Source organism: Hymenobacter terrenus (assembly GCF_000972495.1).
In the GTDB taxonomy this organism is placed as follows: Bacteria; Bacteroidota; Bacteroidia; order Cytophagales; family Hymenobacteraceae; genus Hymenobacter; species Hymenobacter terrenus.
Genome location: NZ_LATM01000015.1, coordinates 1 through 57671 on the forward strand (window position 1 = coordinate 1; position 57671 = coordinate 57671).

The 57671-nt window shown below is 60.0% G+C and carries 40 protein-coding genes (1 of these 40 running past the window's edge); 14 read left to right on the forward strand and 26 right to left on the reverse strand.

The window, feature by feature from the left end:
• Positions 1 to 101: 101 nt before the first annotated feature.
• The 8 genes from WX88_RS16895 to WX88_RS16930 all read right to left on the reverse strand — a co-directional run bounded on the left by WX88_RS16895 (position 102) and on the right by WX88_RS16930 (position 12188).
• Positions 102 to 1178: an OmpA family protein gene (locus WX88_RS16895; RefSeq protein ID WP_052732788.1), complete on the reverse strand. Its 1077-nt coding sequence runs from the start codon at positions 1176 to 1178 to the stop codon at positions 102 to 104.
• Between the two features lie 199 nt (positions 1179 to 1377).
• On the reverse strand, positions 1378 to 1947 hold the full coding sequence (locus WX88_RS16900) for a DUF6252 family protein (protein ID WP_156176214.1): 570 nt from the start codon (positions 1945 to 1947) through the stop codon (positions 1378 to 1380).
• An 85-nt stretch (positions 1948 to 2032) separates the two neighbouring features.
• Positions 2033 to 2845 (reverse strand): hypothetical protein, encoded by an 813-nt coding sequence (locus WX88_RS16905; RefSeq protein ID WP_046245586.1) that lies wholly within the window; start codon positions 2843 to 2845, stop codon positions 2033 to 2035.
• Positions 2846 to 2872: 27 nt separating this feature from the next.
• Positions 2873 to 3385, reverse strand: a complete 513-nt coding sequence (locus tag WX88_RS16910) for a lipocalin-like domain-containing protein (protein WP_046245587.1) — start codon at positions 3383 to 3385, stop codon at positions 2873 to 2875.
• 81 nt (positions 3386 to 3466) lie between these two features.
• Positions 3467 to 5620: a beta strand repeat-containing protein gene (locus WX88_RS16915; protein ID WP_156176215.1), complete on the reverse strand. Its 2154-nt coding sequence runs from the start codon at positions 5618 to 5620 to the stop codon at positions 3467 to 3469.
• A 301-nt stretch (positions 5621 to 5921) separates the two neighbouring features.
• The gene (locus tag WX88_RS16920; RefSeq protein ID WP_052732789.1) at positions 5922 to 6782 is read right to left on the reverse strand and encodes a carboxylesterase family protein; all 861 of its coding nucleotides are present in this window, start codon (positions 6780 to 6782) and stop codon (positions 5922 to 5924) included.
• A 92-nt stretch (positions 6783 to 6874) separates the two neighbouring features.
• Positions 6875 to 7549, reverse strand: a complete 675-nt coding sequence (locus WX88_RS16925) for a GNAT family N-acetyltransferase (protein ID WP_046245589.1) — start codon at positions 7547 to 7549, stop codon at positions 6875 to 6877.
• A 487-nt stretch (positions 7550 to 8036) separates the two neighbouring features.
• Positions 8037 to 12188 (reverse strand): hybrid sensor histidine kinase/response regulator transcription factor, encoded by a 4152-nt coding sequence (locus WX88_RS16930; protein ID WP_082116106.1) that lies wholly within the window; start codon positions 12186 to 12188, stop codon positions 8037 to 8039.
• 880 nt (positions 12189 to 13068) lie between these two features.
• Between WX88_RS16930 and WX88_RS27880 the strand changes: the two genes are divergently transcribed.
• Positions 13069 to 13824, forward strand: coding sequence for a helix-turn-helix transcriptional regulator (locus WX88_RS27880; protein WP_052732790.1), 756 nt, complete (start codon positions 13069 to 13071; stop codon positions 13822 to 13824).
• A 29-nt stretch (positions 13825 to 13853) separates the two neighbouring features.
• Here WX88_RS27880 and WX88_RS27885 read toward each other — a convergent pair whose 3' ends face one another.
• From WX88_RS27885 to WX88_RS27890, 3 genes are all read right to left on the reverse strand, one after another.
• Entirely contained in the window at positions 13854 to 14603 is a 750-nt protein-coding gene (locus WX88_RS27885) for a hypothetical protein (protein ID WP_052732791.1), read from the reverse strand.
• Between the two features lie 163 nt (positions 14604 to 14766).
• Positions 14767 to 15729, reverse strand: a complete 963-nt coding sequence (locus WX88_RS16945; RefSeq protein WP_046245591.1) for a hypothetical protein — start codon at positions 15727 to 15729, stop codon at positions 14767 to 14769.
• Between the two features lie 495 nt (positions 15730 to 16224).
• Complete coding sequence (locus tag WX88_RS27890; protein ID WP_052732792.1) at positions 16225 to 17679, reverse strand: T9SS type A sorting domain-containing protein; 1455 nt, start codon at positions 17677 to 17679, stop codon at positions 16225 to 16227.
• A gap of 351 nt (positions 17680 to 18030) precedes the next feature.
• On the opposite strand from WX88_RS27890, the gene WX88_RS30185 reads away from it, so the two are divergent.
• From WX88_RS30185 to WX88_RS16960, 3 genes are all read left to right on the forward strand, one after another.
• The gene (locus tag WX88_RS30185) at positions 18031 to 18171 is read left to right on the forward strand and encodes a hypothetical protein (protein ID WP_156176216.1); all 141 of its coding nucleotides are present in this window, start codon (positions 18031 to 18033) and stop codon (positions 18169 to 18171) included.
• A gap of 286 nt (positions 18172 to 18457) precedes the next feature.
• The gene (gene clpX, locus WX88_RS16955) at positions 18458 to 19681 is read left to right on the forward strand and encodes an ATP-dependent Clp protease ATP-binding subunit ClpX (RefSeq protein WP_046245592.1); all 1224 of its coding nucleotides are present in this window, start codon (positions 18458 to 18460) and stop codon (positions 19679 to 19681) included.
• 226 nt (positions 19682 to 19907) lie between these two features.
• Positions 19908 to 20090, forward strand: a complete 183-nt coding sequence (locus WX88_RS16960) for a hypothetical protein (protein WP_046245593.1) — start codon at positions 19908 to 19910, stop codon at positions 20088 to 20090.
• A 32-nt stretch (positions 20091 to 20122) separates the two neighbouring features.
• On the opposite strand, the gene WX88_RS30190 is transcribed toward WX88_RS16960, so the two are convergent.
• The 4 genes from WX88_RS30190 to WX88_RS16980 all read right to left on the reverse strand — a co-directional run bounded on the left by WX88_RS30190 (position 20123) and on the right by WX88_RS16980 (position 29465).
• Positions 20123 to 23395 carry a reprolysin-like metallopeptidase gene (locus WX88_RS30190; RefSeq protein ID WP_156176217.1) on the reverse strand — a complete coding sequence of 1091 codons (3273 nt, stop codon included), beginning with the start codon at positions 23393 to 23395 and terminating at the stop codon, positions 20123 to 20125.
• Positions 23396 to 23726: 331 nt separating this feature from the next.
• Complete coding sequence (locus tag WX88_RS27900) at positions 23727 to 27467, reverse strand: reprolysin-like metallopeptidase (protein WP_197076820.1); 3741 nt, start codon at positions 27465 to 27467, stop codon at positions 23727 to 23729.
• Between the two features lie 369 nt (positions 27468 to 27836).
• On the reverse strand, positions 27837 to 28949 hold the full coding sequence (gene lpxB, locus WX88_RS16975) for a lipid-A-disaccharide synthase (RefSeq protein ID WP_046245594.1): 1113 nt from the start codon (positions 28947 to 28949) through the stop codon (positions 27837 to 27839).
• 102 nt (positions 28950 to 29051) lie between these two features.
• Positions 29052 to 29465 (reverse strand): 6-pyruvoyl trahydropterin synthase family protein, encoded by a 414-nt coding sequence (locus tag WX88_RS16980; protein WP_046245595.1) that lies wholly within the window; start codon positions 29463 to 29465, stop codon positions 29052 to 29054.
• A gap of 88 nt (positions 29466 to 29553) precedes the next feature.
• Here WX88_RS16980 and WX88_RS30890 point away from each other — a divergent pair, with 88 nt between their 5' ends.
• The 3 genes from WX88_RS30890 to WX88_RS16990 all read left to right on the forward strand — a co-directional run bounded on the left by WX88_RS30890 (position 29554) and on the right by WX88_RS16990 (position 32322).
• The gene (locus WX88_RS30890) at positions 29554 to 29721 is read left to right on the forward strand and encodes a hypothetical protein (protein WP_197076821.1); all 168 of its coding nucleotides are present in this window, start codon (positions 29554 to 29556) and stop codon (positions 29719 to 29721) included.
• A gap of 73 nt (positions 29722 to 29794) precedes the next feature.
• Entirely contained in the window at positions 29795 to 30763 is a 969-nt protein-coding gene (rfaD, locus tag WX88_RS16985) for an ADP-glyceromanno-heptose 6-epimerase (protein ID WP_046245596.1), read from the forward strand.
• Positions 30764 to 30915: 152 nt separating this feature from the next.
• Positions 30916 to 32322, forward strand: a complete 1407-nt coding sequence (locus WX88_RS16990) for an FAD/NAD(P)-binding protein (RefSeq protein WP_197076822.1) — start codon at positions 30916 to 30918, stop codon at positions 32320 to 32322.
• Between the two features lie 5 nt (positions 32323 to 32327).
• On the opposite strand, the gene WX88_RS27905 is transcribed toward WX88_RS16990, so the two are convergent.
• From WX88_RS27905 to WX88_RS17015, 5 genes are all read right to left on the reverse strand, one after another.
• Positions 32328 to 33458: a metallophosphoesterase family protein gene (locus WX88_RS27905; protein ID WP_052732795.1), complete on the reverse strand. Its 1131-nt coding sequence runs from the start codon at positions 33456 to 33458 to the stop codon at positions 32328 to 32330.
• A gap of 249 nt (positions 33459 to 33707) precedes the next feature.
• A complete protein-coding gene (locus WX88_RS17000) occupies positions 33708 to 33992 on the reverse strand; it encodes a hypothetical protein (RefSeq protein WP_046245598.1) in 285 nt (94 codons plus the stop codon).
• Positions 33993 to 34132: 140 nt separating this feature from the next.
• Complete coding sequence (locus WX88_RS17005) at positions 34133 to 35143, reverse strand: zinc-binding dehydrogenase (protein WP_046245599.1); 1011 nt, start codon at positions 35141 to 35143, stop codon at positions 34133 to 34135.
• A 120-nt stretch (positions 35144 to 35263) separates the two neighbouring features.
• A complete protein-coding gene (locus WX88_RS17010; protein WP_052732796.1) occupies positions 35264 to 36145 on the reverse strand; it encodes a rhomboid family intramembrane serine protease in 882 nt (293 codons plus the stop codon).
• 73 nt (positions 36146 to 36218) lie between these two features.
• Positions 36219 to 37079, reverse strand: a complete 861-nt coding sequence (locus WX88_RS17015; RefSeq protein WP_046245600.1) for a hypothetical protein — start codon at positions 37077 to 37079, stop codon at positions 36219 to 36221.
• A 151-nt stretch (positions 37080 to 37230) separates the two neighbouring features.
• On the opposite strand from WX88_RS17015, the gene WX88_RS17020 reads away from it, so the two are divergent.
• Both WX88_RS17020 and WX88_RS17025 read left to right on the forward strand, forming a co-directional pair.
• Positions 37231 to 37497: a hypothetical protein gene (locus WX88_RS17020; RefSeq protein WP_046245601.1), complete on the forward strand. Its 267-nt coding sequence runs from the start codon at positions 37231 to 37233 to the stop codon at positions 37495 to 37497.
• Between the two features lie 99 nt (positions 37498 to 37596).
• Entirely contained in the window at positions 37597 to 39402 is a 1806-nt protein-coding gene (locus tag WX88_RS17025; protein WP_046245602.1) for a glycoside hydrolase family 10 protein, read from the forward strand.
• 51 nt (positions 39403 to 39453) lie between these two features.
• Here WX88_RS17025 and WX88_RS17030 read toward each other — a convergent pair whose 3' ends face one another.
• From WX88_RS17030 to WX88_RS17040, 3 genes are read right to left on the reverse strand one after another with little or no spacing between them, the layout of a single operon-like run.
• Positions 39454 to 40743, reverse strand: a complete 1290-nt coding sequence (locus WX88_RS17030; protein WP_046245603.1) for a hypothetical protein — start codon at positions 40741 to 40743, stop codon at positions 39454 to 39456.
• Positions 40744 to 40783: 40 nt separating this feature from the next.
• The gene (locus tag WX88_RS17035; RefSeq protein ID WP_046245604.1) at positions 40784 to 42349 is read right to left on the reverse strand and encodes a SusD/RagB family nutrient-binding outer membrane lipoprotein; all 1566 of its coding nucleotides are present in this window, start codon (positions 42347 to 42349) and stop codon (positions 40784 to 40786) included.
• Between the two features lie 37 nt (positions 42350 to 42386).
• The gene (locus WX88_RS17040; protein ID WP_046245605.1) at positions 42387 to 45515 is read right to left on the reverse strand and encodes a SusC/RagA family TonB-linked outer membrane protein; all 3129 of its coding nucleotides are present in this window, start codon (positions 45513 to 45515) and stop codon (positions 42387 to 42389) included.
• Positions 45516 to 45886: 371 nt separating this feature from the next.
• On the opposite strand from WX88_RS17040, the gene nagB reads away from it, so the two are divergent.
• Together nagB and WX88_RS17050 are read left to right on the forward strand one after the other, a co-directional pair.
• Positions 45887 to 47821, forward strand: coding sequence for a glucosamine-6-phosphate deaminase (gene nagB / locus WX88_RS17045; RefSeq protein WP_046245660.1), 1935 nt, complete (start codon positions 45887 to 45889; stop codon positions 47819 to 47821).
• A 268-nt stretch (positions 47822 to 48089) separates the two neighbouring features.
• Positions 48090 to 49301 carry an anhydro-N-acetylmuramic acid kinase gene (locus WX88_RS17050; protein WP_046245606.1) on the forward strand — a complete coding sequence of 404 codons (1212 nt, stop codon included), beginning with the start codon at positions 48090 to 48092 and terminating at the stop codon, positions 49299 to 49301.
• Positions 49302 to 49407: 106 nt separating this feature from the next.
• Here WX88_RS17050 and WX88_RS17055 read toward each other — a convergent pair whose 3' ends face one another.
• Together WX88_RS17055 and WX88_RS17060 are read right to left on the reverse strand one after the other, a co-directional pair.
• Positions 49408 to 50733: a RagB/SusD family nutrient uptake outer membrane protein gene (locus tag WX88_RS17055; protein WP_046245607.1), complete on the reverse strand. Its 1326-nt coding sequence runs from the start codon at positions 50731 to 50733 to the stop codon at positions 49408 to 49410.
• A gap of 81 nt (positions 50734 to 50814) precedes the next feature.
• Positions 50815 to 54054 carry a SusC/RagA family TonB-linked outer membrane protein gene (locus WX88_RS17060; RefSeq protein ID WP_046245608.1) on the reverse strand — a complete coding sequence of 1080 codons (3240 nt, stop codon included), beginning with the start codon at positions 54052 to 54054 and terminating at the stop codon, positions 50815 to 50817.
• A gap of 327 nt (positions 54055 to 54381) precedes the next feature.
• Here WX88_RS17060 and WX88_RS17065 point away from each other — a divergent pair, with 327 nt between their 5' ends.
• The 3 genes from WX88_RS17065 (at position 54382) to WX88_RS17075 (ending at position 57093) form a co-directional block, all read left to right on the forward strand.
• A complete protein-coding gene (locus tag WX88_RS17065) occupies positions 54382 to 55563 on the forward strand; it encodes an acyltransferase family protein (protein WP_046245609.1) in 1182 nt (393 codons plus the stop codon).
• A gap of 172 nt (positions 55564 to 55735) precedes the next feature.
• The gene (proC, locus tag WX88_RS17070; protein ID WP_046245610.1) at positions 55736 to 56536 is read left to right on the forward strand and encodes a pyrroline-5-carboxylate reductase; all 801 of its coding nucleotides are present in this window, start codon (positions 55736 to 55738) and stop codon (positions 56534 to 56536) included.
• 65 nt (positions 56537 to 56601) lie between these two features.
• Positions 56602 to 57093, forward strand: a complete 492-nt coding sequence (locus WX88_RS17075) for a DUF2059 domain-containing protein (protein WP_082116110.1) — start codon at positions 56602 to 56604, stop codon at positions 57091 to 57093.
• A 122-nt stretch (positions 57094 to 57215) separates the two neighbouring features.
• Here the strand turns inward: WX88_RS17075 and WX88_RS17080 are convergent, their stop codons facing one another.
• A protein-coding gene (locus WX88_RS17080; protein WP_046245611.1) for a 3-(methylthio)propionyl-CoA ligase crosses the window boundary here: on the reverse strand, positions 57216 to 57671 show its 3' portion. The gene runs 1170 nt beyond the window's last position; 456 of the gene's 1626 nt are visible here — the last part of the coding sequence; its start codon lies off the right edge, out of view; it ends in the stop codon at positions 57216 to 57218.

Below are 57671 nucleotides of genomic sequence, written 5' to 3' on the forward strand. Positions count from 1 at the left end.
GACGACCTTTTCCATGACCCTAAATTAACTCAAACAGCTTCTTAATTAGGCATTCAAGCCACTGGTTTGCTGAGAAAACGAGAGCTTTTACCTAAGATGCACTACATCTTGACTAACTCCACGCGGCGGTTTTTGGCTTTGCCGGGCTCGGTGCCATTGTCGGCCAGGGGCTTGGTCTGGCCAAAGCCAGCGGCCTGTAAGCGGTCGGCGGCAATGCCTTGGGCGGTGAGGTTGGCCACTACGGTACGGGCGCGGGCTTCGGACAACTCCTGGTTGTGCTGGGGTGTGCCGGCATTGTCGGTATGGCCCTGCACGGCCAATTTAAGGTCGGGGTTTTGGGCCAGCAGGCTGATGATTTGGGCAATGGTGGCCTGGGCATCGGGTTTCAGGGTGGCTTGGTCGGTGTCGAAATTGAGGTAGAGAGCCACGTGGCCGGTGGCGTCGAGGGCCTTTTTCATCTCGGCGGCGGGCAGCACGGTAGCTTCCATCGGCAAGCCTTTTTTCTCAACTACCGTCAACCAGTAGTTTTCGGGGTCGCTGGAGTAGGTTTTGTAGACTTCGACCCAAATTTCTTTGTCAGGCGTGCGCAGCATGTACACCCCCTGTTTCTCGCTGTTGTCTAAGCCGTAGCGCCCCCGGTGGCGCGGGTCTTCGTACTTGATTTTGAGGTCTTTCAGCTTCGCTCCAGACCCTTCAAATACTGTCACACCACCGAGGTCGTGCACCAGCTTTTCGTAGGTTTTCTGAGCTTGGAAGAACGAGGCCGCTTTTCCCAAAGCACTCACCGTCAGCAACCGCCCTTCTACCGGAATGAGCTTCGTACCATCGAAGAATTCGTAACGGTCAAAATTGACTTCCTTGTTGTACTCGCGGGCGGAGTTGCCAGGTGCCGTTTTCGCGTCCATTTTCACGTAGCCATCGAGTAGGCTGAAATAGGGAAAAGCGCCAAGCTTGGGAGTGACAACGGGCACGGCATTAGTGTCGAAGCCAGCCGGCGCGGGCGGGGCGGTGACCGTCGCTGTGGCGGGTTGTTCGGCAACCGGTGGCGCCGTGCTAGCCTTCGTGACCGGCGGTGTGGCAGTAGCAGTAGTGTCTTCCGGCTTTTTATCCGATGAGCAAGCGACCATGAGGAATAGCACACCCAAGGTGGCCACGCGGGAGAATTGAGGAAACGTCATTGCAAAAAGTTGAAAAGGTAGCATAAAGGAGGAAGTGTGGTAAATTGACCCTTAACCTATTCTAGCAGCACTGGCAGACAGGGATGGTGCTTGCTTAAGCGTAGTGGCAAAAGACCAGTTTCTTCTTTCAATGAAGTAGCCTTTGTCATATTTAATCATTGCTGCAGAGGCTAATTTGCTGGAAATTGCTCTGGTTAGCCTACAGGCCGCCGGGAGCTGCTTCCAGCTTGGTCAGGCGAAAAGAGCCCGCCGTTACGGTTTGGGTGAGCGGTGAAGCGCTGCCCGAGCTTTCCGCCGTGAACTCAAAGGTTCCCACCAGGCGCTGGGCCTGAACGTCGTACTCGGTGAGGGTAACCGTGCCGTTGACGGCGGCGGGGCCATAAACGGTATTGTAGTCGACGGGCGTGGAGATACCCGGTACCACCAGCACCAACTGGCCCGAAACCACGTCAGCAGGCGTACTGCTTTGTGGGAGCGAATAGGTGCCCGGCTTGGTCAGACTGTTGGGAACGGAAATAGTAAGCGTACGCTCACTCAGGCCCTGTCCCGGGAGTACCACCCCGCCATTGATGCTAATGATGGGTATGCTTTTGTAGGTGAAGGCCGACACGTCGGTGGCCTTGTAAACCTGGCCATTCTGGGTCCAGGTCATGAAGTCGCCATTGTTCGTCGTGGCGGCCGGCGTTTCCTTTTCATCCTTGCAAGAAGTGAGAAGCAGCATGCTGGTACACACCAGGAGCCAGGAAGCAGAAGAAGAATTGTGAAGCATATGGGTTTATGAGTGGCGCTATCCGGGCGCACTGGTCCGGCAGCAGAGGTTGGAAATGGTTTCGGAGGAAAGAGAGGGATTAGGTTTACCTGCCGACCGGCTCAAATGAGGCGATTAATTGGTCGAGGGCTTTCTGCAGGGAAGCAAACTGCGACGGCGATTTTGTAGCCGTGAAGCCGTAGCGCCGCCCGTCGCGGTAGGCGTACACACTCACCAGCTTTAGGCCAAAAGCGGCGTTTTCAACCCGGTAGGCTGGCAGACTGGTGCCCACCTTGGCGACGCTAACCTGGGGCGGTGCTGCGGCGCCAGCGGCGGCGCTTTGCACCACGGCCGTGAAATCGGCTTGGTTCAGAGCAGGCTTGCCGGCATGAGAAAACACCATGAGCTGGTCGTTGGGGTCGCTCAGGCGGTAGAGTTGCAAGCCGTTCATGCGCCCGAGCTGGCCGGGCGGGGTGGTGGCGGGCATGCTCTCACTTTCCTGCAGGCCGGGCTGCTGGCCGGGCCGGTCGGGCAGCATGCTGCTGATGCGTAGGTAGCTGTAGGCCCAGCCAGCTGGCACTTGCACCGAGAAGTTGCCGCCCGGTACCCGCACCCGCTGCGCCCCACCGGGGGCCGGGCGCGCGGCCGGTGCCGATGCAGCTACGGGCGTCGGCGTGGGCACAGCCGGCGTTCGGACGGGCGCAGCGGGCTGGTTTTTGCGGCGCCCAAACAGACCTTTTACGCCCGCCCCAATACCGTCGATTCCAGCATTGACGCCGCTGCTGATGCCGCCATTAGCGCGGCTGTTCACGGTGCCTTGGGCCGTGCGTGCGGCCTGGTCTTTGGTGATTACCTGCGCCGCGGCAGGCAGGGCCAGCAGCAACGTGAGCGGCAGCACAGCGGGAAGAAGCTTGTTCATGGCTAAACAAAAGGGCTTGATGCTGAACTATTTCGGCACGTAGTTGACTTTGAGCTGCACGCTGTTCACGTTTTGCCACGTCACGCCACTGCTGCCAGCAATGATGAGCCCTAGATTGAGGCTCGCGCCGGGGGAGTTGGTCAGCACCTTCTGAATCGCAGACTTATCGAAGCTTTCTCCAAAAGACAATGTCTTGTCCGTCAACTCAAAAAGCTTATTCGTTTTTGGTGAACTGCTGCCATCCTGCAGAACCAGCTCGGAGTCGTTACTCTGAAGCACCCAAGTACCAGTGCCCGTCGAACCGTCGCTGTACGTGACGACGGACTTACCATCAGGATTGAACTTGTAGCTCAGTTGGTTGGATGAAGGAGTTGGACTAGTGTTGCTTTGGTTATCAACGGCAATAGTGAGACTGCTCGCTTTCCACGTTACAGCAGTGAGCTGGGCAGCTTTAGAGGGTTTAGGGTCTTCCTTGTCTTTTTTGCAGCTAACAGCGGCGAACAGTAGGCCGGGCAACAGGAGTAAGCGGAGAAATTTCATGAGTGAAATGAGGTAAATAAAAAGTAAAAAGCATTGATTGAGAACAAAGAGCAGTCTGAATACCAGAGAGGTTCGAGGCCATCAAGGGCGGTACACGATGAAGGAGAACTCGCGCTCGGGCTGTGTGACAGTTCCCCCACTGAGGCGATTGGTCGTCACGATTACCCGGCCGCCGCTAGCGCCGCTAGCGGTAGTAAGCACCAATGCCACCGAGGCCAGAGTCGTGGCCTGACCCGTAGCCAGGCAAGTGGCCGTGCTCAGGTTGAGGCTGGCGGGCGATGAAACCGTAATTTCATAGTAGCCCGTGCCGGAAAAGGGCACGTCCACCGAGAAGTTGCCCGAGCCGCTGAGAATGGTGCCATCAGCGGCCACACGGCCATAAGCCAACGGCAGCAGGTTAGCCGACCCAGTGCTGGGCGAGTTTATGGCCGTGGTCCGCACTGCTCCACCCGTCACATCCAGGGCCGGGCCGGAGCCGGCTTGGGTAATGCTGACAGCGGCACTGGTATTGGCGGTATTGGTTTGCGAAAAGCTGCCGGCAACCCCGGTACCGGAAGACGTAGCGACCACGGCTGCGGACGAGTTGCTGGCATCGGCCCGCACGCCTACCCCAAAGGCGCCACTGGCTTGGCCGTACACTCCCCAGCCACTGCTACCCGAGGCCCGACCCTGCACGGCAAAGCCAGTAGTGCAGGCTCCGTAAAGGCCGGTGCCGATAGTGGCCACCCCGCGCACCGCATATCCATTGTCGGATTGCCCCAGTACTCCTATTGCGGAGGTGCTGGAATTGCTGTTGTAGCCCACCACCGCCCCAGCCGAGAGGCTGCTAGTAGCCGTAGTGCCATACACGCCGCTGCCCGAGAGCGAGGTCCCGTACACAGCAATGCCGGTGGTGGCTTGGGCATCTACCCCACGCCCGCTCACGCCGATACCTTGCACCCCGTAGCCGCTGCCCGATACAATGCCGCGCACGGCATAGCCATTGGTGGAGCTGCCCAGTACGCCGGTGGCGGCCGGCCCGCTGCCCGTGGTAAACCCCCACACTCCCGGTGAGTTGCTAACGGCCGACGCCGAGGTGCCGTACACACCTGCGTTGGAGGCAGAAGTGCCATACACGCCGTAGCCCGAGCTAGAGGTACCGTACACTCCCTCCCCGGAAGTGGCGGCGCCGTTCACGCCGCGCCCGGCGGTGGCATTGCCCTGCACCCCGTAGCCGCCATTGCCGGTGGCCGCGCCGCGCACCCCGTAGCCGCCCACGGTGAGGCCGAGTACGCCGGTGGTAACGCCCCCGGGCGCCAGATTCTGGCCGATAACACCAGCTTCTTCGGAGTCGTTGACGGCGGTGGCTCCCAGCACGCCGGTGCCCAGGGAGCTGCTCCCCCGCACGCCCACACCGTTGCTGGTGGCGGTAGCGTCGATGCCGCGCACGCCGGACGGGTCGAGCCCCACCGCGCCATCGGCGGCGGTGCGCACGATGCCTTGGATGCCGGTAGCATTATCATCGGCACTGGCGGCCTGGGCGCGCAGGGCGGGCCGGCTGCCGGTGCTGCTGACGAACACGGCCACTGAGTCATTGCCGGGAGCAGTATTCAGGAATTCGGCCACGCGTCCCTGGTCAGTACTGCTGGTTTTCTCGGCGCGCAGCGAGGCGGCGCGGGCCGAGCGACCGTACACGCCGGGCTCGCCGTAGGCTACTCCCGCCACACCGGCAGTGGCGGGCAGTGGCGTGGTTTGGCCAACAGTAAGGCGCTGCCCCAAAACCCCTTGCCTGCTGCCCCCGATTGTGGACCCGACGACACCAATGCCGCCATTGTTCGCCGTGCCCCGAATGCCATCGCCGTTGGCGCCACTGTTGCCGACGCTGAAAGCCTGATTGTTGGGCGTATTGGTGGTTCCGACGTATGGCAGCGTGAAACCGCCGGCCCCGGTATTCAGGCGCGTCCAGTTGGGCGCGGCGGCCGTACCGGCGTTGTAATAATAACCGGTGCCGTCGGGCAGGGCCGCATTACTATTAAAGATGAGCAGGCTCGGGGCCGGATTGATGATGGTGCTGGCGTCGGTAGGGCCGTTCAAGTTGACTTGGTTGATGAGCAGACCTTTATCGGGAGCGCGCAGGTGCAGCGCGGCTGAAGCATCCGGGGTGACGGTGCCAATGCCCACCTGGGCGCGGCTTGCCAGAGGGTAGCCGCCCAATAGCAGTACCAAACAGCAAATGAGGGATAAACGTGTTTTCATATATAAGGTAAAAAGCAGTGTGCAGTGTATGCCTAAATTGACTGGCTAGGTGTGCTGCAAAGGACGGAGGCGTTATCAGCCCGGCCCTTTCGGATTTGTTGCAAATACTTCTTACTTTGTTCCAATCTGCGCATTACCAAGGCTTTTATCCGGAATATTCGGCTTAGCCGGCATTCAGCTGTCCCCCACTACTAGCGAGATTGGTGTCGCCGCCGTCGCTGGGCAGCCGTCACGGCGGTCTTTCGCGGGTGCTGGCTACTCAGGCCGAGATTGAGAAATCAGGACTGAGGCGTGAGGCTACCTATGGCTTGGTGCTAGTCGCGGTGCCGGCCGCAGAGTTAGGCAGCTTCTGGGCCAGCAGCCATTGCCAGAATGCTGGATCGGTGTAGACTTTGTCGGCGATAAAATGGCCCTCGGCGGGGTACTCGGTGTATTTGGCCGCGTGGCCAGCGGCTTTGAGGGACGCCACCATCTGGCGGCTTTCCACTACAGGCACCACGTTGTCTTTGGCCCCATGAAATATCCACACGGGGGTGGTACCCACGGCTTTGGCCATTGCAGTATAGGCGTATAATGACTGGCTTTTGTAGGCCGTCAGGATTGGCGATGGAAACGCCTGGTCGAACCAGTCGGGCACTAGTACCCCGCCCGCCACCGGGGCCACGGCCGCAAACTTGCTGGGATAGTTGGCCCCGAGGTACCAAGCCCCGTACCCACCCATCGACAACCCCGTGACGTAGAGCCGGGCGGCATCAGCCTTGAACTCGGCCACGGTTTGATCGAGGGCCTTGATGGCCTGCTCAGCGCCCTCCCCGAACCAGATTTCGGGTGCCGGTTCCTGCGGAAATACTGCGAGGAACTGGCTATAAACTGGCTCCTTGGGCGCATACAGCTGGATGACGCTGCCCAGATTCGGGCCCCCCATCTGTTGCTCATTGTCCTGGCCCCATTGGCCCACGCCGTGTAGGTACAGCACCACGGGATACGTTTTGGCAGGCTTGTAATTCTCCGGCACGTACACGCGGTAAGCATAGGTACGCGCGCCCACGGTGACGGTGCGCTTCAGAAAGCCAGTTTCAGGACGACTAGCGGGAGCCTTTTGAGCCCGCGCCAATGGGCTCAGCAATAGCAGCAGTGCCAGAAAAAAGGAGGAGTGTTTCATGGTAACAAGGAGTGGCCTTTAAGTGAGTTAATTATTTGAATTCTAATCATTCATGCTCCACATTGCGCTCGATGACTGCCCCAAAACTCAGCTCATTCTCTGCCGGAGCCCGGTCCCGCAGTAGTCGACAGTTCACCCGGCCGCAGCAGGCCCCAGTTGCTCAGCAGCCCCGCCGGCCCTTTGCCCACCGTGCAGTGCCCCGCCAATTCGAAACCCAAGCCCTGATAAAAAGCCAGTTGAGCTGGTATCTGAGCGCTGAAGTAACAGGGCAGGGGCGCCTTCCGCAGTGCCAGCGTGGCCGCCAGCAAGCGGCGCCCTTCGCCTCGGCCTTGGGCAGCGGGATGCACGACCATGGCCAGCAGCAAATGGTGTGGCCCGGTCAGGCTTTGGTGACGTAGCCAGCTCATCGTACCTAATAGCTGGCGCAGGCGCTGGCTGCCGGCCCAGCCCAGGTGCCAGATGGCAGCCAGCCGTAGCCGCAGTGCCCAGGGCACGGTCGACTGAGTGGGATTCAGCCAAAGGGCCAGGGCCGTCCCTGCCGCGTTGGTGTAGGCCACACCGTGGCGGAAGGCAAGCGTAAGCAGCTGCTTCAGTAACCAGTGCTGCTGATGGGCGGCTGCCGGGCCGGTGCACACGTATCGCACCGCCGGATGCACGGCGGTGGCCTGCGCCAGCAACGCTGCGGCCCAAGCCAAGTCGGCGGTATTGAGGCGGCGCGGAGTAGCGGCTTGCGCTCGGGTAATGCTAGAAGGAAGTGGATTGGCCATAAGCGCCAACGCAACCAAAACGAAGCGGCGTTGCTGCTGGCAAAGGAAGAAGCGGCCTTCCCGGGCAGCCTTCCGCGCATGTTGCAAATGCTTGCGAAGGCGTTGCAGAGCCTTCGTAAACGTTGCAATAGCATTGTTTTTTGCGCATAGGGCCTATTCAACCCGGTATTTTCGTCATTTCTTGCGACGAAGCTGGACTTATATCAAACCAATAAGGTATTGATATTCAACCTATAAACATGAATACGATGCTGATTACGCTCAACTGAGACGTTTAAAAGGCACAAAACTGACAAGCCCCCCTACTACAACGAAGCGACAGAACCCAAACCTGGCCCAACATCCGCGCAAACGGACGACTTCGTTGCAATAACTATCACTGCAGTGGCCAGCTATGGTCAACCATGCCTAAGCAGGATGGCCTCTTTGAGACGGGTGCTTTTGCTCGCGTACTCCTCCCCTTTCTACTCTGGTACCAAGCCCGGCCCTATTCCTTGCCCACCGTGCTCGGCGCGTAGCCAAACTGCCGCGAAAATGCGGTGCTGAAGTGCGCTGGATTACCATAGCCAACCTGATAGGCGACTTCAGCCACTGTTCCCGCTCGTGCCTGAAGCAAGGCCAAAGCCCGTAGCAGACGGGTGTGGCGCAGGTATTCGCCGGGCGCCTGGCCGGTCAAGGCCTTGAGCTTGCGGTGCAATTGGGTGCGGCTTAGCCCCAGTTCCTGTCCGAGCTGGTCCACCCCGTAATCTTCATCACCCAGGTGAGCGAGCACGGTGGCGTCAAATTTTTGTAAAAAGGCTTGGTCGAGCGAAGGCAGGGCGGCCACGGCCGTGGCGTGAACCGCCAGTTGATTGGGCAGCAATGCTGTAAACCTACTCCGGGAGTTTTCTTCTGATTGAACCAAGACCTTTTCGGCCGACGCAAGGGCCGCGAAGCGGGCACGGTTTTGCTGGCCGAGGTGGAGCAGACTGCGCACTTGAGCCTGCAACTCGCGGGGCCGAAACGGTTTGGATAAATACGCATTAGCGCCGGTTTCGAGGCCTTGCAAACGGTCGTCGGCAGACGAGCGAGCCGTGAGAAGCACCACCGGAATGTGGCTGGTGGCCGGGTCGGCCTTAAGCTCGGCGCATACCTCGTAGCCACTCAGGCCGGGCATCATTACGTCGCTCACTATCAGGTCTGGCACTTCCGCCCGCGCCAGGGCTAGGCCGGCCGTGCCATCAGGAGCCATTAGTAGGCGGTAGCCAGCCGGCGCCAGCGCCTCGGCAATAAAGGCCCGAACCTCGTCGCTGTCTTCAATGATGAGCACCAGTGCTGGCTCGGCATCATTGGCCGGGGTGGAACCCAGTCCCGCTGCAAGCGGACTGAGTATGGCAGTCAAATCTGCCGTTACTTCTGACTCACTCCGCGAAACCGGAGCCGGTCCGGTGTCCAGCTGATCGGTCCCGGTACTGGGCAGCGCCGGCCCGGCACTCAGCACGCCCCGTACCAGCCGCACCACGAAGCAAGCACCTTGATTGGGAGGGCTGCACGCTTCTACGGCGCCACCGTGCAGGGCCACTAGTTCGCGCACTAGCGCCAACCCAATGCCAGTGCCCTGGCGCGGCGCCCCGGTAGCAGCCTCGGTTGGGCCACGGGAACCGGCCTGGTAAAATCGGTCGAACAAGTGCGGTAGATGCTCGGGACCGATGCCGGGGCCAGTATCCTGCACGGCCAGCTCCACGGTGCCGGCGGGAGCCGCTACGGTAGGCAGGCCGCTGACTACCCGCAGCGTTACCTCTCCGCCGGGGGGCGTAAAGCGCACGGCATTGGCTAACAGATTAGTAAGCACCTCATCTAGTTTCTCGGCGTCGAATACCAGCGGCACCGGGCCAGTCGGCGCGTCCAGGCGCAGCACTACGCTCCGGCTGGCAGCCAGGTCTTCGAAGCTCGCCAGGCAATGCCGGGCCAACTGGCCCACGTCGCCAGCCGTGGGGTGCAGGCGCAGGGCCCCGGCGTCAAGCTTGCTCAAATCCAGCAGCTGGTTGATGAGGGACAGCAGCTTCCGGGCTTGGCTCAGCACCAGGCCGCCACGCTGCCGGCTGCTGGCATCGGGCGCCTCCTCGACCAGCAGTTCGGCGGGGCCCAAAATGAGAGTGAGCGGGGTTCGCAGCTCGTGGCTGATGTTGGTAAAAAAGTCAGTTTTTATTCGATCTAGCTCCTGCAGCTGGCCTAAAGTCTGACGTTCAAGGTGGCGCTCGGCCCGCTCCCGCTCCTGCCGTCGGGTGCGGCGACGTACGCCGTAGAGGGCTAGCACCAGTCCAGCCGTGTAGAGCGGCCAGGCCCACCAGCGGCGCCACCACGGCGCTTCTATTTTAAACGCAAAAGCAGCCGGCGCGCTCCAGCCGCCCTCACCGTTGGTGGCCCGTACTTCAAAGGTATAGGGGCCGGGCGGCAGGTTGGCAAAAGTGGCCGAAGTACCAGCCACGGGGCCCACCCACTTATCGGCGAGGCCGCGCAGACGGTATTGGTAACGCACCCGCCCCGGCCGGGCCAGGCTCACGCCCAAAAAGTCGAAACTGAGGCTGTTGAGACTGGTCGGCAACTGCAGGTCGGGCTGCAAGGCAGTGTCGCGCAGAGCCACACGCAGGCCGGTGAGGTAGGTGGGCGGGGCAGCGTAGGTACGGGGCACCTGCTGGGGATTGTAGAGCATGAGTCCGCCCACGGTGCCCATCCACACCTCCCCGTCCGCGTCCAGCAGCACGGCATTCTCGTCGGCTTCCCCACCCAGAAAGCCGTCGGCCGGGGTGTAGGACCGCACGCCACCCGTGCGAGTGTCGAGCACATCGATGCCCAGATGGGTGCCCACCCAGACCCGGCCGACACTGTCACACTGCACAAAATAGGGGTTGATGGACTGCAGGCCCGCCTGTACGCCATAGGTGTGCAAGCGGCCGGTGGCCGGCTCGTAGCGCAGCAGTGGCGTGCCCACCGGCCCCAGCCAAAGGTGGCCCCGGCGGTCTTCGCTAATGGAACCTATCGTGAGCCGGCCAGCCTGCCCATCTACCCGCCGGAAAGTGTCGCCGTCAGTGTCCACGCTAATGAGGCCGGCATCGTCGGAAGCCAACCAGAGCCGCCCGGAGTGGTCGCGGTATACCTGCCAGAAATTATTACTAGGCAGGCCATTGTCGCCGCTGCGGAACGTGCGAAACGTACGTTGAGCGGGGTCGTATACGGTCACGCCGCGCCGATGCGTCACCAGCCACATGCGCCCGCGGGTGTCTTCGGCCATGCTCGCCACGTATTGTCCGGCCAGCCCTTCCACATTGCGGTCGTAGATTTCCCAGCGGCCGGTTTGCAAGTCGTAGCGGCGGGCGCCCTCCAGAGTGCCTACCCATACGCCGCCCCGGCTGTCGGGAGTTAGGCTCAACACATAGTGGCCCCGCTCGGTGTGCGCGGGCACCACCAGCGGGCGGGCCGGCGGCTGCGGGCCCCCACTGTTGAGGGGAAGCCGCCCAATGTCATGCTGGGTACCAACCCACAGCTCATCGGCCCGGGGCTGGGCCAGGGCGGTCACCGGGTCGGCCGGCAGGCCGTCGGCGGTGGTGAACTGCGCAAACCGCTCGTCGGTCAGATACTGATTTACTCCGGTATCGGTGGCGGCCCACAGGCTGCCCTCGCGGTCCACCAACAAGTCGCAGGCGCGGTCGTGGTCGAAGGTTTTGCGTCCGGCAAGGGCCCGGAAGCGCAAGTCACCCGCCTGTGGCAGCCCCTGACACAAACCGGCCGCCGTGCTAACCCATACCCGGCCCGCCGCATCCTGCACCACACGGAGCACCAAGTCAGTGGGCAGGCCCTGCGCCCGGGTGTAGCGACGCAGCCGCCAGCCACCGGTCGGGGCGGCACTCACCCGCAACAGTCCATGCGCAGTACCTACCCACGCCACCGAGTCGCTGACCCGATAGCAGCCATAAAGGTGCTGGCGCAGAGCGGCTGGTAGAGAGGCTTGCTCGGCGGGCCGGAGCTGCCCCGTGCGCCGGTCAAACACTAGCAGGCCCCGGGGCGTGGTGGCCCACTGGCATCCGCGCAGCCCCGGTCCCAGCCACTCCACCGTATCGGCGGGAAGGCCCTGGGCGGTGCTCCAGTGCTGGATAAGGGTATCGGGACGCCCTGGCCCGAAGCTTAGACGCCACACCCCCTGCGCCTTAGAGCCTACCCACAATTCGTTCCGACCGGCCCACAAGGTGGCGATACGGCCGGGCACGGCTAGTCCGGGCAGCCGCACCGACCGAATGCGTCCATCGATTCCTAGCACAGCCAAGCCTGCATACTTCTGCCCCAGCCACACCGTGCGGCCGTCAGGAGCCACGGCCATTGCCTGCACGTGCGAATCGGGCAGCCCGTCAGGCCCACCGTAATTTCGGAAACCTTGCCCATCGTATACGCATACCCCGCCCTGCGTTCCTACCCAAAGCCGCCCCCGCAGGTCCTGGGCTAAGCAGTACACGGTCGACTGCACTAGGCCATTGGCAGTAGTGTACGAGCGCACGGCCAGCGTCTGGGCCTGCACCGGGCGCGGGGCAGCCAACTGGACGAGGCTGCTCAGCACCATCATCCATCCTAAAGCTCTTAGCAACTTACCTGGCAAGAATCTAAGCATGTTATGATAAATATAACTAACTCAGCTTAGAACCCGCCTCAAGCAGATGGGCACAACGAAACTGGGAGAGGTACTGCACAGAAAACAGAGGCTAATGCCGCAAGAAGTGTTATCGAAAATGGAGCAAATCTATTAGCTCTTACCACCATATGAAATAGGTAAGATTACTCATAGCCAGGTTATACTCTCAATCCTATATTGCTCATTCCAACATCATATTTTCATCTGTTGCCCAGGTACTTACTCATACTTCACCACACCCAGCAGCTTGGCACTGCAGCAGCAGCTCCCGCACGGTGTGAAGCCACCAGCGCAATATTTACGCGAGGCTGGGCATCGACAACCGCACCGCCTGATTTAAGCTATCTAAATGGTCGTGCAGTAGTAAGCGCTTCATTATGAGGCCTCCGTCACGCCACGAGACCCAACACTTTGCGCCTCTACCTCTCAGTTTCTCTTGACAACGATATAGCGGCTAATTCGCACGTTCAGGCGCTAATCACTGCCAGCCGGAGCCGCGCTGGGGCTAATAAGGTCGGGCGAGGTGGCACGACGGGCGTTGTGGTAAAAACCCACCCCGCCGACCAAGCCGATGTTACAGTTGAAGACAAGAAGACCAGTTCCAAGTGTTGGGATTGAAGTTCCATTGGTAAGTGCAGAAAGGATGACTTGATGAATGGGAAAGCATTTAGTAGAGGTTCGATAGTCGGGGCAACTAAGGAATCGGGCATCGTGGCGCCAACACCAAGCTGAGCCGTGGCCGTGGGGCGAGGCTGCTAGTAATCAGAAGCCTTAAAATAAGAAATATTACTGGGTTACGCGATGTACCTTCGCGAAGTAGGCAGCCGACGACCGGCCCTTTGTGGTTCTATTAAATTCGATGCAGACCCTTGCCCTAAGGCACGCTTGCCAACTCAACGATGCCCTGGCCGCGCTCTACGCCCAGCCAGACCCAACTACGCTGTTCGACCGGCTGGCTGCCGCGCTGCTCGACCTGTTTGGCGCCGAAACAATTTGTTTCGACCGTTTCGACACACAGGGCAGCTTGCAGTTTCTCGGGGCGTGGCCGCAACACGTTTTCACGCCGCAGGTGCTGGCCGTTGCGGCACCGTTTATGCCGCAGCACCCACTATACGAGGAGTTATTTGTGCGTCAAAACTCTCTGCCACTGCGCACCAGCGACTTTGGCACGGTACACCAATTTGCAGGCACGGACTTGTACCAACATTTGTATCGACCCTTTGCCCTTACTCATCACCTGATTTTGGCGGCATTGGTGCCGGGCGGCGACATAGTAACGTGTTGCATCTTCCGCAACCACCGCGACTTCACAGAAAGCGAACGGATATTGCTGGCATTCGTGCGGCCCCACATAGGGACCTTATTGCGTCTCACCGAGCAGTTTACGCCCAGCCGCGTGGCGTCGGGCATCCATTCGCTCGTACCTGGTCGGGCAGGCCTGACCCCGCGCGAGGCCGATATTTTGTTTCACCTCGCGCAGGGACGTACCGATAAAGAAATTGCCCAACTCTGCCGCATCAGCCCTCGCACGGTGCAGAACCACCTGCGAAATATTTACGCGAAGCTGGGCGTCGACAACCGCACCGCTGCTAGTCGGCGAGCCGTGGCGTGGTGACGAGCTTCTGAAATCTGGAAAGCTTTGGATTAGAATTTGGCCGTGAGCCCTACTTTGAGGTAGCTCTGGTCATAGCCCAGCTCAGCAAAAGCCCCAATGCTGGGGGTGAAGAAGTAGCGCCCGCCCACAAACAAACCCAGCACGGCATCAGTCCCTCCATAATTAGCTGATTGTGAAAACAGTCCCTCGCCAGAGGACCCGAGGCGCCGCACCCCCAGGCCCAGGCCACCATAAGTATCGAGCTCAGGAATAAAATTGTAGTGAAATGCCCCACGCAGGGTTACTACAATGTCAGTAAATTTAATCTTGTCGCCTCCCCCAAAATTGTAAGAGGCTCCTTGGTAGCCGATAAACCCACCTACTCCTAACACGCCCGGCCCCAGCGGAATGATGCCTCGCTCATAGGATAAGCTAATGGCCGGCGACACCGACGAGTTGCCGCCAAAAAATCCTCCGTCATACCCGTAGCGATTACCTAGGCCGACGCCTAGGTTCACGGCATTGGTACCTACCTCGAAGGGGCCCGTACCACCCGTGGCCGAAGCGGACGCCGAGCGAGCTGGTTCGGCTGCCGGCGCAGCGGCCGGCGCGGGCGGAGTAGCAGCGCGAGCCGGGGCGGCGGGCGCGGGTTTGGCCACGGGCGCGGGCTTAACTACTGGCTTAGCCCCGGGCTTTGCTACTGACTTAGGTGCCGGCTTGCGAGTCTGGGCCTGGGAAGCGGCAAGCGGGAGAGATACTACCGCGCTAGCGGCCAACAAGGTGCGAAGAATTCCTTTCATAGAAGTTGAGTAAAAAGTAAAATGGAATAATGTGGAGAGGTTTTAAATGAGGATTCAAAATTAGAGACATAATTATTATAAACGGGTATTTTATTCACAATAATTGATACAAAATCAATTTTATTTTCTGCAGACACTCTGCACCTGGATGTATTTCTATCTCCTAAGGCTTGTAAGTGATGAAGTTAAAAGGACGGTCTGCGGTTGCGCCGGATGAGTTGTAGGTAAATACCCGTAGCTGCGTGCCGCTAATGCTGTTGGTGGTGAGTTCTCCCCCAACGCCATTGAGCGAAGCCACAGTAGTATAGTTTATATAGAAGTAGCTCTCACCCGTAATCATGATATCATAAATCCCAGTCCCCGCTTTGGTGACCGTAAAATTGGCCGTGCTACCGGCGGCGTTGATTGTGGCATCGGCATTCACGTTGCCATAGCAAATAGGCAGGAGATTAGCGGTACCCGTCTGAGCACGATTTACTTCGCTGGTATTGGCGCCCGACACTGTGATGGTGCCGGCCACATCAAGGCGGCTAGTGGGCGAATTGGTGCCAATGCCCACGTTGCCGCTGTAGCTACCGGAAGGCTGGAAAATAAAGTTTCTGGCCCGCAGCTGCATGAGGTCATCCCCGCCAGCCTCGCCGATGGTTACAAAATTTGAGTCGCCAAAGCGGAGCACCTGGTTGTCGGCAACACCAGTCCAGCCAGTGGTTTTACCCAACCGGGCGTCGCCGTTGTTCAGCAGGCGCAGGCCACGGGTACCGCCGTTACCCAACAACTGGTTGGTACCGAGCTGCAAGTTTTGTGTAGCGGTATGGTTGCCAAGGTTGTCGCCATCGGGAGTGATAAATACCCAACCGCCAGTACCCACGTAGTACCAGAAGCCGCTTTGGGCGCCACCGCTGGGGGAGCCGTCAGTTTGGTACACCATCAGGCCCTGGGGCGGACTGGCGATGGCTGTGCGTTGGGCCGCCGTCAGGCGCGGAATCAGCAGCCCCTTGTCCGTCGCTTGGATATCGACAGCGGACTTGGTGTTGGGCGTATTGGTCCCGATGCCTACCTGGGCCTGGCTGGTTCGAGCCAGAAACAGGGTGGCCAGCAGGAATAGAAAAGCAAAGAGGTTTTTCATAGTTGATGAAGCTGAGCAGAATGTAAAGAGGAGGTATTCCGGTGCTTGAAGACCAAAACAGCACGGCGTATGGGTGGCCTATTTAGGAGGCGGTGCCCCTTGCTGGCAGGGTGCACGGCTAGCACCGATGATGTTAGCTGGTAGTGGCCACGCTTTGGCAACGCTGCTACACACGCTGGGCCAGCGCATCCGGCCCGGTGTAGCAGTAGTTCAGCACAGAATGGTTGATACAGGCAATGACCAGGTATTCAGACGCCCAATCTAAATTGGCAGGCTACAGGCGGGCAAGTAAGGCGAAGACAGAAATACATAGACTGGGCTCAATGGACCGTGGAGAATAAACTGCTGTACCCAGCAGAGACCATGGTGTACCTACGGCCGGCACTTCAACCCCGTCCCCACCCCTCCGGGAGCGGGGTGCGTTCAACAAATCTGGTGTCTGGCGCCCCTCTCCAGGAGGGGTGGGCCGGAGGCCGGGTCTACGCGGGAACTGCTCTAATTCCGCATCAGGCGTAGCGTCCGGCTGGTGCCGGGGGTAGTCACGCTAAGCAGGTAGACCCCACTAGGCAATGCGCTGATTTCGGTTCTGAATAGCTCTTCGCTCAACCGATTGGTGGTGTGATACTCGGTTAGGCGGCGGCCAGTGGCGTCAATAAGGATGGCAGTAAGCGGGCCATCAAAGGGCTGCTCCACCCGGATGTGGGGTCCGGCGCCAGTCGAGGGGTTCGGCCAGGCGCTCACAAGTAGGGCCGTGGTACTTTCCACCGCCACCGTTCGCACCGGCGAGTAACTGGCCATGCCGTCGACATCGACCTGACGCAGACGATAATAGAGGGTGGGCACGCCGAATTGGACCACCTTAGGGTCAATAAAGAAGTAGTTGCGGGGCGTCGAACTATTACCCTGCCCGACCACTTGGCCAGTGCGCTCAAACACCAACCCGTCGCGGCTGCGCTCCACATCAAAGTAGGCATTATTCTTTTCCGAAGCCGTGTTCCAGTCTAGGCGGGCATCGGGGCCCTGGCGGCGGACCGAGAAAGCGGTCAGCTCTACTGGCAGCGGGGCGTTGGGGTCTGCCAGGGTAAACCGGCCAGCTACGGCTTCGGCTACGGCCCCGGACGGGGCGTATTGGCGGGGGTCGGTGGCGGCGGCATTAGCGGTGGGGCCGGCGGTCCGTGTCCAGTTCGTGAAGAGTGTAGTACTGCGCCAGGGAGTGGCCTGTGCCATGTCGCGGCCGTTATCAAGTACCCCTAGCCAGCTGAAATTCATCACCCGGGTGGGAGCCCCGGCAGCCGTTGTGGCCACGTCCCAATACACTGCCGCCGAGGTGTTGCCAGCGGCCGATGTGATGGCCGTCGGGCCCGTTACCCGCGTCACGGTCAGGTTGGCCACACTGGCACCGGCCGGCATGCTCAACCCCAAAAAAGGACCGAAGGTGGTGCCATTCACGACGCGAGCAGCCATGGTCACGGGGCCAACTAAATGGGCGGTGGCCGTTTCGACCGGGTTAGTGGCTGTGGGCAGCAGCACGAGTGGCGTGCCGGTGCCTACGCTCACCAAACCATTAGTGAGCGTGATGGTGCCAGATACGCTCAGGTTGGTATTGATGGTAACCCCAGCGGTGTTGTTCACCGTCAGGTTCTGCACGGGCAGGGCGGCCGTGCCAGTCACCGTTTGTGGACCAGCCGTGCCCACCGCCCGCAACATGGCAGCCGGGGCAACTGGCGCCGTTACTATTCCATTATTGATGAGGTCGCCACCGAAATCAAGTAGACCTTCGTTGGTGAGAATGGCACCCGTACCTACGGTAAGGGACGAAGGCACAGTCATGAGGCTACCCGGCGCGATATATAGAGTAACTGGCCCGGATAAAGTAACTTGGGCCTGCCCAGCTACCGGGAGGCCGGCAGCCAAGCAGGTGAGCAGAAGCAGCGAGTAGTGTTTTTTCATGGCTCGATGTAGAAGCAAAATCGTGGCTGTTTGATAGTGCCAAAGCAAGCCTTTCTTCCCCTAAATACTATTCGCTGATGTTGCAAATGCATACGCGGGCGTTCCATCGCTTGTGCATTTGTTGCACACACTTTTGATTTTGTGGTAATTTTTTATATTTTTTATAAAGATCCCCTTAAAAAGGCCAAAAAATATACTCGGTAATTAATCCTCTACTATTTCATTTTTAAGCGATTCTGCTGCTTCAGTCCCAACAGTATCAGCTTCGTCATTGCGCGCTGTCGCGCTGGGCGGGAAACCAAACTGGCGAGAAAACGCGGTGGAAAAGGCAGCCGGGCTGGCGAAACCCACTTGATTAGAAAACTGCTGGCCGTCGAAGGCGCACACGCCGCCCTGCGTGCCGGCTTACAAGCGCCCTTGCCCATCCTGGCAGATGACATTTACTACACTCTGGGGCAAACCGTTGGCAATAGTATATTCGCGGAGGGCTAGCGTTTGAGCCAGTACCGGCCGTAGAGCAAGCAACCCTCAGCCCAATACCAGCGTCATCAATAGTCTTTTCACCATAAGACCCAGATAGTAAGCCGAAAACAAAGTGCTGCACAGTGAACTTTGTGCAGGACAACGTTTTTTAAAGCTACACAATATCCACTAAATTTAGTATCTCAGCTTTTGTAGAGCAGCACTATTTTTCCCGCCGCAGACGTTTCACTTGTTGTACCTTTGAGCCCGCTTGTTTAAAAGCTAGCCTCTCCCACCTTATTCTATTTCTCATTCCGTGGCCGAAATATCCTGTTCCTTTTGCAATAAGAGCAAGCGCGAAGTCGCCGTTATGATTTCGGGCATCAATGCCCACATCTGCGAGAAATGCGTGGGCCAGGCCCAGCACATTCTCAACGAAGAGGCTAAGGCCCAGGATGCTAGCAAGCAGCCCAAGTTCAATCTCATCAAGCCTCGCGCCATCAAGGAGCACCTCGACCAGTATGTTGTTGGTCAGGACGAAGCTAAGCGCGTGATGTCGGTGGCCGTGTACAATCACTACAAGCGCCTGATGCAGAAACCCAGCGAGGACGAGGTGCAGATTGAGAAGTCCAACATTATTATGGTGGGCGAAACCGGCACCGGCAAAACTTTCCTGGCTCGCATGCTAGCCAAAATTCTGCAGGTGCCTTTCTGTATCGCCGACGCCACTGTGCTGACGGAAGCAGGGTATGTGGGTGAAGACGTGGAAAGCATTCTCACGCGCCTGCTGCAAGCCGCCGACTACAACCTTGAAGCCGCCGAGCGTGGCATCGTGTACATCGACGAAATCGACAAAATTGCCCGCAAAAGTGACAATCCTAGCATTACCCGCGACGTGAGCGGCGAAGGGGTGCAGCAAGCCCTGCTGAAGCTGCTCGAAGGCACGGCCATCAACGTGCCGCCGCAGGGAGGCCGCAAGCACCCTGAGCAAAAAATGATTTCGGTGAACACCGAGAACATCCTCTTCATCTGCGGCGGCGCCTTTTCGGGCCTCGACCGCATCATTAAGAGCCGTTTGAATACCAAGCCTTTGGGTTTTGCCAAAACTAATCTTGAAGAGCAAATCGACACCGAGAATTTCCTGCGCTATGTCTCGGCCCAGGACATCAAGAGCTTCGGTCTCATCCCCGAACTCATTGGCCGTCTGCCGGTGCTTACCCACCTCAACCCACTGGACCGCAGTACGCTGCGTATGATTCTGACCGAGCCCAAAAATTCGCTCGTGAAGCAGTACAAGCGTCTGTTCAACATGGAGAGCATCGAGCTTGACTTCACCGAAGAAGCCCTCGAATACATCGTGGAGAAAGCCGACGAATACCGCCTCGGCGCGCGCGGCCTGCGCTCCATCTGCGAGAGCATCATGACGGATGCCATGTTTGAAATGCCCTCGCAGGAAGGCGCTGATGAACTGCTGATTAACCTGAGCTACTGCCGCAGCAAATTTGAGAAATCGACCCTGCGCCACATGCGAGCCGCATAGTCGCTACCCCATTTTTGTCTCCGAAGGGAAGCTCGGCCACGGCTAAGCTTCCCTTTTTCTTTACGCTTCAACCGACAAAAGCAAAGCATTAAGAGAATACCTACCATTAACTCTTCGTTCTATCTCCTACCCCCCTTGTAGCCGTCGCGAAAAGCAGCCCTAACTTAGTCGCGTTGCGGTTCTTGAGCCACTTGAGCTTTGCGGGCTGGCGCATGGCTAAGCATTTATGGCAAACCTCTTCCCGTCCCTTTCCTTTGAGCTGCACCTGACAACATGGCCATTGGCAGCCGCGCAGTTGCCGGGCTTCGAGGCACTGTGTCAGGCCGTCGGCGGCAAAGCATCTTCTAAACCGATTTTAGCTTCCAACAAAAAGGCCCGCCAATTGGCGGGCCTTTTTGTTGGAAGCTAAAATCGGAGCAGTAGCCAATGCCCCATTGGCAGTTATTCCACTACTACGCGCTGAATGCGAGGGGCGCCGCCCTCCGTCTGCACGCTGAGGAGGTAAGTACCGGAAGCCAGACCAGTCAGGGACAGCTCCGTGGTGCTGCCGCTGAAGGTGCTGGTTGCAACCGACTGCCCCAGCATGCTGCGGAGCGTGGCTTTGGCGTTGGTAGCCGACTCAGCCAAGTCGATGTGCAACGCACCCTTGCCCGCTACCGGGTTAGGCCACACGCTGAACTCGCCCGAAGAGTTGGATTTCGCCACCGGCTTGGCTCCCGAGCAAGTAGCAGATAGCACAAATGCCCCTTTGGCATTCTCGTAGCCACTCACGAAGACGCGGTACACTGTACCAGATACTGAATTGAAGGTCACGGACGAGGTAGTCGAGCTGGTCGAACACGTAGTATCATCATTACCTGTCACGCAAGTATAAGACCCGCAAGTGCCAGTGTACACAAACAGCTTGGTATCGAAGTTGGTGCTGGGGCTGCAGGTAGACAAGGTGATGGCTGAACCCGTACCGGTGATGGTGTAAAACACGCCCCCGCCATCAACCGAAGTCACGCAGGACGTAGTCGGGTCACCCGTAGACGTAGACCCGACAGTGGTGCCGGACAATGACTGCCCACAGCTCAGAGCCGTAGCGTTAGCACACAAATCGTTAGCCGGACCGGTCGATACGACAAAGTTCGTAGCCGAAGTGCCCGTCCCGCTAGGATTGGTTACGGCAATTGTCCCCGTAGTGGCTCCGGTCGGTACCGTGGCGGTAATTTGGGTGCTAGAGTTTGCGGTGAATGTAGGCGCGGTGGTACCATTGAATCTCACCTGCGTAACATTCGACAGGTTAGTGCCCGTGATAACGACGCTGGTACCCACTGGTCCCGAAGCGGGCGTGAAGCTGGTGATGGTGGGCGACGCCGACGCCACCGCTACCACGAAAGACGTGCCCGATGTGGCCGAACCTGCCGGGGCCGTCACACTGATGGGACCAGTGCTGCTGCCCGCGGCCACCGTGGCCGTAATCTGTGTGGCCGAGTTCACCGTGAAGCTCGAAGCCGCCGTACCGTTGAATCTAACGGCAGTAGCCCCCGTGAAATTGGAACCCTGCACCGTCACGACGGTACCAACTGGGCCGCTCGCGGGCGTGAAGCCGGTAATGGTGGTAACCTCAGTGGAGGGAGTGGAGGGAGTGATGGTGAAGTTGGTGTTCGAGATATCGAAGAAATAGTTATCCGCCGACTCTACCATGATGCGGGCTTGGCTCCTAGTTGTCGTAGGATTAGGCAAGGTCACCGTGGCCGAGCCGTCGTTGGCTTCATTCGTAGCCAGCACAGTCGGATAGGTCAGGCCACCATCAAGGCTAAGACGGATGTTGACCAAGGCACAGCTGACCGGAGCGGCCGTCGTACTGGCGACGTTCCAGGTCACGGTCCGGGCCGAGCCACCAGTCCAGCTCACGGCGGTATTAGGAGCCGTCACCACGAAAGGGCCAGCGGCGCTGCTCACGTTTAGGGTAACCAGGCTGCCGTTGTTCACCCCGCCGATAATACCGGCCAAGCCGCTGTGCTGGTCACGGACCGTGCACCGGAACTTCAGCGTGCGAGTGACCGTCGGCAGACGCTCGCCCAATGCAGTCGTGTTATTCACCAGGTCCGTCAGCCGGGGGAAGTAGCGCGTGCCACCGGTGACTGGCGCAAACGAGCGAAACAACGGCACGTTCTGATTAGCTACCTGGGCAGTCGTTGGCGAACCGGCAGGTCCTAAGTCGAGTTGCTCCCAAGAATAAGTCAGCGGGTCATTCTCCGCATCGGTGGCCGTGGCCGTCAGCTTGAAGGGCGTGCTCACGGGCAGCGTTTTGCCGCTGGCCGGGGCCGTTACCACGGGGGCCGTGTTGCCGGTGGCCGTAGTAGTGCCACACGTGGTGCTCTCGATGAAGGCCCGCATCTCTTCGTAGCTGCCCGTGTGGAAGAAAGCATCCGAGTTGGGCTGCAAGTTGTTTGCTGTGCCGCAGATACCCGCATAAGCCATGATGGTTGAACCCGAGCCCGGCTCGAAAGCCGTACTAGTATTGCGATTACCCGAGCAACTGCCTGAGTTGTTATTATTAAACGTGTGATTTCCAGAGAACTGATGGCCTATTTCGTGAGCCACGTAGTCGATATCGAACGCGTCACCCACAGGGCTGGGAGAACCCGTAACACCTCCGGCTTTCAACGAATTGTTGCACACTACACCGAGGTAGGCCACTCCGCCGCCGCCAGTGCTTACCACATGACCAATGTCATAGTTAGCCGAGCCAATAATCCGATCCACGTTGGATTGGTTCTGAGACAGCATAGCGCCCCCGTCGCTATTGGAATAGGCTGGTGAGGGTTGTGTGCCCGTGCCGCTCAGGAAGTTGAGCAGGTTGTTGTTGGGAACCATTACCAGGCGCACGGCCAGTTCTTTCTCATACACGCCCACCACCCGGTTCACGGTAGCCACCTTGCCAGCCATCACGCCGGAGGCGGTATTGCCTTTGGTCACGGCATATTCGGGCGTGTTGGCTAAGGCCAGGCGGTAGGTGCGCAACTGCGTGCCACTCGACCGGGCCATGACAGCACCAGCCTTGCCAGTTGCGGCGACCAGACGGGCGGCCGTCGCTTGCTCGTCGGCGGGGGTCGGCTTAAAGGCGCAGGCTAATTGCGAGCCGGCAGCCGCCCGGTTCATATCCCGGCGGTAGAACGCCAGGTAATGCCGGGAGTCATTCTGGCTCACTGGGTCAATGTAGAAGCTGTTGCCACCGTTGGTCAGCACTTGGGCGTGGAAACCCTGTGGCGATAAGTCGAGCCGTACCGAAGCTGCTGCATCGTCCAGGCCCACGCCGGCGTAGGTCTTGATGTCGGGGAACTGCGCTGCTAGCGCGGGCGCCATCACGGGCGCTTCGCGCAGGGCAAAGCGACCGATGCCGCCACCGGGCAAGGGCAACGCTAGCACCAGCGGCGCCGCACCAGCCTGGGTTTCCAGCGGGGCAGTAGCTAAAGCGGCGCGAAGACCAGCCACATCCAAGGTCAGGGCCTGGGAGTGCACGAGAGCAGCGGCCAGCTTCGAAGGGGCTGCCGCGCTCCGGGCTTGCCCGTCGACCTGAAAAAATTGGGGAGTGGTCTGCTGAGCGTGAGCGCCCAGCGTGAGACCCAAAGCCAATAGCAGGGCTCCTGTCCGGCGACCCAGGCTAACCGCTGAAGAAGTTGCCGACCGTAAGGTAGCCAGACAACCTTGGTAAGAATTTTTCATTGATAAAGGGGTTATGTTTTCACTAAAAAAAGAACTGATTTAGAGTAAAAATAACAACTATATGGCAGGTATTAAAGGATAATTTAAATATTTTGTCACATTTAATGTTTTGTACTTATTAGGTTGTATAAATCAACTTAAAAGTTATCTATTTAGTGACTCTCTGGCTATGTGATGCTTATTGCTTGGCCTAAATAAAAAAGCTCCGGGACTTGCCCGGAGCTTTTTATAATGAAACGGTGGTCAGTCGCGTAGAAGCAGCGTGTATTTCGGTTCGGTAGTACCCTTGACTCTACCGCCCGGCCGCACTGGCTTCTATCTCGACCAGTCCTTATTCTACCACTACACGCTGAATGCTTGGCACCCGGCCTTCCGTTTGCACGGTAAGCAGGTAGGTACCCGCAGCTAGGCCCGTGGTAGACAATTCGGCGGTGCTGCCGCTGAAGGCGCGGGTAGCGATAGTTTGGCCTACTACGTTGCGCAGCGTGGCTTGGGCCTTAGCAGCCGCCACCGCTAGGGCTACGTGCAGGGTACCTTTGCCCGCTACCGGGTTAGGCCACACGCTGAATTCGGTCTGATTAGCTTGGGCAGAAGCCGACAGCACAACCACGGTGAAAGGCGTGCCAGCGCTGACGCCGCCAGGGGTAGTCACCACCAGGTTGCCAGTAGTAGCACCTACCGGAACCGTGAAGGTGATGGTCGTAGCATTCACTACCGTGAAGCCCGGGATTGCTACACCATTCAAGGTTAAGTTGGTAGCTCCGGTGAGGTTCGTACCCGTAATCGTTGCCGTAGAGCCCACGGCACCACTGGTGGGGTTGACGCTGGTAATGGTGGGGGCCAGCGGCGCGCAGGTCGCAGTCAGGGTGAAGTTACCCGAGGCATTATCATAACCATTTACGAACACACGATATACAGTGCCTAGCACCGAGTTAAAAGTCAACGTTGAGCGGCTTCTAGAGCTACAGGTTGCATCATCATCGTTACTGCCATTGCAAACGTAGGCGTTGCAAGCACCACGATACACAAACAGCTGAGTATCAAAATTAGTAGCAGGGTTACAGGTTGTAAGAGTGATGGCAGTTCCTGTGCCGGTGATGGTGTAGAACACCCCGGCCCCTTCCACCATCAGGCTAAGGCAGCTGGCAGTGGGGTCGTCGAAGGTGGTGGCTCCCAGATTAGTACCAGTTACCGTTTGTCCACAGAGCAGCGGAAGGGCATCAGCGCACAAGTCATTGGCCACTGTGATTACCGTGAAGTCGGTAGTGGAAGAGCCAGGTCCACCGGGCCCAGTTACCGTAACAGGCCCCGTAGTGGCACCCGTGGGCACCGTGACGGTTAGCTGAGTATTGGAATCTACGGTGAAAATGGGAGCATTAGTGCCATTGAAGGCGACCTGCGTGGCACCCGTGAAGAAATTACCCGTTAGTACTACTACTGCGCCAACTTTGCCAAAAACGGGGGAGAACGAGGTGATAACCGGAGCCGGAATCACCGTGAAGCTCGCCGCTGAGACTCCCGAGCCGGTGGGTCCAGTCACGCCAATGGGGCCGGTAGTGGCACCAGCGGGCACCGTGACAGTAATCTGCGTAGCAGAGTTCACCGTGTATATAGGTGCGCTAGTTCCGTTAAACGTAACCCGCGTGGCAAACGAAAAATCGGTACCCGTGATAACAACCGTTCCGCCTACCGGGCCGGTTGTAGGAGTGAAACTGATGACCGTGGGCGGCGGACCAACGATGAATGGCGTGGCCGAAGTAGCAGTGCCCGTGGGCGCCGTGACGGTGATGGCACCAGTAGTAGTGCCAGCAGCCACCGTGGCCGTAATCTGCGTAGCCGAGTTCACGGTAAAGCTGGCAGTTGGCGTACCGTTGAAGTTAACGGCAGTAGCGCCCGTAAAATTAGAGCCGAGTATCGTTACCACCGTACCGGCCAAGCCGCCCCCGGGCGTGAAACTAGTAATAGTTGGTCCTACCGCGGGTGGGGTGATGGTGAAGTTAGCGTTTGAGATATCGAAGAAGTAGTTATCAGCCGCTTCCACCATTATCCGCGCCTGCGTTTGGTTAGTAGTGTAAGTATCGGGAGCCACCACCACGGCCGAACCGTCGTTGGCTTCGTTCGTAGCCAGCACCGTAGGATAGGTCAAGCCACCATCAAGACTGAGGCGAATGTTCACCAGGGCGCAACTCACCGGGGCATTGGTGGTGCCGGCTACGTCCCAGGTAATGGCTTGAGCAGCGCCACCCACCCAGTTCACGCTAGTATTGGGAGCCGTTACCACGAAGGGACCGGCAACACTACTCACGTCCAAGTTAACTAAGCCACTGTAGTTCACCCCACCAATGATGCCAGCCGGGCCACTGTGCTCGTCGCGGGCAGTGCACCGGAACTTCAGCGTGCGAGTGACCGTCGGCAGGCGCTCGCCCAATGCAGTCGTGTTATTCACCAGGTCCGTCAACCGAGGGAAGTAGCGCGTGGAGTCGGTGCTCGGCACGAAAGAGCGAAACAACGGCACGGTCTGATTAGCTACCTGGGCATCGCCCAGCGAGGCGGCAGGCCCTAAGTCAAGTTGCTCCCAAGAGTAAGTCAGCGGGTCATTCTCCGCATCGGTGGCCGTGGCCGTCAGCTTGAAGGGCGTGCCCACGGGCAGCGTTTTGCCGCTGGCCGGGGTGGTTACCACGGGGGCCGTGTTGCCGGTAGCCGTAGTAGTGCCACATGTGGTGCTCTCGATGAAGGCCCGCATCTCTTCGTAGCTGCCCGTGTGGAAGAAAGCATCCGAGTTGGGCTGCAAGTTGTTTGCTGTGCCGCAGATACCCGCATAAGCCATGATGGTTGAACCCGAGCCCGGCTCGAAAGCCGTACTAGTATTGCGATTACCCGAGCAGCTGCCTGAGTTATTGTTATTAAATGTATGATTTCCAGAGAACTGGTGACCTATTTCGTGAGCCACGTAGTCGATATCGAAGGCGTCACCCACGGGGCTGGCAGAACCTGTTACACCTCCGGCTTTCAACGAATTGTTGCACACCACCCCGAGATAAGCAACACCGCCGCCGCCAGTACTCACCACGTGACCGATGTCGTAGTTGGCCGAGCCAATAATCCGGTCTACGTTGGATTGATTCTCTGCCAACAAAGCACTACCATCGCTATTGGTAAAAGCTGGTACAGGCTGAGGGCCTGTACCACTCAAGAAGGTTAACTGGTCGTTGTTGGGCACCAGCACCAGGCGCACGGCCAGCTCTTTTTCATAAACACCCACTACCCGGTTCACGGTTGTTACCTTACCGGACATTACGCCTACCATGGTGTTGCCTTTGGTCAGGGCGTACTCGGGCGTATTGGCCAAAGCCAAGCGGTAAGTCCGCAGCTGCGAGCCACTCGACAGAGCTTTAGTGGCACCTTTCGTCTGGGCAGCCAGCCGCTGGGCCGTTGCTTTCAAATCGGCCTTGGTAGGCTCAAAGGCGCAGGAGAACCCCGAACCAGTCGCCGCACGGTTCATGTCACGCTTGTAAAAGCTAAGATAGTGGCGGGTATCAGTGCGGGTAGCGGGGTCGATGTAGAAGCTGTTGCCACCACTCGTGAGCACTTGGGCGTGGAAGCCCTGCGGCGATAGGTCGACGCGCACCGAAGCCGAGGCGTCGTCAAGGCCCACGCCAGCGTAGGTCTTAATCATTGGGAACCGCTCGGCTAGCGCAGGGGCCATTACCGGGGCTTCACGCAAGGCAAACCGGCCGGTAGAGCCGTTAGGCAGAGGCAGCGCGACCACGAGAGGCGCCGCATTAGCCCGACCTTCTAATGGGGCGGTGGCCAGGGCCGCACGCATGCCGGCCACATCCAGGGTCAGGGGTTTTGAGCGAAACAGCGCGGCCGCTAATGGCGACTTCGACGCGACGTTACGGGCTTCGCCATCGGCTTGGAAAAACTGCCGAGCTGATTGCTGAGCTTTGGCATTCAGGGCGATGCCTAGCATCACGAGCAGAGAAGCGCCAATGCGGCCTAAGCCCTTTCCGACCCCAGCAGGAACTGTCGACCGTTGGGGAGCTGGTCGGCGCTTGTAAGTTTGTGTCATTTGAAAGGTGATTTGGTATGAAAAGGTAAATCTAATGCAGAAACCCAGATTGGACAGGCGATTTGGGTCATAATTATTCGTCTCGCTGGTATTAGAGGCGTATTTTCTCCACCAAACGCTGCTTGCCTTGAGGATACTCGAACGAAGCATTGGTAAGCGGATGAATCAAAAAATAATCCTGCTCATCTTATAAGATAAAAGCTCATACTCAATCATAAGCAAGCATTGAGCTTCAGCTGTCACCCGAAGCCAAAACTGCCCCGGCAGAGCAGCCTCTTTTGGGGAAGCCACCACACCGAGGCGGTTATAAAATTACACCTACCAAATCAAGATATATTCGACGGATTGTGGGCCGAGCAACGAGCTAGCTCAGCCGGCCCGGAGGTATTTCACCATCAGTTCGGCCGCTTTCTTGGCGGCTTGGTGCTGCCCTAGCTTTTCGCGCAGCTCGGCATAGCCAGCTTTGAGGCGGGCCATGTATTCGGGGTCGGTGAGCATAGTTCGAAGCTCGTCGAGCAGGTTGCGGGCAGTAAAGTCTCCTTGAATCAATTCCTTCACCACGGCGCGCCCCGCAATAAGATTGACCAGCGAAATATAGGGCACCTTGATAACCATTTTGCCAATGGTGTAGCTCAATACGCTGGTACGGTAGCACACGATTTGGGGCACGCCAAACAAGGCGGTTTCGAGCGTGGCGGTGCCGCTAGTAACCAGCGCAGCTTTGGCGTGGCTCAGCAAGTCAAACGTCTGGTCGAACAGAAATTGGATGCCGTTGCGCTCGAAGTGGCGATAGTAGTTGGGGTCGAGATTGCTGACGCCGGCTACCACAAACTGGTACTCCTGAAAGCCCGGCAAAATGGCAATCATTTCGTGCAGCATCTCCTCAATCTCCTGCTTGCGCGAGCCTGGCAGCACGGCGATAATAGGCTTATCGGGGTCGAGGCGGTTGCGCTCGAAAAAATCGGCCGTGGGCTGAAACTCGGCCACCGCGTCGGCAGTCGGGTTGCCGGTGTAGTCCACACCATAGCCGAATTTCTGGTAGAACTCTTCCTCGAAGGGCAGAATGACGAACATCTTGTCTACCCGCGCCTTCACCTGCTCGACGCGACCCTGATTCCAGGCCCATATTTTGGGAGAGATGTAATAAAACACCCTGATGCCGTGCTCCTTAGCAAACTTGGCCATGCGCAGGTTGAAGCCGGCGTAATCCACTAAAATCAGTACATCGGGCTTAAAGGCCAGCAAGTCCTGTTGGCACTGTTTGAGGTAGCCCCGGAATTTTAGGATGCTGGTGGCGGCCTCCAGGAAACCCATAATGGCCAAATCCTGATAATGCCGTACCAATTCGCCGCCCTGGGCCTGCATTTGGTCGCCGCCGAAATAGCGAAACTGTGCGGCGGCATCCTGCCCGCGCAGCTCACGCATGAGGTTGGCAGCGTGAAAGTCGCCCGACCGTTCGCCGGCGATTAGATAGTACTTCATCTATTGGGTCATGAATTATGAGTTATGAATTTTTATTATGAATCATGCTGATTGGCAGCAAGATATGCCCTTCAACTCGTAACTCATAAATTCATAATTACCTCAGCCGTAGTACTCCACAAAATTACGTGGCGTCTCGTAGAGCTTTATGCAGTGCAGCTTGGCCGTGGTGATGGCGGGCAGCTCGCGCTCCAGAATCTGCCAGAAAGCAATGGCCAGATTTTCGGTACTGGCCATTTGGCCGGCCATGAATGGCACGTCCAGGTTGAGGTTCTTGTGGTCGACCTGCTCGGTAATGTGGGTGCGCAGCAGGTTGGAAAGAGCTTTTAAATCAACAACAAACCCGGTTTCGGGGTCGGGCTGGCCTTTCACGGTTACGATGAGGTCGTAGTTGTGGCCATGCCAGTTAGTGTTGGCGCACGGGCCGAAAACCTCGCGGTTGCGCTCATCGCTCCACTTAGGGTTGTGCAGCTTGTGAGCGGCGTTGAAATGTTCCTGGCGGCTAACGTAAATCATCCTGTAGTTGTCGGTTGTCGGTTGCTAGCTGTCAGCATGAAGTGGCGATGGCGCGACCTGACAACTGATAACGAACAATTGACAACCTATGAGTTTTCTGCCGCAAATATACGAAGAAGGGTACCCCGAACCGGGCCAGGCCCAACCTTGCTGGCGGCCCGGCCTACTGGAGTTGACCAGCGCGCTGGCTGACCGCAGGCCCGTGCAAGAACGCCCCAGTCGTTCAAACAGTAATGGCGGCAACGAGAAAGGCTAGGGCAAAGGCTGACCCGATGCCCCGTAGCCCGGCGCTCCGGTTTACCTTTGCAGTCTTCCCAAACCTGCCTAGTATGATAGTAGTCACTGGCGCGGCCGGCTTTATTGCCAGTTGCCTTGTTTCCCGCCTTAATGCCGCCAACTTCAACGACGTGGTCGTGGTGGATAATTTTTCCATCGAGAAGAAGCTGCCCAATATCCAGGGCAAAAAGCTGCGGGAGTATGTGGACCGGGAAACGTTCTTTGACTGGCTCGCGGCGAACCACGAGCAGGTGGAGTTCATCTTTCACCTCGGCGCCCGCACCGACACCACGGAGATGGACCCGGCTGTGTTCGATCTACTCAACCTAAACTACTCCAAGCAGATGTGGCAGGCTTGCGTGCGCTACAACCTGCCGCTGGTGTACGCCTCCTCGGCTGCTACATACGGCGACGGTACCCTCGGCTACACCGATACTGACGAGGCTCTGTTCCCGCTCTACCGCCCGCTAAACCCTTATGGCGAGTCCAAGAATAGCTTCGACAACTGGGCTTTGCAACAGCCCAAAAAGCCGTATTTCTGGGCGGGCCTGAAGTTCTTCAATGTGTACGGCCCCAATGAGTACCACAAGGGCCGCATGGCTTCGGTGATACTCCACGCCTTCAACCAGATTCAGCAAACCGGCTCGATGATGCTGTTTAAATCGCACAACCCCGACTACACCGACGGCGGGCAGATGCGTGACTTCGTGTACGTGAAGGACGTGGTGGAAGTGTGTTACTTTCTGCTGCACCACCGGAAAGATTCGGGCATTTATAACCTCGGCAGCGGCCAGGCCCGCACCTTCCTGGATTTGGCTCTGAACACATTCCAGGCATTGGGCCGCACCGCCGATATCCAGTTTAAGGATACGCCGGCGGACATTCGCGACAAATACCAGTACTTCACCGAGGCCAACATGAGCAAGCTACAAAGCATTGGCTACGACCGGCCTTTTACCCGCCTGGAAGACGGAATTGCCGATTACGTGCAGAATTACCTGGTACCCGGCCAGTATTTGTAGGCTGATTTTTTTAGCTTGCGGCAACTTGCATGGCATAAAACCATCTGAGCAGCCATCGGTTCCTCCAACTCCCTACGGCCCTGACTCCGGCTGTACTCTTGCGTTGAGCGTTAATCCTTCCCTCCTGCCCTTTTCACCCTCTGTTGCTAGCTGTGAATCATTCTGCCCATCCCGTTATCACCGTTGTGGGCGGCGGCTTCGCGGGCACGGCGCTGGTGTTGCAGCTGCGGCAGCAACCGGCCCTGGCCCACGCCAAAATCCATCTGATTGAGCCGCGGGAGGTACCGGGTCCGGGCTTAGCCTACACCGTCCGGCGCCCCGAATACCTGCTCAACGTGCGCCCAGGTGCCCTAAGCCTGTACCCAGATGTACCCAACCACTTCACCGAATGGCTGCGTGGCCAACCCGAAAGCGCGGCGGGCGTGCCTGAATTCGCGCCCCGCACCACGTATGGACGCTACCTCAACGAAGAATTAACCGCCGAGCTGACGGCGCCCGCCCCCGGGCCCGGCAGCCTGTGCTGGCACCAGACCACCGCCGTCGTAGCCCCGATTCGGCCCGATGGCCGCCGCGCTGTGCTGTTAGCTAATGGCACGACCCTCGTGAGTGACTTTGTGGTGCTGGCGATGGGCAACTTCCCCCCACCGCCACCTGCCGGACCCGACCACCGCTACCTCCACCACGACGCCTATCACACTGACCCCTGGGGGCCAGGCAACCTGCGCCGCATTGGCCCCGACGATAACGTGCTACTTATTGGCTCGGGCCTGACGGCGATGGACGTGCTGCTGGCCTTGCGGCAGGACGGCCACCGGGCGCCCGTAACCGTGGTGGCTCGCCACGGCCGCTGGCCCGCCACCCACGGCCCCGCTACGCCCACGTACCCCAACTTCTACCCGGAGTTGGCCGGCGAAACCACTGTTACGGGCGTGCTGGCCGTGTTCAAGCGCCACCTGCGCGCAGCGGCAGCTCAAGGCATCGACTGGCGGCCGGTGCTGGACTCGCTGCGCCCGGATTTGGGGCGCATGTGGGCGACGTGGCCGCTGCAGGAGCAGCGCCGATTTTTGCGGCACCTGGCCGGCTTGTGGGCCGTGACCCGGCACCGCAGTCCGCCCCAAAATGCCGCCACCATCGCTGCTCTTACCGCGGCTGGGCTGGTGCGGCTGCACGTGGGCACGGTGAAAGAAATACTGCCCGACGGCAACGTGCTGCGGGTGCGCGTGCGGCCCCACGATACCCCCGGCTGCTGGCACGTGGCCCAGCACGTGGTGTGCTGTACCGGACCACTGCTCGACTACGGCCGCATTGCCGACCCACTGGTGATGAGCCTACGCGACGCCGGCCACCTCTCGGCTGATTCGCTGCGGCTGGGCTTACTCACCGATACGCACGGGGCGCTGCGCGGGGCCGATGGCGTGGTCTCTACTACACTTTTCACCCTGGGGCCCAGCCGACGGCCAGCTTATTTTGAGTCGACGGCGGTGCCGGAGCTGCGGCGGCAGGCGGCAGAATTGGCTGTAGAATTAGCCAAGCGGGTAGAGCAAACCAGCGTTTCGTAGTCCGCTTACAGGGCTACCGGACGCAGCACCGGCGCATAAGCTCCGCTACGCAGCTGCAGATAGTAGAGGCCCGGCAAAAGTGCGGCTTGCGACCACAGCAGCTCGTGGTGGCCGGCTGCGGAAGGACCATCGAACAGGCGGGCCACTTCGCGGCCCGCCACGTCGAGCACCCGTAGTTGCACGGTATCCGTGGCGGGAATGGAGAAGGTGATGCGAGCGGTTTCGAGCATAGGAGTGGAAACAACATTCTCCAGGGCGGGCTCCACACTCAGCTCTTTGCGTAGGGTGAATGAGTCGACCAACTGCCCGGTGCGGGTGTAGAAGCGCAGACGGAGGCTGTCGGCGCTGGCTTCGAATAGCTGAGCGCCATAGTCGGAATTGTAACGAAGCAGGCTACCCGGCATGGGCTGCAGAGCAACGTTGTAGATGCTGCGGCCACCCAGGCCGTTGATGCAGTACAGTAGCCCGTCTTCTACCAACCGTTCGTAGTGATGGTCGTGCCCCGAAAGCACTAGTGAGGCACCCCAGGCCCGGAATGGCCAGCGCATGGCCACAGTGCTCCCATGCTGGCCCGACGAATACGGCGCGTGATGGAAGTAGACCACTTTCCAGGGCTCTCTCGCCGCGGCCAACTGTTTACGCAGCCAGCGGGCCTGCCGCGAGGTAGCCCGATTGCCGTGCAGTCCACTAGAAGCGCTGTTGAGCACGAAGAAATGTACCTGACCGCGCACAAAATCATAGTACCGCTCATTACCAGGCAAAGTGAAATAGTCTCGATAGGGCCGGCCGTGCTTGGTGTACAGGTCATGGTTGCCGAGACAGGGGAAAAATCGGTTTTCTGAGGCGCCGGGGCCGTAGCTGCCACGGTACGGCGCAATAAATTCGTGGTAATACTGGCCGATGTTCGCGTCGATGGTGTTGGCCGCGCCTCGGTCGTAATTATTATCCCCCATCGTAATGATGAAGTCCGGATTCCAGCTTTTGACCAACTGAGCCACATCGCGGTTAGGCTCACCGGCAAAACCGTAATCGCCGATGGCGGCAAAACGCTGCGCCAAGGCTTGCTGCGAACTCAGCAGAAAAACGGCCAGTAGTAATGGGACGGTGAAAGTGCGGAAAAGAGCAGCTATTATCAAAGCTTGAGAGACGGTCTGTGTTATTTTATATTGAGCGAGGTCGTACTAGTAGGGCTATTCCTCGCGTCACCAAGGGGCCCCATGCTAGTCGAGCGAACATAAACAGCTTCCAAAAAAAGGCTGTGCCTATTAACTACCAAGTACGAGAACATCTTTTTCAAGCCTAAGGTCAGGGAAGGATACGATTCTGCAAACAAAAAGCCGCTCTACGGAGCGGCTTTTGTGGAATATTATTAAGGTAGCCATTGCTTAGGCCGCGAGCGCCGGGTATAGCGGCAGTACAGGTGCTTCGGGGGTGGTAAGCGGGAAAGATGGGCTGATATCGGCCAAACGAGCGGGTGCGGCAGCAGCATGCGTTTGGTCGGCGTGGCGACGCAGGGCGCGCATCAGCAGGTACTTATATTTCTCGGCATCGGCAAGGGCTTGCTCGATGGCTTGCACGGCATCGGCATAGGCCACCACGGGCTGTAGTTCGCGGCGCGGGCGGCGGGCTTCGAAGACGTGCGGAGCGAGGTATTCGGCGGCTGATTTCATGACAAAAACGAACTGATTATGAAGGCGAAACGGCCTGCATTACTAACCAAAAAACAGCAGGTTTCATTCCCCAGAATTCTGCTTTCATTCGGTATTTTCCACTAAAAAAGCTGAACCAAAAGCGGCGATGACGGCCCGGTTTACCTAACGATTTTCAGCACTATCTTGCCGAACTGCGACCCGCTTTCGAGGCGGCGCAGCGCAGCTTCGCCCGTCGCCAGGGGGAATATTTCGTCAATTACGGGCACGATGCGCTTTTCCGTGACCAATGCCAGCATCTCCGCAAAATCCTGCTCGCTGCCCATCGTCGAGCCCAGGATGCTGAGCTGCTTCCAGAACACCTTGGCAGGTGGCAGGTCGGGAATCGCGCCCAAGGTACCGCCGTAGAACACGATGCGCCCGCCCGAGGCAGCAGCGTCGAGCAGGGAATTGAAGGCCGCACCAGCGGCGCTGTCGATGATAACATCGAACGGGCCACCGGCTTGCTGTACGAGGGTTTTTACCCAGTTTTCAGCGTTGTAATTGATACCGCCGCGGACGCCTAGTGTCTGGGCTCGGGCCAGCTTTTCAGCAGAGCTGGAAGTTACCCAGACCTCGGCCCCCCGGGCGGCGCACAGCTGCGCCGCCAGCAATGCCACGCCCCCACCCACGCCCGTCACCAGCACCCGTTCGCCGGGCTGCACCTGGGCACGGGTGAAAGCGGCCCGGTAGGCGGTGAGGCCCGCCAGCGGCAGCGCGGCGCCTTGCTCAAACGAGAGGTGCGCGGGCAACGGGTGGATGTAGCGGGCGGACAGGCTGATGTATTCGGCAAACGTGCCAGGGTCGGGCATGCCGAGCACCACGAACTCTTTGGCCTGGGCGCGGGAATTGTCGCCCCAGCGCAGGCCGGGGTTGATGAGCACGCGGGCCCCGACGCCGGGCGCTTCGGCAGGTACGTTGTCGCCATGAGCCGCTACTTCGCCGGCGCCATCGGCACCCAGCGTGCAGGGCAGCTTGATGCCCGCATATTGACCCTTTTGGATCCAGACGTCGCGGTGGTTGAGGGCAGCGGCGTGGAGCTTCACCAGGATTTCGCCGGGAGCAAGCGTGGGAACGGGAATATCACGAACCGTCGCGGGCTGATGAATGGCATCGAGTTGAAGAGCGTGCATTTTAAATATTATGAAACGATAAATGAAGGACCAGCAGAAGTACTTGGTACAATCTAAGCCTGCTGGGGCGTTGTTTAGCGGGAGTAGTAGCTGGCGCCCTCTTTTGCTCCGCGTAGCGCTTCACGCCTCACCAAGCGTAGCAGTTCTCATCCCGACCAACGCCAGCGGGCCGGCTACCAACAGGCCGGTAATCAGGCCACCGAGGTGGGCGGCATTGTCGATGTTGCCGGTTACGCCGGAGATGAGGTTGCTGAGCACCAGGTATAGCACCAGCCCGAGCATGGCGCGGCGGTCAGACTTATCGAGCACCAGCTTTTTACTCACTAGCAAGGTTAATAAAAAGCCGTAGAGGCCGAAAATGGCTCCGCTGGCGCCTACCGAATTGATGCCATTGGTATGCCACCACAGGCTGGCCAGACTGCCGCCCACGCCACTGGCCAGGTATACCAGCAACAGGCGCACCGGCCCCACCCGGTCTTCAACCAACAGCCCCAAGAGCCAGAGCGAGAACATATTCAGCAGTAGATGCGACAGCCCGGCGTGCACGAATACGCAGCTCAGCAGGCGCCACGGCTCACCGTGCAGCGTGAGGCTCGACACGTTAGAGCCCCAACTCACAAGCTGTTGGCCGCTAGGGTTGGAGGCTGACACCCCGCTTAATACCATCAGCGCGAAAATCAACAGGTTGAGGTCGAGCAGCAGCGGCGTGACCAAGAAGCGGCGCGAGGGGATAAACAGGCCCCGCAGCAGCTGACCGATGAGTTCAGGCCAGGTTTCAGCTTCGGGGGGCGGGGCGGGAGGCTGGGGGCGCGGGGCGTCGGGCAGCAGGCCGCGGCGCTTGAGTTCGGCCATGGCGGCAGTTCCCACGGCGGGCGGGTAGCGGGCGGCGTTCTGAGCCAGGTACAGCAATTCGGCGTCGGGCTTCTGGGCGAAGAGCTGGGCAGCCAGCGCGGCCGTAGACCCAGCCGGGGGAAGGTTATTTTCGGGAGCGGTTGGTTCCATAGTACACGGCACGCGGCAAGGAGTGCGCCACTATTGCCAACCGGCCACTTTGCCAGGGTGCGGCCCGCTAACCTCAGTTGGCGGGAGATTTCGCTTTGAGCAGAATACGCTTGTAGGGCTGACCCGACACAGGTGATACGGGCAGCAGGCCGCCCACCAGGTCCTGCACTTCGGTTATGCGGCTCTTTATTTCCATATCAGTCAGAAATTTGCGACCGGGCAGCAGGCCCGGCAACTGGTCGAGAATGTGCTGCTGGCCGCTGGCGGCCTGGCTCATGCGGCTGAGCTTCTCGCGCATCACCGGCCCGAACTTGTAGCTGTACACATTGGCATCATTCCAGATTTGCCACGTTCCGCGGGCCACCAAGGCTTGGTCGGCAAACATCGGCCCGGCTTTACCATCGTAAGCTTGGTTGATGAGGTACTCACTCTGAGTTTCGGCGGCCCAGAAGCGCTTGGAAAGCTCCCGGAACTGGCGCAGATGTTGGGCGTCGGCTTTCTCGGCGGCGGGCACGTCGCGCAGCTGCCGGGCTACGGCGGCAGCCACCACGCCATCGTAGTTGGGAATGGCCGAAGTGGCCACTTCTATAAGGCGAGGCGGGGCTTTGCGCACCTTGGCCGGGGCGGCGGCCACCACGGACGACGGGCTGTTTTTTTGCTTAATGAGGTAAAATACGGCGAGGCTGATTACCAATAAAACCGTCAGGCCCAGAATGTAGAGGCCAGTTTTTGGAGCGGCATCCTCGTTTGCGGGCGGGTATTCTGTTGATGGCGGGGGCGGCGCTACGGGCGCGGACGGTGCCACTCCCCGGCGGCGCAATTCGCGCTGGGCAGCTTCTACCATGCCGGGGGCATAGTGTGCGGGGTGCTCGACAAAAAACAGCAGCTCGGCGTCGGTTTTTTGGTAATAGAAGTCAGGGGTGGAGTCGGGCACGGGCGGGGATTGAAACCAATAAAATGAAAGGAGGCAGCAAGATGGCAAACGCCGCGCAATTTAGCCCGGCCCAACCGTGCGCGGCGCCCGCCGTAAACCCCTGCGCCATGCCTCAACGGCGCCTTGATCCATTCCCTACATTTTCCCACATATGCCCAGCCCCGAGCAAATCCCCACCGACCCGCATCCCGACCAGGCCAGCACCGGCGGCCAAACCACGCCGCAAGACGCTGACCAGGACCAAAACGCCCGCGGCAACCCCGAAGCCGGCACCGCCGCCGACGGCGCCATTCCCGAAAGCACCCAGGAGAATATGGGCGACGGTGCGGGCATCCGCGGCGACTACGGCAACGCCAGCCAGACCAACGGCCTCGAAGGCGGCCCCGACGAAACCGATACCGAGCTCACCGGCTCGTAAGCAAGGCTGCCCGCAGCTATGTGTAGCGCGCAGTGCAAGGCTGCGCGCTACAATCTTGTAATTTGCAGCAATTATCCGTGTTGCTGCTTTTTTAGATTAATGCTTCGTTCGCTCCCCGCTAGTTGGTTTCTATCTTTTTTATTGCTCAGCTGGCTGAGCTTCGCTACGCCGGCCCAGGCCCAGACAGCGGCCGATTCAACCAGCCTCCCGCCGCCCAAGCGCGAGCTGCGCGGCATGTGGATTGCCACCGTCGAAAACATTGACTGGCCCAACCAACGGGGCGAATCGCCGGACCAGTACCGCCGCGAGTACCGCCGCCTGCTTGACGCCGGCCAGCGCACCGGCCTCAATGCGGTATTCGTGCAAATCCGCCCGGCGTCGGATGCCTTTTACAAATCGAACTTAGAGCCTTGGAGCAGATGGCTAACCGGGATGCAGGGCAAGGCTCCGGCCGACGGCGACGACCCCCTGCCCTTCCTCATCACCGAAGCGCACCGGCGCGGCATGGAGTTTCATGCCTGGTTCAACCCCTACCGCGCCAGCATGGATTCGGTGACGCGCCGCCTGGCGGCCAACCACCCCTACCGCCAGCACCCCGAGTGGTTCTTGAGCTACGGTGGGCGGCTGCTATACAACCCCGGCCTACCAGCAGTGCGCGCCCACATCACCCGCGTGATTTTGGATGTGGTGCGTCGCTATGACATCGACGCTGTCCATTTCGACGACTATTTCTATCCCTACCCGGAATCGGGCAAGATACTTCACGACGAAGCCGCCTTCCGCGACTTCAACCCCGAAGGCATCGCAAACCTGGGCGACTGGCGCCGACACAACGTAAACGTGCTCATTCACGACCTGCACGACAGCATTCAGGCCACCAAGCGCTGGGTAAAATTCGGCATCTCGCCCTTCGGCGTCTGGATGAACAAATCGGCCAACCCACTGGGCTCCGACACCCGCGCCGGCCAGCCATCCTACTCCAACTTATTCGCTGACTCGCGGCTGTGGCTGGAAAAAGGCTGGATTGACTACATCCTGCCCCAACTCTACTGGAGCACGAATTTCCGCCTCGTGCCCTACCCCATTTTGCTGGAATGGTGGACCCGCAACCACTTCGACCGCCATCTCTACATCGGCCACGGCACCTATCGGATGCTGGAAACCACCCGCTCCGACACTACCTGGCGCAACCCGCGCGAGTTGCCCCGCCAAATCAACCTCAACCGCTCTTACGATGGCGTAGTGGGGGGCAGCGTGTTTTTCTCGGCGAAATCGGTGCTCGCCAACCCCCTCCGCACTACCGACGCGCTACGCCAAGACCTGTTCCGCTACCCCGCCCTGGTGCCCACCATGCCTTGGCTCGACGCCGTGCCGCCCCTGCCCGTGACCAACCTCACCCTGCGCCGCCTCGGCCAATCCGTCACGCTGAGCTGGCAGTCGGGCCCACCCGCCTCCGACGGCGACGCGGCCACTTACTACGTGCTCTACCGCTTCGGGGCCAACGAACCGTCCACGCCCAACGACCCGCGCCGCATCCTGGCGCTGCCCCGACCCGCACCGGGCTACCCCGCCACCTTCGTCGATACCACCGCCCGGCCCGGTCAGGCCTATGCTTACTACGTCACGGCCGTCGACCGCCTGCACAACGAGAGCCGGCCGATGCGTGTCATCACCACCGGCCAGCAGGGCCCCGAACTGGCTGTGGGCCAGGCACCAGTCGGCACGGGGCGGCCTGCTTCATCGGCCGTAGCCAACCAGTCGGGCACCGGCCGACCGCAGACCGACCCACGCTTCACCCTACCCAACAGTGACAGCCCGGATAAAGCCGCGCCCTTCACAAAAGTTAAAAGCAAGCAAAAGACCAAGAAGCGCGGCTTCTTTGCCCGGCTGTTTGGTAAGAGGTAGCACCTCACCCCCTGCCCCCTCCCCGCAAGAGAGGGAGTCAGGGGTGAGGTGCTACAGTGCCTTAATATTCAGGCTCACTACCACATCCGTAAGAGAGGTCCGGTTGATGCCGGCCACTTGCACCACCGCGTACTGGTCGAGGCCGCGCAGCTTGAGGATGATGACGTCGCCGACCACAATGTTATCAAGCGTAGTGACCTGAGCCGTGGCCGCGGCGGTGTTGTAGGCTTGCCGGATATTGTTCAGCGTGGTGCCCGCGTAGATGGCCGCGGTGGAGCGCACTAGGCGGGTGTCCGTGCTCAAGGTCCGGAATTGCACGGCGTTGCTACTCGTACTGCTGATGGTCAGGTCCTTGCTGGTAGCCGGGCCTGCCGCTGCGACGGCGGTGAAAGTGGTCAAGTCGAGAGCGGCTAGGTCGCCACCAGTGGTACCGGTGTAGGTGAGCGTCTGGGCCCGGACGGCGGCCAAGGGCGTGGCTGTGCCCAACGTGATGGGCACGGCCGTAGCCGAGCTGGCCCGGACGTTGGGCGTGCCCAGATACCGGCTCTTGGCCTCGAAGCGGAACACGATGTCCTGTCCGGCAGTGCCAGTAGGCAGGGTCACATCGACGTTGATGGTGCTAGCGGCCCCGCTTTGAGTGCCGGCCGCAGGCAGGCGCTGGCGGGCGAAGCGCCGCTCAGGAGCCCCACCGATTCGCACGTAGGTAACCAGGCTGTCGAGGTTATTGAAGAGCACGGCCGTGGCCACCGGCGGCGCGGCTGGCCGCTCGGGGTAGGTATTAATGCCGTTTTCGTTCAGCAGTAGTCTATAGCGCACCACGTCACCACTAATCAAAGGGGCAGCGGCAGGAGCCGTTAGGTTAGTAGCCGATACGACACGGACCGTGGGCGTAGCCTCGGCCACCCGGAAAGGAACCAAGCGCGTCTTGGTCAGCCCGTTCTGGCTTACCACCACGGCCGAGAAGCGCACCCGCGCTTGGTTTGGACTAAGGGGCAGCACCACCCTCACCACCAGCGTATCGGCAAATTTGAGACGCGAATAAGCAGCCTGGGTGCCCGGCAACGTCTGTACCACGGTTGAGTCCGTAGCCGGCTCGATGCGCTGGAAAATACGAATTTCCTGAATCGGAGCGCTCTGCGCAGCAAATTGCAACTCCACGGGCACGGTTTCGCCGACGGCGTACTTCGTAGCCAAGCCGAGAGAATTGCTGAGGATGGTTGGGTACCGGTCGTCGCTACTCACCGCGTAGGGGCGCTCTTCGTTTTTCTGGCAGCCAGCAAGCAGGCCAATCACCAAGGCTGCTACGGAAGCGAGTCGAAAAATATTGCGTTGGATTATCATGACATTGCAGGGATAATGAGAAAGACGAAGCAGCCAGCGGCTACTGGTCCCACCACACTTTTTGGGTGAAAAACCTGGGGTTGAGACCATTCACCGTACCGTCTTGGCCGGTAAGTCCTCGCACCCGGGCAGTATTAAGCGCTACTTCCCGTTCGGCAGGCAGCAGGCGTCGCGGGTACTCGCCGCCCGCATCGGGATTGGCTCCGGCCGGGAATGTCAGGTTGGGGTAGATGTCGGGGCTGAAATCGTAGCGGCGCATATCGGTCCAGGCTTCTGGATTTAGGAACAGGGCGATGTACTTCTGCTGCATGATAGCGCGCGGCACGTCGGGCGCGCTGGGCGAAGCCAGCTCTGCTTCGGTCTGGGCCACCGCGCTGCTGGCCAGGTAAGTGGCGATTTGAGCAGGCGTAATGACTGGGATAGGGGCCGGCGCATCGGGGGCGAGCGGGGTGGTGGTGCCACCTACTCCAATCTTGGTCATGTGCGCCTCAATGCCCTTCCGGTAAGCCGTCAACGCCGCTGTGCGCTGCCCCGCCAGAAACGCGGCCTCGGCCTTGATGAACAGCAACTCGTGGTATGTAATGACCTCTTGGTACCCTAGCTCGCGGGCATAAAACGATTTGTAGAAGTCGGTGGGCACCGTGGTGGGCAGTGGCCCGCCGCCGCGGCCGGGGTCGGCACCGGTACTGGTGGCGGTGGCCATCACGGGCAGGCGCGGGTCGATGACCCCAGCAAAGGTGCCCCCATTCAGGAACTTGATAAAATTGGCGCCGTAGGTGGCCGTGTTAAAATTAGTGCGGATTGGCGCGTAGAAGTTGGTGGTACTGGCAAGCCCCGGCCCCGGATTCGCAAACTGCAGCTGGCAGTCGTCGGCCGACGATTGAAAGCCCTTGTCGACATATTCGAGCACCTTGGTGGGCTCGTATTTACTTCCTTTTTTGGTGAGGTGCTGGAGTTGCCGCGCCTTGAGTGACCAAGCAAGGCGAATCCACTTCAAGGGGTCGCCGCGGTACAGAATGTCGCCGCTGGGGCTGGGTACGGTCGAATAAAACTGTCGCTTGTTTTCCGACGCCGGCTTGCTCATTTCCACAATCCCTTCATCGAGCAGCTTCTGAATATCGTCGTAGAGCTGCTCCTGCGGGTCGTAAGCCGGCGAAAAGTTGTCTTCCCGAAACGCCTCCCGGTACGGAATGTCGCCGAGCATATCAGTGGCGTGGCTCAGAATCAAGGCCATCATAATCTTGCCTGCGCCCACGTAGTAGGGCGAGCCTTCTTCCTGGGCCAGCTTCAGCATGGGCGGAATGTTGCCGCCCACCAAAAAGTAGGTGTTGTTGAAAGTCGGGTTGCTGTTGGCAGTAGTAAGAAAGTACTGGTCAGCAGCGCCGGCAGAGGCCGAGCGGGCAGCCACGTACTGCGTGATGTAGGCCGTGCGCAAGCTCGTGGAACCCTGGATGGCCAGTCCGTTACTGATAATACTGGGCAACAGAAAGTTCGGAGTAGTTTCGGTAGGACTGTTGGGGTCCGTGTTTTTGTCGAGAAAGCTCTCGCAGCCGGTTAGCACCGGCCCGGCCAGGGCAAGGACCAACACGATGAGTAACCTTTTCATATAAGTCAAATTCGAAAGTCCGGAGAAGAAATTGGTATTAGAACGTGGCGCGCAGGGCCATATCGACGCCGCGTGAGGCGGGCACGCCGCCGTAGTCGAAGCCGCCCGAGCCTCCGCCCCGCACCCCGGAGCCCCCGGCGGCTACTTCAGGGTCAGAACCGGTATAGTTCGTGAAGAGCACCAAATTGCGCCCCGTCACGCTCAGCTCCACGCCCTTCACCACGCCCGAGCCTCCCAGCCAGTTTTTGGGCAGGCTATAGCTGAGGGTTGCGTAGCGCAGGCGGGCCCAGTTCACCTCTTCCACAAACATGCCGCCCGCCGCACCCAGGATATCGCGGTAGTAGCCTTGGGTAGCTTCCACGGCACGAGTGTTGGGCACGTAGGTTACCGCACCGTTGGCGGGGTCAGTCACGGCCACCACGCCGTCAATCACAATGGGCTTGTAGCGGTCGAGCGTCCGCTCGCTGATGCCCACGCGCGTGGCGTACTGCGCGGTACCGTTATACACGACTCCACCCCGCCGGAAATCCCACAGAAATGTCAATCCCAATCCTTTATAAATTAACGTATTAGTGATTTGGGTGGTAAATTTGGGTGCTCGGTCACCCAAATAGGTGAAGTTGCCATTCAGAGTAGGGTAACCATTGGCGCCAATGAGGACTTCCCCATTAGGCGCACGGTTCAGGTCGGAGCCGGCAATACCGGTCAGCGGCAAGCTCGGAAAGGCTGCGCCCTGCACATAGTCTGACACCGAAGATTCGGACTGCGCCACGATGCTTAGCCCAATGGGCAGCTCGATTCGGTTGCGGTTGGCAAAGAAGTTAGCGCCCACGTCCCAGGTCAGGCCGTTGGGCTGCTTCACCGGCGTGCCGCTCAGGCTCAGCTCCAGGCCTTCGTTTATCACGTTCCCACCGTTCAGGTATTTGAAAACGAAGCCCACGGCCTGGCTCACGCGCGGCGCAATGAGCTGGTCGATGGTGGTTTGACGGTACACGGCTCCGTCGAAACGCAATCGGTTTTTGAAAAACTGCAGGTCCAGTCCCAACTCGTAGCTGCGGGTTTGCTCGGGCCGGAGCACCGGGTTTGAACCGTAGAAGCCATTGCGGAGGCCGCCGCCGATGAAGGTGTTGTTCGTGAGCGGCGACACTACCCGGTACGGGCCCGTGTCTTTGCCCACTTGGGCGATGGAACCGCGCAGCTTGCCGTAGCTCAGCACGGGGTTTTGGTCAAGGTTCAGCGTGCGCGAGAACTCCCAGCCCACCGCCGCCGACCCGTACCCAAAGCCCTTGCCGAAAATCTTGTTCTCATCGGGCCGCGGCAAGGTCGAGGACCAGTCGTAGCGCCCCGATACCTCCAGCGTCACCTGCCGGAACAAGTCCAGATTAATCCGGGCGAAGTTGCCGATAATGGAGCGCGTTGCGAAACGCTGCAACACGTTTTTATTAACGGTGGTATTCTGGCTTATGAAATTGGGGTTGTAAAAAATGGTGCCAATGAGGTCGTTCGACCGGCTATCATTCAGCTCCAACGCGTTGCCAAGTAGCAGCGAGCCCCGCACGTTTTGGCTGAACTCGTGCGAGAACGTAGCCAGCAAGTTGGAAGTCAGCACTTGGTTGAAATTCACGCTTTCGGCCAAGCCACCGTCTTGGTTGCCAGGCTGCGACGTGCCCACGGCCCGCACCGAACGGGTGCGCTCCTGATAGAAGTCATTGCCAATTACATAGGTCAAGTTCAGCCACTTGGCTGGCAGGTAGGTGAGCGACACGTTGCTGAGGAGACGGTTGGTACGGTCGCTCTGCGGGTTGCGGTAGATGGTAAAGTAGGGGTTGTCCGGGTCAGAGCCAGCGGCTCCGCCCAACAGGCGGCGGCGCGTGCCGTCCGGGTTCTCGAATACCCGGGCGTCGTCGTTGCGCGGCCAGTTGAGCAAGCTCAGGAAAAAGCCGCTGGGTTGGGCCGAGTTGCCAAACAAGCCCTGGCCCTGAAACGGACGCGTGCCGCCCGAGTTGATGTAGTTAGCGGAAGCCGATACGCTGAGCTTGGGTGACAGTTGGGCCGTGCCCGAGAGCCGTACCGAGGTCTTGTCGTACTCACTTTCGGGCACAATTCCATTCTGAGTGAGATGAGAAGCCGACAAAAAGAACGTGGCCTTCTCCGTACCGCCCGACATGGTGAGGAAGTTTTGAAAGGTGCGGCCTTTCTGAAAAACATTACCTAGGTTGTCGTACACAGTTTCGTTGGCGCCGAAGCGCGGCCCCCACGAGGTGCGGACGCCAGGGTCGAATACGCCGCCGGTGCCCTGCTTGTATGCCCCCTGCAACTTGGGCAAGCGGCTCACCTCATCTACCGAATACTGAGTGCGATAGGAGATGGCCGTGCGGCCAGCGCTGCCCTTTTTAGTGGTAATGATGACAGCGCCATTGCCAGCGCGCAGCCCGTAAAGCGCCGAGGCTGCCGGGCCCTTCAGCACCGTGATAGAGGCCACATCCTCGGGGTTGATGTCGGAGGCGCGGTTCGGGGTGCCCGCTGAGCGGCTTAGCGTGCCATTAAAGCTAGAGCCACCGCCCGGCACCGACGATTCGGCAAACGAGGAGTTGTCCATAATCACGCCGTCGATAACGAACAGCGGCTGGTTGTCGCCATCCAGCGAGTTGCCACCCCGGATGACGATGCTCGCGCCTTCGCCTGGTGCGCCGCCCGAGCTGGTGATGCTCACGCCGGCTACTTTGCCCTGTAAGGCGTTCACAATGTTGGGCTGGCGAGTGTCAATCAGCTCGTCGCCGCTCACTTGCTGGGCCGCGTAGTTCACCTGGCGCCGCTCCTGCTTAATGCCCAGCGAGGTCACGATGACTTCGTCTAGAGCTGCGGTGCTTTCTTTCAAGCGTATATCAAGGCTGCCATCGGCGGGCACGGGCCGCTCCTGCGAGGCGTAGCCGATGAAGCTGAACACGAGCACGGCGCCCGGCGAAGCTTCTACCGAGTAGCGACCATCGGTGCCAGTAGTGCTGCCGGTGGTGGTGCCTTTCACCAGCACGGTCACGCCGGGCAGCGGGATTTGGTCGGTGGCCGAAGTCACGGTACCCGCCACGGTACGAGCCGGCTGGGCCCAACCGGGAGGTGCCAGCAACACGCTCAGCAGCAGTAAGAGCAGCCAGTATTTTTTTTTCATAGGGATGGTGCTTGGGTGGGAAAAGAAGTGGAAATGACAGCCAACAAAAAAAGCCGGAGCCCCGGCGATACGCACCATCAGGCTCCGGCCAAAGAGGTCAGACAAAGCATTACGCTACTACAACACAAGGCTTTGTTATGCATAGAACAGTTAAAAGGTCGCATCAGCACGGGCCGTCATTGTTCCAAATGTGCGAAATATTCCCGTAATACTCACTCGGAACAGGCTAAAAATCCATTCATTAACACAGCGCAACTATCATATAAACATGGTCTTATTCATTTCAGGTCCACTCGCGGCTATTGCCACACTTTGATTACCGCCTAGCTTTCGCCAACTTTCCTTCCATTCCCACCGCTCTCCCCTGCTTCATGGCTTCTCCACTTGCTACACTGCCCGCTACGGCCGGCGCTCACTTGCCCGTCAGCCTCTATGCCGATTCGGAGTCGGCGTCGACGGCCGTCGCCCACCAGATTGCCGACCTGATTCGGGCGCGGGCCGCCGAAAGCCGGCCCTGTGTGCTCGGGCTGGCCACCGGCTCCTCCCCCACGCGGGTGTACGAAGAGCTGGTGCGCCTGCACCGCGAAGAGGGCCTGAGCTTTCAGAACGTCGTCAGCTTCAACCTCGACGAATATTATCCCATGGCGCCCGACTCGTTGCAGAGCTACGTGCGCTTCATGCGCGAGTACCTGTTCGACCACGTCGACATTCGGCCCGAAAACGTGCACATCCCCGACGGCACCGTGCCCGTCGACCAGATTGCCGAGTTTTGCCGACGCTACGAGGAGCAGATTCAGGAAGCCGGCGGCATTGATTTACAGCTGCTCGGCATCGGGCGCACCGGCCACATCGGGTTCAACGAGCCCGGCTCGGGCCCGGCCTCACGCACCCGTATCATTACCCTCGACCACGTGACGCGCACCGACGCTGCGTCCGACTTTTACGGCGAGGAAAATGTGCCGCGCCGGGCCGTGACCATGGGCGTAGGCACCATCCTCGAAGCCCACCAGATTGTGCTCCTGGCCTGGGGCGAGGGCAAAGCCGCTGTGGTAAAACGCATGATAGAGGGCGAAATAACCGACTCTGTTCCGGCTACCTACCTGCAACGCCACCCCGCCGTGCAGGTAGTGCTCGACGAAGCCGCTGGCGCCGAACTCACGCCCCGCAAAACACCCTGGCTGCTGGGCCTGCCCTGCGACTGGCACGATGCCGCCCTGGTGCGCAAGGCCGTGACCTGGCTGGCCCGCACGGTCACGAAGCCCATTCTCAAGCTCACGGAGGAAGAGTACAATGAAAACGGTCTCTCCGAGCTGCTAGCCCAGTCCGGCCCCGCCTACGACATCAATATCCGGGTGTTCAACGAGTTGCAGCACACTATCACCGGCTGGCCCGGCGGCAAGCCCAACGCCGACGACACCTATCGCCCCGAACGCGCGGAGCCGTTTCCCAAGCGCGTACTCATCTTCTCGCCCCACCCCGACGACGACGTAATTTCCATGGGCGGCACCCTGCTGCGGCTCGTCGACCAGGGCCACGAGGTGCACGTGGCCTACCAGACCTCGGGCAACATCGCCGTGTTTGATGACGAGGCCATTCGCTTCGCCGAGTTTGTGGCCGATTACGACCACGCCTTCCGCCTGCCCGGCGACGAGCCCGCCGACAGCCTCTACCACCGCGTAGCCGATTTCCTCAAAAACAAGCAGCCCGGCCAAGTCGATTCCGACGAAGTGCAGCAGATAAAAGGCCTCATTCGTCGCGGCGAGGCCAAAAGTGCCTGTCGTCTCGCCGGCGTGCCCGACGCCAACGCCCACTTCCTCGACCTACCCTTCTACGAAACCGGCCGCGTGCGCAAGAAGCCGCTGGGCGATGAGGACATCCGCCTCACCATGGAACTGCTCAACCGCATCCAGCCCCACCAGATTTACGCCGCCGGCGACCTGAGCGACCCGCACGGCACCCACCGCGTGTGCCTGGCCGCTATTTTCCAGTCTATCCATCAGCTCAAAGCCTCCGGCACGCCGTGGCTGGACGATTGCTGGGTGTGGCTCTACCGCGGCGCCTGGCAGGAATGGGACATCGACCAGATTGAAATGGCCGTGCCACTCTCGCCCCAGGAGCTCACGCGCAAGCGTCGCGCCATCTTCAAGCACCAGAGCCAGAAAGACCGCCCTCTTTTCCCCGGCGCCGACCAGCGCGAGTTCTGGCAGCGCAGCGAGGCTCGCAACCGGACAACCGCCAAGCTGTATGACCAACTAGGTCTGCCTGAATATGAAGGAATTGAAGCCTTTGTACGCTGGGGGTTTTGAGACAGATTGAACATCAACTCCCCTCCTCGGCTGAGGAGGGGACATTTTCGCGCCGCGAGAATTGGGGTGGTTGACCTCGTTGAACGACGGACGAACATCACCGCAGCACGATATTCTAACGACGTGGCTGTAGCTACGAAGTATTAGCTTCTGCTAGCTTCAGCACCAACCAACGACGTTCAACGCCCCCAACCACCCCCGTTTCAGCTTTGCTGAAACATCCCCTCCTTGGCAAGGAGGGGAGTTTTTCGTTCTTTCAGCCGCCCCTTTGAACTATTACCTCGCCCGCCTCGCCCACCTCGCCACCCAGCCCAGCCGCCGCATCATCGGCCTCATGTCGGGCACCTCACTCGATGGCCTCGACGTGGCCCTGTGCCGCCTCACCGGCCACGGGCCCGGCACGCAATTAGTGCTGGAGCACTTCCACACCGTGCCTTATACCGGTGATATCAAGACCCGTATCCGTGAGGTGTTTGCCCAGGACCTAGTCCGTCTTGAATACCTCACCCTGCTCAACCCCTGGCTGGGCAGCCTGCACGCTGCCGCCATTCTCGACTGCCTGCGCGAGTGGCAAGTATCACCCGAGGAAGTGGACCTCGTGGCCAGCCACGGCCAAACCGTGTACCATGCCCCCCAGCACCAGCACCGCCGCCCCGACTTCCCTCTAAACGCTACCCTCCAGCTTGGCGATGGCGACCACGTAGCCGTAGGCACTGGCATCATCACCCTCAGCGACTTCCGCCAGAAGCACGTGGCCGCTGGTGGCGAAGGGGCCCCCCTGGCCGCCTACGGCGACTTCCTGCTCCTGAGCAGCCCCGCCGAGGAACGGCTGCTGCTCAACCTAGGTGGCATTGCCAATTTCACTTACCTGCCCCGCACCGGCGGCGATGCCAGCACCGCTTTCAGTACTGATACGGGGCCGGGCAACACGCTACTCGATACCACCGTGCGTGCCCACCACCCCACCCTGCAATACGACGAGGACGGCCGCCTGGCCGCCGCCGGCCGCGTACACGAAGGCTTGCTCGCGGCGTTGCTTGACCACCCATTTTTCGCCGCCGCCCTCCCCAAAACTACCGGCCCTGAACTGTTCAGTGCCACTTATCTGGCCGAAGCCCAACAGCGCAGCGGCACCTCCGCCTTGGGCTTAGAAGACACCCTGGCCACGCTGGCTGAGCTAAGCGCCTTGGGCGTAGCCCGCGCCGTGCACGCCGCATTTTCCGAGCGGCCCGCGCCTCCGGCCGTGTACACCAGCGGCGGCGGCGCCCACAACCCCGCCCTGCTTGCGGCGCTGAAGCGGCATTTGCCCCAAGCCCGCTTCACCCCTACCGACGCGCTGGGCGTGCCTGGCGACGCCAAAGAAGCCATTCTATTCGCGGTGCTGGCCAATGAGGCGGTGGCAGGCACGCCGGGCAGAATCGGCGCGGGTCGGCAACGGGTGCCGGCGGTGGGCATGGGAAAAATTTCACTGCCGGGATAGGAAAACACGTGCAGCAACAAATAATTGCTTCAAACGGCAAAAAGCCGTCATGCCGGGAAAGTCCCAGGCATGACGGCTTTTTTACTCAGACATTTCTCCGCGTCGATTATATCGAGGGGTCGGCGGGCGTGGCGGTGTTGTTTTCCCTCTCTACACGAGGATAGGGATAAAAAGTGCGGTTGCGCTCAGCAGCCGGCGTGCCGGGACCGGGGCGGCCGAAGCGGCGGCTGTCACTGAGGCGGAAGCCCTGGAAAGCCAGCTCAATCTGGCGGTTGCGGTAAATCTCCAGCAATACAACATCGGTGGTGAGCGGGCCGGCGTAGGGCGGCAGGGCGGCTCCTACCCCAAACGGGTCTACCAGGGCCGTAGTAGGGGGCGTGGTGGTCGCCGGCGTTTTGGTCAGCACCCGGTTCAACTCGGTTACGGCGTTGGGCAGGTCGCTTTTGCGGGCATAAGCTTCGGCCCGAATCAGCAGCATTTCGCCGGGCAAATACACCGGAATGGGGGCGCTGTTGGCCGTGTAAAAGCCGGTGCCGCGGTTTTGGGTCGCCGTGGGGGCAGCGCGGACGTAAAAAGGTAGGCGCCGGTCGGCCGGGTCGGGCGCGAGGGCGGCCGGGAGGCCCAGCGAGACGTTGGTGGGTTCGAACACGTTCTTGTTGCCGAACGACGTCTCAAACAAGGGATTGCGGGTGTTGTCGTCGAAATTGAACACCGACCGTCGGGTCAGGTCGACTCGGCCAGCGGCGGCGATGGCCTTGTCGTAGTCGCCGGCTTCGAGGCTGTAGCGGGCAATGAGGGCCTGCAGGGTGTTGGGCAGGTCGATGCCCGGCGCAATGCGCGCGGTGAAGTCGGCCGAAGCCGGGTTGGCCGCCAGCTGCGTGGCCGCGGCTTCGAGTTGGGTCACGGCGCTGCGCAGCAGCGTGGTGCGGTCCACAAACGGGGCGTTTTCGCCGGTCACCAGGGGCGCCTGCTCAAAAAACAGGGCCAGGTCGCCCAGCGCCAGGGCCCGAAAGATGGAGGCGTAGGCCACGATGCCGCTGCGGGTGCCGGGCACCAGGGCGTTGTTGGCGTTGCGCAGCACCAGGTCGGCGTTGGCTTTCACCAAGTTGGCCTGGGTCCAGAGGTTGCGCAGCACGCCGTTGGCGTTGTTGGCGTTGCCGGCCCCGAGGCTGATGTTGAATTCTTCGATGTTGCCGACGTTGAGAATGCTCAGCTCGTTGGTGCTGAGCCCGCCAAGGGCCACCCGGTTGTAGAGCACGCTCACGAAACCGCCCGTGGTGTAGCGGGCCTGCAGGCCGTTGCAGAGGGTAATGAGCCCGTCCGAATCCCGCACCACCAGCTCCGGAGTCGTGGTACTGGGGTTGGTGTATTCTTTGTTGCAGGCGCTCAGCGTGAGCGAGAGCACTGCGGTGATAGCAATAAATTTCTTCATGATATGAATGACAAGAAGTGAGTTCGCGGGGCAGGGCCGGCCGCGCACGGAACGCGGAGCAGGCCCCCGGCCGCCGAACAATTAGAAGGTGGCCGCGAGCTTGACCTGGTAGGTGCGCGGAATGGGCACGTTGCCGAAGTCGATGGCGCGCAGCAGGTCGCTGGCCCCGCCGGCGCTGGTTTCGGGGTCGAAGCCGTTGTATTTGTCCCACGAATACAGGTTGCGGCCCACCAGGGTCAGGTTGAGCGCGCTGATGAGCTTGGTGAAGGTGGGCAGGGAGTAGTTCAGGGCCACCTCGCGCAGCTTCACGTACGAGCCGTTGTCGATGCGGAATTCCTGGGTGTTGTAGACGGCGAAGATGTAGCCGCGGGGCAGCGTGCCGCGCAGCTCCTGCTCGGCCAGGTCGCCAAGGCCCACGCCCTGGCGGGTCCGCTTGTCGGCGTTGAACACGTCGACGCCCTGCACGGCGTCAACCAGCACGTGCAGCCCCAGCTTTTTGTAGGTGAAGTTGGTGTTGAAGGAGCCCGTCCATTTGGGGTTCGGGTTACCAATCAGCACGTTGGCAATCGTGGTACCGGGAGCGGTGAGGCTGGTAATGGCGTAGCTCGGCTGGCCGTTGGCTTCGCGGGCCGGCGTAAACGTGGTGGAGCCCACGGCCTGGTTCGTGGTACGCTCGTCCTGCGGGAAACCCTGGGGCGTGAGCAGCAGCGAGCCGTCGGGGTTGCGGGCGTAGCCCGAGCCGTAGAACACGCCCGCCGGCTGCCCTTCCAGCAGGTACACCGGCGCGCCGGCCACGTTGTCGATGGAGATGGCCTGGGTCGAGTTGCCGGAGCCGGGCAGGCTCAGCACCTTGTTGCGGTTGCGGTTGTAGATGAAGGACACGTCCCAGGTGAAATCCGTCGTTTTCACGGCCACAGCGCTCAGCATGGCTTCGAAGCCGCGGTTTTCCATGGTGCCCACATTGTTGACGATGCTGGAGCCGCCGAAGGAAGGCGCGATGTTGCGGCGCACCACCAAGTCGGTAATCTTTTGGTAGTAGCCGGTCAGGCTCAGGTTCAGGCGGTCGTTGAAGAAGCCGAGGTCGGCGCCGCCTTCCAGCTCTCCCATGCGCTCGGGCCGCACCGCGGGGTTGGCAAACTGCGCGTTGGGCGTGATGGTGTTCCGCCCCAGGAAACCCACCGGGCTGTACTGGTACGTGCGTTCGTAGGCATTAATGCCGGTCAGGTTGCCGGCTTCGCCGTAGCTGGTCCGCAGCTTCAGGCTGCTGAATTTATTGGCAAAGCCCGCGTCTTTCCAGAAGCCCAGGTCCGACACCACCAGCGAGGCGCTCACTTTGGGGTAGAGCTGGTTGGTTTCCGAGCTCGAAAAGCGCGACGACCGGTCGCGCCGCAGGGCGCCCGTCAAGAACGCGAAGTTGCCGTAGCCCAGCGTGGCCTGGCCGTAGTAGCCGCTCAGGTCGGCCCGGTCAACGTTGTAGGACGAGGTGACCGTGGTGTTCGACGCCCCGGAAATAGTTTCAATGCCCGGCGCCAGGTTTTGGCCCTGCGTGGTGGCGTATTCCTGCTGGGCGTACTGGTAGCTGTAGCCCGCCCGCAGGTTCACCTTGAACTGCTCGCTCACCTGCCACTCGTAGCCCAGGTTCAGGTCCGAGTTGAGCTGCAGCACATTGTTGTTACCGTTGGCCGCGAAACCGCCGGGGTAGCGGGCGGCGGGCAAGCCGGCCACCGCCTGGTACGGGTAGGGCCGAATGTAACTGCGGCCCGCCTGTCCGTAGGCGTCCACGCCGAGCACGTAGTCCACCGAAAATGCCTTGAACGGCGTCAGGTTCACTTGCACGTCGCTCACCGTCCGGTTCACGCCCTGCGTAAACTTCATGTCCTCGATGGTGGACAGCGGGTTCACGCGGGTCGGCTCCACGGCCAGCAGGTTGCCGTTGGCGTCGCGCTGGTTGATGTCATAGATGTTGTTGGTGATGTTGATGGAGTTGATGGGGCTGTAGAACACGTTGCCGTTGGCCTTCTCGTTGGCGAAGCTGTTGATGTAGCTCACCCCCGCCGAAACCTTAGCCCAGTCCGTCAGGCGCTGGTCGACGCGGGCGCGCAGGTTGTAGCGCGTGAAGTCGGTGCCTTTGATGATGCCCTCGTTTTTGAGGTAGTTGGCTGATATGTAGTACTGCGTCCGCTCGCTGCCGCCGGCCATCGACGCCGCGTTGTCCGTGCCGTAGCCGGTCTGAAAAATCTCTTTGAAATAATCGTAGCGCGGCACGTCCACCAAGTTGGTGGCCAGCTGCGTGGTGGCGCCCGCCCGGGTAATGCCCGTGGTGGTCGTGCCGGGGTTGGCGGTCACTTGGGCCGGCGACACGCCCCCGATGGTGTACAGCCGCAGCCCGGCAAAGCCAAACTGCTTGCCGTAGGTATTCACCGGCACCGACTTACGCAGTTCGTTGACGTTGAAGCTAGTGGATACCGACACGCGCGGCGCGCCGGCCACCCCGCGCTTGGTGGTGATGAGCACCACGCCGTTGGCGGCCCGCGAGCCGTACTGGGCCGCCGCGGCCGCCCCGTTGATGATGTTGATGCTGGCGATATCGTTGGGGTTGAGGTCGGCCAGGCGGTTCTGGCCGGTGTTGGCCTGACCGACGTCGTTGGTTGCTGAGTTGCTCACGGCCAGCTGCGACACGTTGGTGCTGGCGTTGCTTACTATCACGCCATCAACGACGTAAAGCGGGTCCGACGAACCCGCCAGCGAGTGCACCCCGCGCAGCCGCACCGAAATGGAGCCGGCCGGGTCGCCGGAGTTTTGGGTAATCTGCGCGCCGGTCACCTTGCCTTGCAGCGAGTTCAGCAGGCCGCCCGAGCCGCTCTGCGTCAGCTCCTCACCTTTGATGGTGCTGATGGCGTTGCCCAGTTCCCGCTTCGGAGCGCTGATGGTGGAGCCCACCACCACTACTTCATCTAGCTTCTGCTTGGCTTCGGCCAGGGCCACGTCGGTGGTCACGGTTTCGGTTGTGCCTAGCGTGAGGGGCCGCGACACGGCCGCGTAGCCGATGAGCGAAATGGTGAGCGTGTAGGCACCAGGCGCCATCGTCACGGTCAGAACGTAGGTGCCATCGGCATTAGTGGCCGTGCCCGAGGATGTGCCGGTGAGCAGCACGGTGGCACCGGGCAGTTCACGGCCAGCGGCATCGGTTACCCGGCCAGTCAGAGTATACCGCTGGCCGGAGCCATCGGTGGGCTGTGCCCATGCCTGCGTGGTCAGCAAGAGCAGCAGAAGCAGGCCCGCCCAATACAGGGGCACCCTACTAAAAGAGTATATTTTCATCAAAGTGAAAGTTTTAGGGTGGGAAATAAGCCAAAATGTACAGTAATAAATCCGTAATAATGGAAAGCGAAACAAAGATTTTTTGCTCCCATCCTACCGCTGGGTTGGCTGGGTAGAATAGCCCCAGTCAATGAGCTCCTTTGGTTTCACGGCCGAGTCACTAATCAAAGCTGATGCTTGAACCGCAAAAGCTTCCGCAACCGCCTTTTAGCGACTCTCTTTTAGGCAGCCCGCCTTACGGCCATCAGCGCTTCGATTGCTTCGCTCAAACCATTCTGCGAATCATGACCTCTTTCCCCTTCCGCAATAAATAACGACCTTGCCCCCATGCAAACCACTACTCAGGCCGCCGTGGCTACCTCTGGCGCGCTGCCCCTCGCTGAAGCCTCGCAGCCCGGCCGCCTTATTTCGCTGGATGTCTTTCGGGGCCTCACCGTCATGGCCATGATTCTGGTGAATAATCCCGGCGACTGGGCCCATATTTATCCGCCGCTGGAGCACGCCGAATGGAACGGCTGCACCCCGACGGACCTCATCTTTCCGTTTTTCCTGTTCATCGTGGGCGTGAGCCTGGTGTATGCGCTGGATGGGGTAAAGCAAAAGGGAGGCCCGCAAGGCGCGGTGCTGTTGCGCGTGCTGCGCCGGGCGGCGGTGCTGTTTGGGCTGGGCCTGCTGCTGTCGCTCTACCCGAAGTTCGACTTTTCTACGGTTCGCATTATGGGTGTGCTGCAGCGCATCGCGCTGGTGTTTTTGGGGTGCAGCTTCCTTTTTTTGAAGACCAGCTGGCGCACCCAAGTGGGGCTGCTTGCTGGCTTCCTGGTAGGCTACGCGGTGCTCATGCAACTGGTGCCCGTGCCCAGCTACGGCCCCGCCAACCTGGAGCCCGGCACCAACCTTGGCGCTTGGCTCGACCGCCTGGTACTCAGCGAAGCCCACCTCTGGAAATCGAGCCGAACCTGGGACCCCGAAGGCCTGCTCGGCACCCTACCGGCCCTGGGCACCGGATTACTCGGCGGCCTCAGCGCGCAGTGGCTACGCCGCCGCGACCAGGAACCCGCCGCGAAAGTGGCCTGGCTGTTCGTAGCGGCCGGGGCCATTATCATTCTGGGGCTTCTGTGGGCACCGTGGTTTCCCATCAATAAAGCACTGTGGAGCAGCTCCTACGTGCTATATACCGGCGGACTAGCCATGGCGGGCCTGGCGGCGCTCTACTGGGTCTGCGACGTGCAAGGCTACCGCGCCTGGACCGCGCCCGCCCTGGCCTACGGCGTCAATGCCATTCTGGTATTCTGCCTGTCGAGCCTGCTCGTACGGACCTTTGGCCTGTTCCAGCTGATGGGGCCGGCCGGCAAAACGGTGGGGCTGAAGGAATGGCTGTACCAGTGGGGCATCGCCCCGCTCTTCACCGACCCGCGAAATGCCTCACTAGCCGGGGCCCTCATCCTGATACTGATTTGGCTTGGCATCCTGAGCTGGATGCGCAAAAAAGGCGTGATAGTGAAGGTGTAACTCTGTGATGTAATCTCAGCGGGTGTCATGCAGAGCGGAGCGGAGCATCTCGCGGGCAGCATTAATCCTTTTCCTGTACTTGCGATGAAATTACTATCCCGTGCGAGATGCTTCGCTCCGCTCTGCATGACGGTCTTATCTTGAGCGCGCTTTCTCCTACCTCATTCTTTTCATGAAAATTCTCATCATTGGCGGCGGCAATATGGGCCTGACTTACGCCCGTAGCTTTGTGCGCGCCCACATCACCTCGCGGCTCGATTTGCGGCTACTGGCCCGCTCGCCCGAGCGGGTGCCAGCCCTGGCGGCGCACGAAATCGGCACGGTGTGGGGCCGGCCGGCCGATTGCGTGCCGGGCGCCGACATCCTCATCTTGGCCGTGAAGCCCCAGGATTCACCCACCCTGTTCGAGGGCTTACGCGGGCTGGTGCAGCCGCAGCAGGTGGTGCTCAGTATCATGGCTGGGGTGCGCATTGCCATCTTGCGTGAGGCGCTGGGCACGCCCAAAGTTATTCGGGCCATGCCCAACCTGCCCGCCCAAATCGGAATGGGCATGACAGCATTTACGAGCACCGATGAGGTGACCCGCGCCGAGCTGGTGCAAGTACAAAACCTACTCTCGACCACTGGCAAAACCGTTTACGTGGAAGAAGAATCGGCCATTGATGCTGCCACGGCCATCTCGGGCAGCGGCCCGGCCTACGTGTACTACTGCATGGATGCCCTGATGGCCGCCGCCGCGCAAATGGGCTTCACCCCCGCCGAAGCCGAACTGCTGGTGAGCCAGACCTTTCGCGGCGCGGTCGAGCTGTACTCCCAATCGGGCCTGAGCTGCGGCGACTGGATTGCCAAAGTGGCCTCCAAAGGCGGCACTACCGAAGCCGCGCTCAGAGCTTTCGGGGCTGGTGCGGTGCGCGAGGGGCTGATGGCCGGTGCGGGGGCGGCGCGCGACCGGGCAGAGGAGTTGGGGAAATGAGTCACCTAGTGCGGTACAGCAACCCTGATACTTCGCGAAGCTATTTTATCACTTTTCTTTAACCTATGACAATCAAGACCTGTTTACTTTCCCTTCTCATCATCACCGCTTCCTTCTCCGCAGAGGCACAATCGGGCAAGCCAGCAGCGGCCCCGGCCACCAGTATCTCACCAAGTCATCGGCAAGCAGCTGAAACGATGCTGGGGCTGGTAGCATCGGCTGATACCTACAACAAAACCATTGACCAGCTACTGGCCGTGCAGATCAAGCAGAACCCGGAGATGCAGAAAGTAGAGCCGGAGATGCGGGCCTTTTTCACCAAATACATGAGTTGGGAGGCCTTGCGGCCGGAAATCGCCGCCATCTACGCCCGCGAATTCACGGAACCAGAACTGCGCGAGATAATCAAGTTTTACCAGACTCCCACTGGCAAAAAAATGGCCACTCGCTTACCGCAGCTCATGCAAGCGGGCATGGAAGTCAGCCAGCGCCAGGTACAGGAGCACCTGCCGGAACTGCAAAAAACAATTAAGGACAAGATGGCGGCGGAGAAGTAACCTTCCCCCGCTTCTTCGCTTCAAGCCACTTACAGCTGTCCTCAAGCTGAACGACTTGGCTATGCCCCCGCGGGGGCCTGTGAGGTGCTCCACCCGCACCGTCGCACCAACCGGAGGGAGCTTTACGGCAGCTCATAGCCCGCAAAATCCTTACGCAGCTGGGTTTTGAGCAGTTTGCCGGTAGCCGTATGCGGCAGTTGTTCCACAAATTCTACGGCATCGGGCTCCCAGAATTTGGCCACTTTGCCCCGGAAAAAGTCAAGCAACTCCTGCGCCGCGACGTCCATGCCGGGGCGGCGCACCACTACCAGCAGAGGCCGCTCGGCCCACTTGGCGCTGGGCACGCCAATGACGGCGGCCTCGGCCACGGCGGGGTGGGCCACGGCCAGGTTTTCGAGGTCGATGCTGGAAATCCACTCGCCGCCGGACTTGATGACGTCCTTCGAGCGGTCGGTGATTTGCATGTAGCCGTCGGGGTCGATGGTGGCCACGTCGCCGGTGCGGAACCAGCCATCGGCGGTGAGCTCGCCGGGCGTACCGCTGCCGAAGTAGTCGCGCACCACCCACGGGCCCCGCAC

What these genes read in the sequence shown, in the direction of transcription:
- WX88_RS17060 (WP_046245608.1), bottom strand. Translation starts at nt 54,054, where the DNA reads ATGAAAATATACTCTTTTAGTAGGGTGCCCCTGTATTGGGCGGGCCTG.
- WX88_RS16980 (WP_046245595.1), bottom strand. Translation starts at nt 29,465, where the DNA reads ATGATTTACGTTAGCCGCCAGGAACATTTCAACGCCGCTCACAAGCTG.
- WX88_RS27900 (WP_197076820.1), bottom strand. Translation starts at nt 27,467, where the DNA reads ATGACACAAACTTACAAGCGCCGACCAGCTCCCCAACGGTCGACAGTT.
- lpxB (WP_046245594.1), bottom strand. Translation starts at nt 28,949, where the DNA reads ATGAAGTACTATCTAATCGCCGGCGAACGGTCGGGCGACTTTCACGCT.
- WX88_RS17040 (WP_046245605.1), bottom strand. Translation starts at nt 45,515, where the DNA reads ATGAAAAAAAAATACTGGCTGCTCTTACTGCTGCTGAGCGTGTTGCTG.
- WX88_RS16960 (WP_046245593.1), top strand. Translation starts at nt 19,908, where the DNA reads ATGGCAAACCTCTTCCCGTCCCTTTCCTTTGAGCTGCACCTGACAACA.
- WX88_RS17030 (WP_046245603.1), bottom strand. Translation starts at nt 40,743, where the DNA reads ATGATAATCCAACGCAATATTTTTCGACTCGCTTCCGTAGCAGCCTTG.
- WX88_RS16900 (WP_156176214.1), bottom strand. Translation starts at nt 1,947, where the DNA reads ATGCTTCACAATTCTTCTTCTGCTTCCTGGCTCCTGGTGTGTACCAGC.
- WX88_RS17010 (WP_052732796.1), bottom strand. Translation starts at nt 36,145, where the DNA reads ATGGAACCAACCGCTCCCGAAAATAACCTTCCCCCGGCTGGGTCTACG.
- WX88_RS16925 (WP_046245589.1), bottom strand. Translation starts at nt 7,549, where the DNA reads ATGGCCAATCCACTTCCTTCTAGCATTACCCGAGCGCAAGCCGCTACT.
- WX88_RS30890 (WP_197076821.1), top strand. Translation starts at nt 29,554, where the DNA reads ATGAGTTTTCTGCCGCAAATATACGAAGAAGGGTACCCCGAACCGGGC.
- WX88_RS30190 (WP_156176217.1), bottom strand. Translation starts at nt 23,395, where the DNA reads ATGAAAAATTCTTACCAAGGTTGTCTGGCTACCTTACGGTCGGCAACT.
- WX88_RS17020 (WP_046245601.1), top strand. Translation starts at nt 37,231, where the DNA reads ATGCCCAGCCCCGAGCAAATCCCCACCGACCCGCATCCCGACCAGGCC.
- WX88_RS16920 (WP_052732789.1), bottom strand. Translation starts at nt 6,782, where the DNA reads ATGAAACACTCCTCCTTTTTTCTGGCACTGCTGCTATTGCTGAGCCCA.
- nagB (WP_046245660.1), top strand. Translation starts at nt 45,887, where the DNA reads ATGGCTTCTCCACTTGCTACACTGCCCGCTACGGCCGGCGCTCACTTG.
- WX88_RS17075 (WP_082116110.1), top strand. Translation starts at nt 56,602, where the DNA reads ATGACAATCAAGACCTGTTTACTTTCCCTTCTCATCATCACCGCTTCC.
- WX88_RS17005 (WP_046245599.1), bottom strand. Translation starts at nt 35,143, where the DNA reads ATGCACGCTCTTCAACTCGATGCCATTCATCAGCCCGCGACGGTTCGT.
- WX88_RS17065 (WP_046245609.1), top strand. Translation starts at nt 54,382, where the DNA reads ATGCAAACCACTACTCAGGCCGCCGTGGCTACCTCTGGCGCGCTGCCC.
- WX88_RS27885 (WP_052732791.1), bottom strand. Translation starts at nt 14,603, where the DNA reads ATGAAAGGAATTCTTCGCACCTTGTTGGCCGCTAGCGCGGTAGTATCT.
- WX88_RS27890 (WP_052732792.1), bottom strand. Translation starts at nt 17,679, where the DNA reads ATGAAAAAACACTACTCGCTGCTTCTGCTCACCTGCTTGGCTGCCGGC.
- WX88_RS17025 (WP_046245602.1), top strand. Translation starts at nt 37,597, where the DNA reads ATGCTTCGTTCGCTCCCCGCTAGTTGGTTTCTATCTTTTTTATTGCTC.
- WX88_RS17035 (WP_046245604.1), bottom strand. Translation starts at nt 42,349, where the DNA reads ATGAAAAGGTTACTCATCGTGTTGGTCCTTGCCCTGGCCGGGCCGGTG.
- rfaD (WP_046245596.1), top strand. Translation starts at nt 29,795, where the DNA reads ATGATAGTAGTCACTGGCGCGGCCGGCTTTATTGCCAGTTGCCTTGTT.
- WX88_RS16905 (WP_046245586.1), bottom strand. Translation starts at nt 2,845, where the DNA reads ATGAACAAGCTTCTTCCCGCTGTGCTGCCGCTCACGTTGCTGCTGGCC.
- WX88_RS16910 (WP_046245587.1), bottom strand. Translation starts at nt 3,385, where the DNA reads ATGAAATTTCTCCGCTTACTCCTGTTGCCCGGCCTACTGTTCGCCGCT.
- WX88_RS27880 (WP_052732790.1), top strand. Translation starts at nt 13,069, where the DNA reads ATGCAGACCCTTGCCCTAAGGCACGCTTGCCAACTCAACGATGCCCTG.
- WX88_RS17000 (WP_046245598.1), bottom strand. Translation starts at nt 33,992, where the DNA reads ATGAAATCAGCCGCCGAATACCTCGCTCCGCACGTCTTCGAAGCCCGC.
- WX88_RS16945 (WP_046245591.1), bottom strand. Translation starts at nt 15,729, where the DNA reads ATGAAAAACCTCTTTGCTTTTCTATTCCTGCTGGCCACCCTGTTTCTG.
- WX88_RS17055 (WP_046245607.1), bottom strand. Translation starts at nt 50,733, where the DNA reads ATGAAGAAATTTATTGCTATCACCGCAGTGCTCTCGCTCACGCTGAGC.
- WX88_RS16930 (WP_082116106.1), bottom strand. Translation starts at nt 12,188, where the DNA reads ATGCTTAGATTCTTGCCAGGTAAGTTGCTAAGAGCTTTAGGATGGATG.
- WX88_RS16915 (WP_156176215.1), bottom strand. Translation starts at nt 5,620, where the DNA reads ATGAAAACACGTTTATCCCTCATTTGCTGTTTGGTACTGCTATTGGGC.
- proC (WP_046245610.1), top strand. Translation starts at nt 55,736, where the DNA reads ATGAAAATTCTCATCATTGGCGGCGGCAATATGGGCCTGACTTACGCC.
- WX88_RS16895 (WP_052732788.1), bottom strand. Translation starts at nt 1,178, where the DNA reads ATGACGTTTCCTCAATTCTCCCGCGTGGCCACCTTGGGTGTGCTATTC.